Here is a 57,671-nt window from a genome sequence, read left to right on the forward strand (position 1 = left end):
TGCCGCACCGTCCGCGTGCGGGCCGGAACGCCCTTCGGGCGTGTCCTCAATCGCCGGACGGGCTTGATTTGCCACACCTGGGCTTCCAAGTGCCACGTCCGGGCGCTCAAGCGCCGCATCCGCCCGGGCTTGGGGTGCCGCATCCACCCGGGCCTTGGGGGCCGCGTCCGGGCGTTCGAGGGCGGCAGCCAGGGGCAGCACTGCGTACTTCGGGGGCTCCGCGCCCCCGTCCACCGCAGCCGCCAGCGTGTCCAAGTCCGCGTACGTGTCGAACCTCTGCGGCAGGTCGAGGACAACGGGGCCCAGCAGCGCGCACCGGCCCGCCGCGCCCGTGGCCGACACCTCGGGCCACTCCAGGCGGTACAGCGACTCCTGGCGCGCGCCACGGATCTGCTCTGTGGCCACCGGACGCAGCACCAGCGAATCCACCGACAGCACAGCACGACCCGCGCCATCAGCCACCGCCAACGACACCGCGTCCGTACCAGCAGAAGACAGCCGCACGCGCAGTACTGACGCGCCCACCGCGTGCAGCGATACGCCCGACCAGGAGAAGGGGAGCCGGGCCCCGTCCTCGCCCTCGATCAGGCCGCCCAGGCCTACCGCGTGCAGCGCCGAGTCCAGTAGCGCGGGGTGCAGACCATACGAACCCGCCTCCGCACGCACGTCCTCCGGTAGCTCCAGCTCGGCGTAAATGTCATCGCCCAACCGCCACGCGGACGTCAGCCCACGGAACACCGGGCCGTACTCCAGCCCAAGCCCCGCCATGCCCTCGTACAAGCCATCCAGCTCGACCGGCGTCGCACCCGCCGGGGGCCATACCTCCAGGTCAGGCGACCCGGACGACGTGCCCTCCGCCAACGCACCCGAGGCGTGCCGGACCCACGGCTCATCATCAAGCCGCGAGTACACCTCGACCGACCGGCGCCCAGCGCTGTCCGCCGCGCCGACCGACACCTGAAGCTGAACGCCACCCACCTCAGGAAGCACCAACGGCGCCTCCAGCGTCAGCTCCTCCACCAGATCGCACCCGACCTGGTCACCGGCGTGAACCGCCAGCTCGACAAAGGCCGTGCCCGGTAGCAGCACCGAACCCATCACCACGTGATCGAGCAGCCACGGATGCGTCTGCACCGACAACCGCCCGGTCAGCAGCAGCCCATCACCGCCCGCCAGCGGAACGGCGGCCCCCACCAACGGATGGTCCACGGTCGCCAGCCCCAGCCCGGCCGTACCGCCCAGGGCCGACGCCGACAGCTCCGGCCAGTAGCGCTCGTACTGGAACGCGTACGTCGGAAGCTCGACCCGCGCGGCACCCGTACCGGCGAAGACGGCGTCCCAGTCCACCGCCACGCCACGGACGTACGCACGCGCGACGGCGGCCGTCAGCGCCTCGGCCTCGGGGCGGTCCTTGCGGCAAACGGCGGCGAACGCGGCATCGTCGCCGGTCACACACTCCTGCGCCATCGCCGTGAGTACACCGTCCGGACCCAGCTCGACGTAGGTGGTGACGCCCTGCGCTTCGAGGGTGCGCACACCATCTAGGAAACGGACCGCCTCGCGGACGTGGCGCACCCAGAAATCGGCCGTCGCGATCTCCTCGGCGGAGACGACATCGCCGGTCAGGTTGGAGACGATCGGGATACGCGGAGCCTCGTACGTCAGACCCTGCGCCACCTCGCGGAACGCATCCAGCATCCCGTCCATGCGCGGCGAGTGGAACGCATGGCTCACCGTCAGCCGCTTCGTCTTCCGACCCTGCGCCTCGAACGACGCCGCAACCTCAGCAACAGCGTCGTCGTCACCCGCGATGACCACGGACGACGGCCCGTTGAGGGCGGCAATGCTCACCCGGTCGGTGAGCAGCGGCAATACCTCATCCTCCGACGCCTGGACGGCGACCATCGCGCCACCGGCCGGAAGCTCCTGCATCAGACGGCCACGCGCCGCCACCAATGTGCACGCATCCGCGAGGGAGAGCACGCCCGCGACGTGCGCGGCGGCCAGCTCACCAATCGAATGCCCGGAGAGGTAGTCGGGCCGCACACCCCACGCCTCGACGAGGCGGAACAACGCCACCTCGATAGCGAACAGCGCGGGCTGGGTGTAGCCGGTCTGATCCAGCGCTGCCGAGTCATCCCCGAACAGGACCGTCTTCAGGGACGTTTCAAGGTGCCCGTCCAGCGCCTCGCACACCGCATCCAGGGCAGCGGCGAACACCGGATACGTCTCATACAACTCACGCCCCATCCCCAGCCGCTGACTCCCCTGCCCCGCGAACAGGAACCCAACCTGCCCGCCCGCCACCTTGCCCTCAACGAGCCCCGCAGCACCGCGACCCTCCGCCACGGCCTCCAGACCGGCCAGCAACCCATCACGGTCCTCGGCCACAACGGCCGCGCGGTGATCGAAGGCGGAACGGGTGGTCGCGAGCGAATAGGCGAGGTCGACGGGGCGCAGCTCGGGGCGGGTGTCCACGTGTACCCGCAGGCGCTCGGCCTGTTCCCGCAGCGCGGCCGCGCTGCGGCCGGAGAGCACCCAGGGCAACACCGGCACGGCCGCATCGACAACGGCGGCCGCCTCGACCACCGGCGCCTGCTCGATGATCGTGTGCACATTGGTGCCGCTGATGCCGAACGACGAGATACCCGCCCGGCGCGGACGGCCGGTCTCCGGCCACTCCATCCGCTCCGTCAGCAGCGACACCGCGCCCGCCGACCAGTCGACGTGCGGCGACGCCTCGCCCGCGTGCAGGGTCTGCGGCAGCACCCCGTACCGCATGGCCAGCACCATCTTCATCACGCCTGCGACACCGGCAGCGGCCTGCGTATGGCCCATGTTCGACTTGATGGACCCCAGCCACAGCGGGCGGTCCCCATCCCGGTCACGGCCGTACGTGGCCAGCAGCGCCTGAGCCTCGATCGGGTCGCCCAGCGTCGTCCCCGTACCGTGCGCCTCGACCGCGTCCACATCGCCGACCGATAGTCCGGCCCCCGCCAGCGCCGCCCGGATCACCCGCTGCTGCGACGGACCGTTCGGCGCCGTCAGACCATTGGACGCACCGTCCTGGTTGACGGCCGAGCCACGTACGACCGCCAGCACCGGGTGGCCGTTGCGCCGCGCGTCCGACAACCGCTCAACGAGCAGCATGCCCGCGCCCTCGGCCCAGCCCGTACCGTCCGCGTCCGCCGAGAACGCCTTGCAGCGGCCGTCGGCGGACAGGCCGCCCTGGCGGCTGAAGCCGATGAAGGTGGCCGGGGTGGCCATCACCGTCACACCACCGGCCAGGGCGAGGGAGCACTCCCCCGCCCGCAGCGCCTGCATGGCCCAGTGCAGGGCGACCAGCGACGACGAACAGGCCGTGTCCACCGTCACCGCCGGGCCCTCCAGGCCCAGGGCGTACGCGACCCGGCCGGAGGCGATGGAGCCGGTACTGCCGGAGCCGATCGCGCCCTCGCCACCACCATCGGGTGCCTGCTCCACGACCGTGGCGTAGTCGTGGTACATGACGCCCGCGAACACACCGGTCTGGCTGCCGCGCAGCGACGCGGGGTCGATCCCGGCCCGCTCGAACGCCTCCCACGACGTCTCCAGCAGCAACCGCTGCTGCGGGTCGGTGGCGACGGCCTCGCGCGGCGAGATGCCGAAGAAGGTGGGGTCGAAGTCGGCGGCGTGGTGGAGGAAGCCACCCTCGCGGGTGTACGAGGTGCCCGGGTGCTCGGGGTCCGGGTGGTAGATGGTGTCCAGGTCCCAGCCACGGTCGACGGGGAAGCCGGAGATGGCGTCCTGGCCGGAGGCCAGCAGCTGCCACAGCTCCTCGGGGGTACGTACCCCGCCCGGGAAGCGGCAGCTCATGGCGACGATGGCGATCGGCTCATCGTCGACCGCGCCCACGGTCGATGCCGGGGCCGTCAACTGGGCGTTGGTGCCCGCCAGTTCTGCCCGAAGGTGTTCCGCCAGGACGAGGGAGGTCGGGTAGTCGAATACCAGGGTGGCGGGGAGCCGCATCCCGGTGGCCGCGTTCACGCGGTTGCGCAGCTCGACGGCGGTCAGCGAGTCGAAGCCCAGGTCACGGAAGGCGCGCTCGGGGTCCACGGACTCGGCGGAGCCGTAGCCGAGGACGGCGGCGACCTGCGTACGGACCAGGGTGAGCAGCAGAGCGAGCTGTTCGGCCTCGCCGAGCCCGGCCAGCCGCTGTGCCAGCGCGCCCGTCCCGGCCGCCGCACCCTCGGCCGTACGACGCACCGATGTCCGCACCAGCCCGCGCAGCAGCGGCGCCACCACACCCGACGACGCGGCCTCGGCCCGTACCGCCGCCAAGTCCAGCCGTACCGGCACGAGCAGCGCTTCGTCCGCGCCACGCGCCGCGTCGAACAGCTCCAGCCCCTCGGCGGCCGACAGCGCCTGCACACCGCCCCGGCTCATCCGGGACACATCGGCGTCGTCCAAGGCGCCGGTCATCCCGCTGGCGTCGGCCCACAGGCCCCAGGCGAGGGATGTAGCGGGCAGGCCCTGCGCTCGGCGGTGCTGTGCCAGCGCGTCCACGTACGCGTTCGCCGCCGCGTAGTTGCCTTGGCCTGCGCCGCCGAAGACGCCGGAGGCGGACGAGAACATCACGAATGCCGACAGGTCGAGGTCTGCCGTCAGCGCATGGAGGTTCCAGGCCGCGTCCACCTTTGGGCGCAGGACGTGCGCCACGCGCTCCGGTGTCAGGGAGCCGATCACGCCGTCGTCCAGCACGCCCGCCGTGTGGACGACGGCTGTCAGCGGATGCTCAGCCGGAACCGATCCCAGCACCTCCGCCAGCGCGGTGCGGTCTGCCGCGTCGCATGCGGCCCAGCGGACCTGGGCGCCCGCGTCGGTCAGTTCCGCGCCGAGTTCCGCAGCGCCGGGGGCGTCTGCGCCGCGACGGCTCAGCAGCAGGAGCTGACGTACGCCACGTTCCGCCACCAGGTGGCGCGCGAGCAGGCCGCCGAGCGTGCCGCTCGCGCCGGTCACCAACACTGTGCCGCCCTCGGTGCCGAACTCCGGCGGAGCGGCGTCCGCCACGGCCCGCGCCAGGCGTGGCGCCCGCAGTGCCCCGTTTCGTACGGCCACCTGGGGCTCGCCCGAGGCCAGCGCGCTCGACACCGCCGTACGCGAGTCAGCCTCGCCGTCGATATCGACCAGCACGAACCGGTCCGGGTTCTCCGACTGCGCCGAGCGCACCAGGCCCCATACGGCGGCGTGGGACAGGTCGGTCACCGGATCGTCCGTGGCGGCGGCGATGGCGCCCGAGGTGAGGATGACGAGCTTGGTGTCCGCGAAGCGGGCGTCGGCCAGCCACGTTTGGAGCAGGGTGAGGGTGCGGGTGGTGGCGTCGTGTGCGGCTTGGGTGGAGTCTTCCCTCACCCCGCCCCTTCCCGAACCCATGGGCTCCGCCCCTGGACCCCGGTCCTCAAACGCCGGACGGGCCGTAGATGCCGCACCGTCCGCGTGCGCGCCGGAACGCCCTTCGGGCGTGTCCTCAATCGCCGGACGGGCTTGATTTGCCACACCTGGGCTTCCAAGTGCCGCGCCCGGGCACTCAAGCGCCGCATTCGCCCGGGCCTTGGGGGCCGCGTCCGGGCGTTCTAGGGCGGCAGCCAGGGGCAGCACTACGTACTTCGGGGGCTCCGCACCACCGTCCACCGCAGCCGCCAGCGCGTCCAAGTTCGCGTACGTGTCGAAGCGCTGCCCGCCCGCCGACGACAGGTCCAGGGTGTCGGGGCCCAGCAGCGCGCAGTGGCCCGCCGTGCCCGCAGGCGACACCTCGGTCCAGTCCAGGCGGTACAGCGACTCCTGGCGCGCGCTACGGATCTGCTCTGTGGCCACCGGACGCAGCACCAGCGAATCCACCGACAGCACAGCACGACCCGCGCCATCGGCCACCGCCAACGACACCGCGTCCGTACCAGCAGAAGACAGCCGCACGCGCAGTACTGACGCGCCCACCGCGTGCAGCGATACGCCTGACCAGGAGAAGGGGAGCCGGGCGCCCTGGCCGTCTTCGATCAGGCCACCCAGGCCTACCGCGTGCAGCGCAGAGTCCAGCAGCGCGGGGTGCAGACCATACGAACCCGCCTCCGCACGCACGTCCTCCGGCAACTCCAGCTCGGCGTAAATGTCATCGCCCAACCGCCACGCGGACATCAGCCCACGGAACACCGGGCCGTACTCCAGCCCAAGCCCCGCCATGCCCTCGTACAGGCCCTCTACCGGGAGCGGCTGGGCGCCCTCCGGGGGCCATACGCCCAGGTCGAAGGCGACAGAAGACGGCGCTCCCGAGCCCAGGACGCCCGTGGCGTGGCGCTCCCACACCTCGTCCACGGCCGCGTCCTCGGACCGCGAGTACACCGTCAGCGCGCGCCGCCCCGACGCGTCGGGCGCTGCCACCGACAGTTGCAGCTGAACGCCGCCCACCTCGGGAAGCACCAACGGCGCCTCCAGGGTCAGCTCCTCCAGGAGGTCGCATCCCACCTGGTCACCCGCGCGGACCGCCAGTTCCACAAAGGCCGTGCCCGGCAACAGCACCGAACCGGCCACCGTGTGGTCCGCGAGCCACGGGTGGGTGTCCAGGGCGAGGCGGCCGGTGTAGAGGAAACCGTCGGTGTCGGCGAGCGCCACGGCGGCGCCCAGTAGGGGGTGGTCGGCGGCGCCGAGACCGGCGGACGCCACGTCGCCCATCGGGTATCCGGCGTCCAGCCAGTACGTTTCGCGCTGGAAGGCGTACAGCGGCAGGTCGGCGCGTGTGGTGTCCGTCCCGGCGAACACCGCGTTCCAGTCGGGGGAAACGCCGCGTACGTGCGCCTGCGCGAGGGCGGTGGCCAGGCAGTCGACCTCGGGGCGGCCGGTGCGCAGCGCGGAGACAAGGGTGGCGTCGTCACGGGTCAGGCAGTCCTGTGCCATGGCGGTGAGGACACCGTCCGGGCCCAGTTCCACGAACGTCGTGACGTTACGCTCCTCCAGCGTCCGCACGCCATCGAGGAACCGCACCGCCTCGCGGACGTGGCGCACCCAGAAGTCGGCAGTCGTGATCTCCTCGGCGGAGACGACATCGCCGGTCAGGTTGGAGACGATCGGGATACGCGGAGCCTCGTACGTCAGGCCCTCGGCCACCTCCCGGAACGCGTCCAGCATCCCGTCCATGCGCGGCGAGTGGAACGCGTGGCTCACAGCGAGCCGCTTCGTCTTTCGGCCCTGCGCCTCGAACGATGTCGCGACCTCAAGCACCGCGTGCTCGTCACCCGCGATGACCACCGAACCCGGCCCGTTGAGGGCGGCAATGCTCACACCACCACCGACCAGCGGCAGAACCTCATCTTCCGAAGCCTGCACGGCGACCATCGCCCCGCCCGCCGGAAGCTGCTGCATCAGACGGCCACGCGCCGCCACCAATGTGCACGCATCCGCGAGGGAGAGCACGCCCGCGACGTGCGCGGCGGCCAGCTCACCGATCGAGTGGCCGGACAGGAAGTCAGGCCGCAGACCCCACGCCTCGACGAGGCGGAACAGCGCCACCTCCACCGCGAACAGCGCGGGCTGGGTGTAGCCGGTCTGGTCCAAAACCGCCGCGTCGTCCCCGAAGAGAACGTCACGAAGGGGCCGCTCAAGGTGCGGGTCCAGCTCCGCGCACACCGCATCCAGGGCAGCGGCGAACACCGGGTACGCCTCGTACAGCTCACGCCCCATCCCCAGCCGCTGGCTCCCCTGCCCCGTGAACAGGAACGCAACCTTTCCGCCCGTCACCTTGCCGTCGAACAGCCCGGGCGCGGGCTCCTCACGGCTCAGCGCGTCGAGGGCCCGGACCAGGCCCTCGCGGTCGTCGGCGACGATCGCCGCGCGGTGGTCGAAGGCCGCCCGGCCGGTGGCCAGGGAGAACGCAACATCAGAAGAAGGGAGTTCGGGGTGGGCGTCCAGGTGAGCGCGGAGGTTCGCGGCCTGGGCGCGCAGCGCGGGCCGGGACTTGGCCGCGACGGTCCACAGCGGCAAGGCAACCGCAGGGGTCCCGGCCTCGGCAGCGTCGTCCTCGGCGGCGGCAGCCGGATCCGGCGCCTGCTCCAGGATGGTGTGCGCGTTCGTGCCGCTGATGCCGAACGACGACACGGCGGCCCGGCGCGGCTGCCCGGTGTCGGGCCACGCACGCGCCTCGGTGAGCAGCGAGACGGCGCCCGCCGACCAGTCGACATTCGACGTGGGCCGGTCGACGTGCAGGGTCTGCGGAACGACCCCGTGCCGCATCGCCATGACCATCTTGATGATGCCCGCGACACCGGCGGCGGCCTGCGTGTGCCCGATGTTGGACTTCACCGACCCCAGCCACAGCGGCTGGTCCTCGGCCCGGTCGCGCCCGTACGTGGCGAGCAGCGCCTGCGCCTCGATGGGGTCGCCGAGCGTCGTCCCCGTACCGTGCGCCTCGACCACGTCGATCTGCCCGGCGGAGAGCCGGGCGCCGGACAGGGCCTGGCGGATGACGCGCTGCTGGGAGGGGCCGTTGGGGGCGGTGAGGCCGCTGCTCGCGCCGTCCTGGTTGATGGCGGAGCCGCGTACGAGGCCGAGCACCTGGTGGCCGTTGGCGCGGGCGTCGGACAGCCGCTCCAGGAGCAGCATGCCCGCGCCCTCGCCCCAGCCGGTGCCATCGGCGGCGTCCGCGAACGACTTGCAGCGGCCGTCGACGGCCAGCCCGCGCTGACGGCTGAACTCGGTGAACGTGCCGGGGGTGGCCATCACCGTCACACCACCGGCCAGCGCGAGCGAGCACTCGCCACGCCGCAGCGCCTGCGCCGCGAAGTGCAGCGCCACCAGCGACGACGAGCAGGCCGTGTCGATGGTGACGGCCGGGCCCTCCAGGCCGAAGGTGTACGCCACCCGCCCGGACGCGATGGACCCGGAGCTGCCGTTGCCGAGGAAGCTCTCGACGTCCTCGGGCGCGGTGAACAGCCGGGACGCGTAGTCGTGGTACATGACGCCCGCGAACACACCGGTCCGGCTGCCCTTGAGCTGTACGGGATCGATCCCGGCCCGCTCGAACGCCTCCCACGACGTCTCCAGCAGCAACCGCTGCTGCGGGTCCATGGCCAGCGCCTCACGCGGCGAGATGCCGAAGAACTCCGGGTCGAACTCGGCCGCGTCGTGCAGGAAGCCGCCCTCCCGGACGTACGGCTCCTGGCCGCTGTCCGGCTCCGGGTCGAAGAGGACGTCCGTGCCCCAGCCACGGTCGGTGGGGTACGGCGAGGCCGCGTCACCGCCACGCGCGACGAGGTCCCACAGCTCCTCGGGCGTCCGCACGCCACCCGGGTAGCGGCAGCTCATCGCCACGATGGCGATGGGCTCCTGCTCGCGCTCCTCGACCTCGCGCAGCCGCCGCCGCGCCTCGCGCAGGTCGGTGGTGGCCCGCTTGAGGTAGTCGAGGTACTTCTCTTCGTTCGCCGTCGCCATTACGCCGTCTCCGCGGTGCTGAGATGAGTCCGAAAGCTCTTGTGGAGCCGGTCAGGAGAGCCCGAGCTCGTCGTCGAGGAGATCGAAGATCTCGTCTGCTGTCGCGGACTGGATTTCACGGTCTTCCGCGGGGCTGCCCGTAGCACTGTGCGTTTCATTCCACTTCGACAGGAGGTCCCGCAGGCGGGTGGTGATGGCTGGGCTATCGGCGTCGTCGGGGGCGATCGTGGCGAGGATCGCTTCCAGCTTGTCGAGTTCCGCGTGCACGGGCGGCTGGTGTGCGGCCGCGCCGTGCAGGCCGAGTTCGTCGCGCAGATACCCGGCGAGCGCGGTGGGCGTCGGGTAGTCGAAGATCAGCGTGACCGGCAGCCGCAGCCCGGCGGCGGCACCCAGTCGATTGCGCAGATCGACGGCGGTGAGCGAGTCGAAGCCCAGGTCCAGGAAGCCGCGCCCGGCATCGACGTCGTCCGGTGTGGCGTGTCCGAGGACGGCCGCCACATGGGTCCGTACGACCTCCAGCAGCTCCCGGTCGCGCTCGGTGTCCGGGAGGCCCGCGAGCCGTTCGGTGAGCGAACCCGCGCCGGAGTCGGCCGGGGTCCCGGCACCGGTGGCGTCGGTGTCGGCGGAGCGCCGTACGGGGGTACGGACCAGGCCGCGCAGCAGCGGCGGCAGCAGCCCGGCGGCGGCCTGGCCGCGCAGCGCGCCGGTGTCGATGCGGATCGGTACGAACACGGCCTCGGACAGGGCGTCCGTCAGGTCGAACAGGGCCAGGCCCTCGTCCTGCGGCAGCGCCTCGTAGCCACCGCGCGAGATGCGGCCCACGTCGGTGGTGTCCAGGCTGCCCGCCATGCCGTCGGCCGCCGCCCACAGGCCCCAGGCCAGCGAACTCGCGGGCAGGCCCTGGGCGTGACGATGCTGGGCGAGCGCGTCCAGGAAGGTGTTCGCCGCCGCGTAGTTGCCCTGCCCCGCGCTGCCGAAGGCTCCGGCGGCCGAGGAGAACAGCACGAACGCGGACAGGTCCAGCTCGCGGGTCAGCTCGTGCAGATTCCACGCCGCGTCCACCTTGGGGCGCAGCACCGCGTCGATCCGCTCGCGGGTCAGCGAGCTGATCACACCGTCGTCCAGCACACCGGCCGTGTGCACCACGGCGGTGAGCGGGTGTTCGGCGGGGATCGCGGAGAGGACGGCGGCCAGGGCGTCGCGGTCGGCGGTGTCACAGGCCGCCCAGGTGACGGTGGCGCCCAACGCGCCCAGTTCGGCGGCGAGTTCGGCCGCACCGGGGGCGTCGCCGCCGCGCCTGCTGAGCAGCAGCAGCTGCCGTACGCCGCGCTCGGTGACCAGGTGGCGGGCGAACAGGCCACCCAGGGCACCGCTCGCGCCGCTGAGCAGCACGGTGCCGTGCGGGTCGCCGAACCCGCCCGTTTCCGGAGTGTCCGGGGTATCCGGAGTGTCCGGGGTGTCCGGGTCGGCGGGGACCCGGGCGAGCCGGTAGGCGTGTGCGGTGCCGGAGCGCAGCGCGAGCTGCGGTTCGTCGGTGGCGAGCACGGTCGGCAGCGCCCGCTGCGAGGCGTCGGTGCCGTCCACGTCGACCAGTACGAACCGGCCCGGGTTCTCCGACTGGGCGGACTTGACCAGGCCCCACACGGTGGTGTGGGTCAGGTCGGCGACGTCCTCACCGGGGCGTGCCGCGACCGCGCCACGGGTCACGAACACCAGGCGGGTATCGGCGAACCGCTGGTCGGCCAGCCACTTCTGGACGAGGTCCAGGGCGTCCCGGGCGGCGGCCTTGGCCGCCTCGGGAAGCGACGCCCCACCACCCGTGAGGGGGACGAGCACCACGTCGGGGGCGGTGCCGTCGAGAGACGCAAGGTGGGGGTAGTCGTCCAGCCGCTCGCCCGCCACCGTGAACGCCTCCGTGAAGGCGGCGTCGGCGCCGAGGGTCACCCAGCGCTCGCCCAGCGGAATGCCGGTGGCAGTGGCGGACGCGGGGGCCGTGAGGGCCGTCCACTCCGGGCGGAACAGCGACTCATGGTGTGCCGCGCGCGACGCGTTGACCTGGTCGGCCGACAGCGGGCGCAGCACCAGACCGTCGATGGTGGCGACGGTGGCGCCGGTGCCGTCCGCGACGTGGAGCGCCACGCCTTCGGCGGCCGGACGCAGCCGTACGCGCAGCGACGCGGCGCCCCCGGCGTACAGCCGTACGCCGGTCCAGGCGAACGGCAGCCGCGCCCCTTCGCTCTCCCCGCCGCCATCCGGCGTGTCGAGGCCGAGGGTGTGGAGGGCGGCGTCCAGCAGCGCGGGGTGCACCCCGTACGAGGCGGCCTCGGGCTCGTCGCCGCGCGGCAGCCGGATATCGGCGAACAGCTCGTCGCCGCGCCGCCATGCGGCGTGCAGGCCCTGGAACACCGGGCCGTAGCCGAGCCCGGCGGCGGCCGCGTGCTCGTAGAACGCCTCGGTGGGGAGGGCGGTCGCCTCGGCGGGCGGCCAGACGCCGAGGTCGACGTCCTCCGCCTGCTCGGCGGGCGCGCTCGGGGCGCTCGGGGTGAGGAAGCCGGTGGCGTGGCGTACCCACGGCTCGTCGGCGGGGACGTCCTCCCGGCGGGAGTGCAGGGTCAGCTGGCGCCGCCCCGCGTCGTCGGCCGCCGCCAGCTCCAACCGCAGCTGTACGGCGCCCTGTTCGGGCACGACCAGCGGCGCCTGCAGCGTCAGCTCCTCGACCGTGTCGCAGCCCGCCTCCTCACCGGCCCGCAGCGCCAGCTCGACGAAGGCCGTGCCAGGCAGCAGGACGGTGTCCATGACGGCGTGATCGGCCAGCCAGGGGTGGGTGAGCAGCGACAGCCGCCCGGTGAACACGAAGCCACCGGTGTCGGGGAGTTCCACCGCCGCGCCCAGCAGCGGGTGGCCCGCCGAGCCGAGGCCCGCGTAGGCCACGTCCTCGGCGGAGATGCCCACGTCGAGCCAGTAGCGCTGACGCTGGAAGGGGTACGTCGGCAGCTCGACGCGGCGGGCGCCGCGACCGGCGTAGACGGCGGCCCAGTCCAGGGCCACGCCCCGGACATGGAGCTGCGCGAGGGCGGTGGCCAGCGCCTGGGCCTCGGGACGGCCGTTGCGCAGGGCGGGTACGAACACCGCCTGATCGCCGCCATCCTCGGCTTCGGTCTCGGCGAGGCAGTTCTCGCCCATCGCGGAGAGCACCCCGTCGGGGCCCAGTTCCACGAAGGTGGTCACCCCGTTGTCGCGCAGGGTGCGCACACCGTCGACGAAGCGGACGGACTGGCGGACATGGCGCACCCAGAAGTCCGGCATACGGATCTCGTCGGCCGTGGCCACGGTGCCGGTGAGGCAGGAGACCAGGGGGATCGTCGGGGCGTTGAACGTCAGGCCCTCGGCGACCTTGCGGAAGTCCGCCAGCATGGCGTCCATGCGCGGCGAGTGGAAGGCATGGCTGACGGTGAGCCGCTTGGTCTTACGGCCCCGCGCCTCGAAACCCTCCGCAATCGCGACAGCCGCGTCCTCGTCACCCGCGATGACCACGGACGACGGGCCATTCACAGCGGCGATCGACACCCGCTCACCGAGCAGCGGCGCCACCTCGTCCTCCGACGCCTGCACCGCGACCATCGCGCCACCGGCCGGAAGCTCCTGCATCAACCGCCCACGCGCCGCCACCAACTTCGAAGCATCCGCGAGCGAGAACACACCCGCCACATGCGCGGCGGCCAGCTCACCAATCGAGTGCCCGGACAGGAAGTCGGGCCGCACACCCCACGCCTCGACCAGCCGGAACAACGCCACCTCCACCGCGAACAACGCAGGCTGGGTGAATCCGGTCTGGTCCAGTACAGCGGCATCGTCCCCGAACAGCACATCCCGCAGCGGCCGTTCCAGATGCCCGTCCAGCTCCGCGCACACCGCGTCCAGCGCCTGCGCGAACACCGGGAACGCCTCGTACAGCTCGCGGCCCATCCCCAGCCGCTGGCTGCCCTGCCCCGTGAACAGGAACGCCACCTTGCCCTCGGCCGCGACCCCGCGCAGCTCTGCCGCCGGGTGTTCGCCGCGCGCCAGCGCGTCCAGCGCGCCCAGCACCTCGTCGTGGCCGTCGGCGACCAGGGCGACGCGGTGTTCGAGCGCGGCACGGGTCGTCGCGAGGGAGAAGCCCAGATCAGTCAGGCCCAGATCAGTCAGGCCGGTCCCGGCGGCGATCCGCGAGCGCAGCCGCCCCGCCTGGGCGCGCAGGGCGTCCTCGCCGCGCGCCGACAGCAGCACGGGGACGTACGGCAGGGCGTCGGTGTCCACCGGGGCGTCGGCCACGTCGGACACGGGCGGCTGCTCGATGATGGCGTGCGCGTTGGTGCCGCTGATGCCGAACGAGGACACGGCGGCCCGGCGCGGGCGGCCGGTCTCCGGCCACTCCGTCCGCTCCGTCAGCAGCGACACCGCGCCCGCCGACCAGTCCACATGCGGCGACGGCTCATCCACATGCAGCGTCTGCGGCAGCACACCGTGCCGCATCGCCAGCACCATCTTGATGACACCTGCGACACCGGAGGCGGCTTGGGTGTGGCCCAGGTTGGACTTGACGGAACCCAGCCACAGCGGCTGCTGCTCCGCGTCCCGCTCCCGGCCGTAGGTGGCCAGCAGCGCCTGCGCCTCGATCGGGTCGCCCAGCGTCGTCCCCGTACCGTGTGCCTCGACGACGTCGACCTCGCCGGTGCCCAGGCGGGCGTTGGCAAGGGCTGCACGGATGACGCGCTGCTGCGACGGGCCGTTGGGCGCCGTCAGACCATTGGACGCGCCGTCCTGGTTGACCGCCGAGCCGCGCACGACGGCCAGCACCTCGTGGCCATTGCGGCGGGCGTCCGACAGCCGCTCCAGGAGCAGCATGCCCGCGCCCTCGCCCCAGCCGGTGCCATCAGCGGCAGCGGCGAACGACTTGCAGCGGCCGTCGCGGGCCAGCCCGCGCTGACGGCTGAAGTCGATGAACGTACCCGGGGTGAACATCACCGTGACACCACCGGCCAGCGCCAGCGAGCATTCGCCGTTACGCAGCGCCTGCGCGGCCAGATGCAGCGCCACCAGCGACGACGAGCAGGCCGTGTCGACCGTGACGGCCGGGCCCTCCAGGCCGAAGGTGTACGCGACGCGGCCGGACACCACACTGCTGGAGCTGCCGGTGCCGAGATAGCCCTCGACCCCGTCCGGCACGGCGTGCAGCCGGGACCCGTAGTCGTGGTACATGACGCCCGCGAACACACCGGTCCTGCTGCCGCGTACGGACGACGGGTCGATGCCCGCGCGCTCGAACGCCTCCCAGGTGGTCTCCAGCAGCAACCGCTGCTGCGGGTCCATGGCCAGCGCCTCGCGCGGGGAGATCCCGAAGAACGCCGGGTCGAACTCGGCGGCGTCGTGCAGGAATCCACCGTCGCGGGCGTACGAGGTGCCCGGGGTCTCCGGGTCCGGGTCGTACAGGGCGTCGAGGTCCCAGCCGCGGTTGTCCGGGAAGCCGGTGATGCCGTCCTCGCCCGCGGCGAGCAGCTGCCACAGCTCCTCGGGGGTGGTGACCCCGCCCGGGTAGCGGCAGCTCATCGCCACGATCGCGATCGGGTCGTCGTCGGTGGCGGCCGACACCGGCACCGGCGTGTGCACCGCCGCCTGCTGCTCCTCGCCCACCAGCTCGGTCCGCAGGTGGCGGGCCAGCACCTGCGGGTCCGGGTAGTCGAAGATGAGCGTCGCGGGCAGCCGAAGACCGGTCACGGCCTTGAGCTGATTACGCAGCTCAACGGCGGTCAGCGAGTCGAAGCCCAGGTCCTTGAACGCCCGCCCGGAACCGATGGTGTCCGCGCCCGCGTACCCCAGCACGGTCGCGACCTGCGCCCGGACCAGGTCCAGCAGCAGCCGCTCCTGCTCCGCCACGCTCAGCCCGGCCAGCCGACCGGCCAGACCGGCGTCGCCACCCGCCGCGACGGCGTCCACCGCGCGCCGCGCCGGGATGCGCACCAGGCCACGGAAGAGGGGGGAGACGGCGGGCTGGTTGCGCAGCGCCGCCAGGTCCACCCGCATCGGCACCAGCGCGGCCGCGTCCATGGTCAGCGCGGTGTCGAGCAGCGCGAGGCCGTCCGCCACCGGCAGCGGCGGCAGTCCGGCCCGCCGCATGCGGGCGATGTCGGCCTCGTCCAGGGTGTCGCCCATACCGGCCCCGGCCCACAGGCCCCACGCCAGCGAGGTGGCGGGCAGCCCCAGGGCGGCGCGGTGCTGGGCGAGCGCGTCGAGGAAGGCGTTGGAGGCGGCGTAGTTGCCCTGCCCCGGGCCACCGAAGACACCGGACGAGGACGAGAAGAGAACGAACGCCGCGAGGTCCATCTCGCGGGTCAGCTCGTGCAGATTCCACGCCGCGTCCACCTTCGGGCGCATGACGTGGTCGATGCGCTCGGGCGTCAGCGAGCCGATCACACCGTCGTCCAGCACACCGGCCGTGTGCACGACGGCGGTCAGCGGATGCTCGGCCGGAACCGACCGCAGCACCTCGGCCAGCGCGCCACGGTCCGCCACATCACAAGCTGCCCAGCGCACCTGGGCGCCCAACGCGGCCAGCTCCGCGCCGAGTTCAGCAGCACCCGGAGCCTCCGCGCCGCGACGGCTCACCAGCAGCAGCTGCCGTACGCCACGCTCCGCCACCAGATGGCGGGCCACCAGCCCGCCCAGCGAACCGGACGCACCGGTCACCAGCACCGTGCCGTCCGGGTTCCACTCGGGGGCCACGCTCTCGTCCGCCGAGACGGCGACGCGGGCCAGCCGTGGTGTCCTGACGACGCCCTGCCGCACCGCGACCTCGGCCTCGCCGCTCGACAGTGCGGCGGGCAGGGCGGCCCGCGAGTCCTCATGGGCGTCGAGGTCGACCAAGAGGAAGCGGTCCGGGTTCTCCGACTGCGCGGTGCGCAGCAGACCGCGTACGGCGGCGCCTGCCGGGTCCGCCACCGGCTCACTGGCCACGGTGGCCACGGCCTCCGAGGTCAGCAGGACGAGGCGGGAGTCTGCGAAGCGCTCGTCGGCCAGCCAGGTTTGGAGGACGTGGAGGGCTTGGGTGGTGGCGTGGTGTGCGGCTTGGGCGGGGGCTCCCCCTAGCCCGCCCCTTCCCGCAACTTGGGGCTCCGCCCCAAGGCCCCGGTCCTCAATCGCCGGACGGGCTGGGTGTGCCGTACGCGGGCCTTCCAGTGCCGCTCCATCCACGGGTGCCGCACCGTTCGATGTCAGCTGCACCACTACGTACTCCGGCAGCGCCGCACCGGAATCGACCGCCCCGGCCAAGGCCGGAAGGTCCGGGTACGCCGTGCCACCGAGCCCCAGCGTGTCCGTGCCCAGAACCGCCCACGCGCCATCGACCGGGGTGTCCGTCATCGCCACGGACCCGGCCGCCGTCCACTCCAGGCGGAACAGCGAGTCGTGGTAAGCGGTACGCGCGCTCTGCAGCTGCTCGGCCGAGACCGGGCGCAGCCCCAGCGTCTCGACGGCCCCGACCGGCGCACCCGTACTGTCGGCGATCTCCAGCCGCACCCCGTCGTTGCTCGAGGGCACCAGGTGGACGCGCAGCGCGGACGCGCCGCTCGCGTACAGCGACACCCCGGTCCAGGCGAACGGCAGCCGCCCCTCGCCGTTGGTGTTGCCCAGGCCGTCGAGCCCGATGGCGTGCAGGGCGGAGTCCAGCAGCGCCGGGTGGAGCCCAAATACGGCCGCGTCCTCGGCCACGTCCTCGGGAAGCGCCACCTCGGCGAACACCTCGCCGTCGCGCCGCCACGCCCGGCGCAGGCCCCGGAACTCCGGGCCGTACGCGAAACCGATGTCCCGCAGGCCGTCGTAGCGGCCGTCGAGGTCGATCTCGGTGGCGTCGGCGGGCGGCCAGGCGCCCAGCTCGAACATCGCCTCCGGGCGCCCGCCCGCCGCCAGGAAACCGGTCGCGTGCCGGGTCCACGGCTCCTCGGCGGGCAGGCTCTCGACGCGCGAGTGCAGCGACAGCGGACGGCGGCCCAGGTCGTCGGCCGCGCCCACCGAAAGCCGCAGCTGGACGCCGCCCTGCTCGGGCAGGACCAGCGGCGCTTCGAGGGTCAGCTCTTCGAGGTAGTCGCAGCCGACCTGGTCACCGGCGCGGATCGCCAGCTCCACGAACGCGGTGCCCGGCAGCAGCACGCTGTCCAGGATCGTGTGGCCCGCGAGCCAGGGGTGGGTGGACAGCGCCAGACGGCCGGTGAACAACACCCCGTCCGAGTCCGGCAGTTCGGCACTGGCGCCGAGCAGCGGGTGCTCGGCCTCGCCGAGACCCACGGCGGCCACGTCGCCGAGGAACAGCGACGACACCTTCGGCCAGTAGCGCTGGCGCTGGAAGGCGTACGTCGGCAACTCGACGGGCGCGGCGCCCGTACCGGCGTAGAACGCCGCCCAGTCCACGGCCACGCCACGGACATGCGCCCGCGCGAGGGCGTTCGTCAGCGCCTCGGCCTCGGGGCGGTCCTTGCGGCAGACGGACGCGAAGACGGCGTCGTCGTCGCCGGTCACGCACTCCTGGGCCATGGCGGTGAGGACACCGTCCGGACCCAGCTCCACGAACGTGGTGACGCCCTGGGCCTCCAGCACCCGCACACCGTCGAGGAAGCGGACGGCCTCGCGGACATGCCGCACCCAGAAGTCGGGGCTCGCGATCTCCTCGGCGGAGACGACGTTCCCGGTCAGGTTGGAGACGATCGGGATGCGCGGAGCCTCGTACGTGAGCCCCTGCGCGACCTCCCGGAACGCATCCAGCATCCCGTCCATACGCGGCGAGTGGAACGCGTGGCTCACCGTGAGCCGCTTGGTCTTACGACCCCGCTCCTCGAACGACGCGGCGACCTCAGCCACGGCATCGTCGTCACCCGCGATGACCACCGAAGCGGGCCCGTTGAGGGCGGCAATGCTCACACCACCACCGACCAGCGGCAGAACCTCATCCTCCGAAGCCTGGATGGCAACCATCGCGCCACCGGCCGGAAGCTCCTGCATGAGCCGCCCACGCGCCGCCACCAACTCAGCAGCATCCGCGAGCGAGAGCACACCCGCCACATGCGCGGCAGCCAGCTCACCAATGGAGTGGCCGGACAGGAAGTCCGCCCGCACGCCCCACGCCTCGACCAGCCGGAACAGCGCCACCTCAACGGCGAACAGCGCGGGCTGGGTAAACCCGGTCTGGTCCAGAACCCCCGCATCGTCCCCGAACAGCACGTCCCGCAGCGGCCGTTCCAGATGCGCGTCCAAGTGGGCGCACACCTCGTCCAGCGCGTCCGCGAACACCGGGTAGGTCTCGTACAGCTCACGGCCCATGCCCAGCCGCTGGCTGCCCTGGCCCGTGAACAGGAACGCCACCTTGCCAGGTGCCGCCGAGCCCTCGACCAGGCCCGGGGCGGGCTCGCCCGCTGCCAGCGCGTCCAGGGCGGTCAGCAGCTCGTCCCGGTCGTCGGCGACCAGTGCGGCCCGCTCCTCGAACGCCGTACGGCGCGTGGCGAGCGTGAACGCCACGTCGCGGCCGTCCAGCTCGGGGCGGGAGTCGAGGTGTGCGCGCAGCTGTGCGGCCTGGCCGCGCAGCGCCTCGGGGGTCTTGGCAGACAGCACCCAGGCGGCCGGACCGCCGGGCCGGGAGACTGCCCCGGCTTCCCCATCAACAGCCGGAGCCTGCTCGATGATGGTGTGCGCGTTGGTGCCGCTGATGCCGAACGAGGACACGGCGGCCCGGCGCGGGCGGCCCGTCTCCGGCCACGACCTCGCCTCCGTCAGCAGCGCGACCGCGCCCGCCGACCAGTCGACCTCGGGCGTCGGCTCATCCACGTTGAGGGTCTGGGGCAGCACACCGTGCCGCAGCGCCAGCACCATCTTCATCACGCCCGCGACACCGGCAGCGGCCTGCGTGTGGCCGAAGTTGGACTTGATGGAGCCCAGCCACAGCGGCTGGTCCGCGTCCCGGTCCCGGCCGTACGTGGCCAGCAGCGCCTGCGCCTCGATCGGGTCGCCCAGCCGGGTGCCCGTACCGTGCGCCTCGACCGCGTCGACCTCGGCGGCCGACAGCCCCGCACCGGCCAGCGCCTGCCGGATGACCCTCTGCTGCGACGGACCGTTCGGCGCCGTCAGACCATTCGACGCACCGTCCTGGTTGATGGCGGAGCCGCGTACGACCGCCAGCACCTCGTGGCCATTGCGGCGCGCGTCCGACAGCCGCTCCACGAGCAGCATGCCGACACCCTCGCCCCAACCGGTGCCATCCGCACCCGCCGCGAAGGCCTTGATACGCCCATCCGCCGCAAGCCCACGCTGACGGCTGAAGTCCACGAACGAACCCGGCGTGGACATCACCGTCACACCACCGGCCAGGGCCAACGAGCACTCCCCCGCCCGCAGCGCCTGAATCGCCCAGTGCAAGGCGACGAGCGACGACGAACACGCCGTGTCCACCGTCACCGCCGGACCCTCAAGACCCAGCGCGTACGACACCCGGCCGGACATCACACTGGCCGCGTTACCCGTCCCGAGGAAGCCTTCCGACCCGTCCGGAGCGGACAGGATCACGGGCAGGTAGTCCTGGCCGTTCGTACCGGCGAACACGCCGACCTGCTGGCCGCGCAGCGTCGTCGGGGCGATCCCGGCCCGCTCGAAGGCCTCCCACGACGTCTCCAGCAGCAACCGCTGCTGCGGGTCCATGGCAAGGGCCTCGCGCGGCGAGATCCCGAAGAACGAAGGGTCGAACTCGGCGGCGTCCGCGAGGAATCCGCCCTCGCGCACATAGCTGGTGTTCTCGGTGCCCGACTCCGGGTCGTACAGCGATTCGACGTCCCAGCCACGGTCGGCCGGGAAGTCCACCACCGCGTCCTGCCCGGTGGCCAGGAGCCGCCACAGTTCCTCGGGGGTACGCACACCGCCCGGGAAGCGGCAGCTCATGCCGACGATCGCGATCGGGTCGTCGTCCACGGCCACGCCCACCGACGAGGCGCCGGTGACGGCCGGGTGCGAGCCGATGAGTTCGGCCTGGAGGTGGTCGGCGAGGGCGAGCGGGGTCGGGTAGTCGAAGATGATGGTGGCGGGCAGCCGCAGCCCGGTGAGGGTGCCGAGCAGGTTGCGGATCTCGACGGCGGTGAGCGAGTCGAAGCCGAGGTCCCGGAAGGCACGGCTGGGCTCCACCGAGTCAGGACCGGGGTAGCCGAGGACGACGGCCACCTGAGCGCGGACGAAGTCCAGGGTGAGCTGGTCGCGTTCCTCATCGGTCGCCGCACCGGCCAGCTCCCGCGCCAGCGACGACGCGTCTCCGGGCATGGCGCCGGGGGTGGCCGCGACGGCGGCGCGGGCCGCGTCGAGGGCGCGCCGGGCGTCGGGGAGGTCGTCGATCAGCGGGTTCGGGCGGTTGGCGGTGAGGCCGGGTGCGAAGCGGTCCCAGTCGATGTCCACGACGAGGGAGAAGGTCTCGCCCAGGTCGAGCGCGGCGCCCAGCGCGGTGGTGGCGGCTTCGGGGGCGAGCGCGGGCAGGCCGGACTGGCGGAGCCGTTCGGCGACGAGTTCGTCGGTGGCCATGCCGCCCTCGGCCCAGGCGCCCCAGGCGACGGAGGTGGCGGGCAGGCCTTCGGCGCGGCGCTGTTCGGCGAGCGCGTCGAGATAGGCGTTGGCGGCCACGTAGTTGGCCTGACCAGGCGCGCCGAAGGTGGCGGCCATGGAGGAGAACAGCACGAAGGCGGACACATCGTGTGCGCGCGTCAGCTCGTCCAGGTGGCGCGCGGCGTCGGCCTTGGCGCGCAGCACGTCGGCCATCCGCTGTGGCGTCTGGGCGTCGAGCACACCGTCGTCCAGCACTCCGGCGGCGTGCACGACGGTGGTCAGCGGGTGTTCCGCCGGTACGGTCGCGAGGAGCGCGGCGAGCGCGTCCCGGTCGGCGACGTCGCAGGCGGCGAGGGTGACTTCGGCGCCCTGGGCGGTGAGTTCGTTGGCCAGCTCGGCCGCGCCGGGGGCGTCGGGGCCCCGGCGCCCGGCGAGCAGCACATGGTCGGCGCCGTGGGCGACCAGCCAGCGGGCGACGTGGGCGCCGAGGGCGCCGGTGCCGCCGGTGATCAGTGCGGTGCCGTGGGTGGACCAGCCGTCGCCGGTGGTCTCGTGGTGCGGTGCGCGGGCCAGCCTGCGGGCGTGGACGCCCTGCGGACGGATCGCGAGGTGGTCCTCGTCGCGGAGCGCGTCGGACCCGGCGAGGATGTCGGCGAGCCGGGCGAGGGAGCGGTCGTCGGCGGTCTCGGGGAGGTCGATCGACCCGGCCCAGCGGTCGGGCTGTTCGAGGGCGACGGTTCGGCCGAGTCCCCAGATCTGGGCCTGAACGGCGCTGGTCAGCCGGTCGGAGCGGCTGACGGAGACGGCGCCACGGGTGGCGGACCACAGGGGCGCGTCCGTACCGGCGTCGCCGAGGGCCTGGACGAGGGCGAGGGTGCCCGCGAGTCCGGCGCCGAGCGCGGCGTACTGGGCGTGCGGGCGCTCGTCGAGGCCGAGGAGGGACAGCACGCCGTCGATGCGCGTCTCCCCGTCCTCGGTACGCGGCACGGCGGTACGGATCTGTTCGGCAACGGTCGCGCGGTCGTCCGCCGTGCCATCCACGGTGATCTGGAGGACGCGTATGCCACGTTCGGCCAGGGTCCGCAGCGGTCCCGCGACCCAGGGGTGGTCGTCGTGTCCGGCGGGGGTGGCGACGAGCCAGGTGCCGGTGAGCGGCGTGGCCTGGAACGGCGGCAGCGGCTTCCACGTGGTGCGGTAGCGCGAGCCGTTGACCGTGGTGTCGACGTGGTTGCGGTGGCGCCACGCGGACAGCGCGGGCAGCACCTCGCTGAGCGGCTGGTCGCCGTCGAGCCCGAGGGTGTCGACCAGGGTGGCCAGGTCCTCGCTGTGGACGACCTCCCAGAACCGGGCGTCGGCGACGGCCGGTGCGCTCGCCTCGGCGGCGGACTCGCCCTCGTACGAGAAGGGGTTGGAGGGCCAGTAGCGCTGCCGCTGGAAGGCGTACGTGGGCAGGTCGACGCGGCGGGCGCCGGTGCCCGTGTAGTACGTGGTCCAGTCGACGGGTACGCCGCGGACGTGGGCGTGGGCGAGCGCCTGGTGCACCGTGCGGGTCTCGGGGCGGCCGGGGCGCAGGGCGGGCAGGAACGCGAACGTCCTGCGCTTCGCCTCGGTGACGCACTCCTGGGCCATGGCCGAGAGCACCCCGTCGGGGCCCAGCTCGACGAAGGTGGTCACGCCGAGGTCTTCGAGGCGGCGCACACCGCCGAGGAAGCGGACGGCCTCGCGGACGTGGCGGACCCAGAACTCGGGCGTGGTGATCTCGTCGGCGCCGACCAGGTCGCCGGTGAGGTTGGAGACGATGGGGATCTGCGGGGCCTCGTAGGTGAGGCGCTGGGCGAGCTGGCGGAAGTTGTCCAGCATCGCGTCCATGTGCGGGGAGTGGAACGCGTGGCTGACGGTGAGCCGCTTGGTCTTGCGGCCCTGTGCCTCGAAACCGGAAGCGATCTCCAGCGCCGCGTCCTCGTCACCCGCGATGACCACCGACGTGGGCCCGTTCACGGCGGCGATGCTCACGCCGTCGGTGAGCAGCGGCGCCACCTCGTCCTCGGAGGCCTGCACGGCGATCATCGCGCCGCCGCCGGGGAGTTGCTGCATCAGCTGGCTGCGCGCGGCCACCAGGGCGGACGCGTGGGTGAGGGACAGCACCCCGGCCACGTGGGCGGCGGCGATCTCGCCGATGGAGTGGCCGCAGAGGAAGTCGGGCTTCAGGCCCCACGACTCGACCAGGCGGAACAGCGCCACCTCGATGGCGAACAGGGCGGGCTGGGTGTAGCCGGTGCGGTCCAGGGCCGCTGCGTCGTCGCCGAAGAGGACGTCCTTCAGCGGCCGGTCGAGGAAGCGATCGAGCTGGGCGCAGACCGCGTCCAGCGCCTCGGCGAACGCCGGGTGGTTCTCGTACAGTTCGCGGCCCATGCCGAGCCGCTGGCTGCCCTGACCGGTGAAGAGGAACGCGATGTTGCCCTCGACGGCCAGGCCCTCGGTGACCTCGGGGTGGTGGCGGCCCTCGGCGAGCGCTGCGAGGCCCGCGAGGAGTTCGTCCCGGTCGGCGGCGGCGACCACGGCGCGGCGGTCGAGGGCGGCGCGGGTGACGGCCTGCGAGTAGCCGATGTCGGTGGGCCGGTAGCCGGGGTTCGCGGCCAAGTGGGCGTGGAGCTGGGCGGCCTGGGCGCGCAGCGCGTCCTGGTTCTTGCCGGAGAGTGCGACCGGAGTGAGAGGCGGTGTGGCCTGCGCCGGGTCCGGCTCGGCGCGACCGGGCACGACGTCCGTCGTGTCGGCGGTGGCCGGTGCGGGGGGCTCCTCCAGGATGGTGTGCACATTGGTGCCGCTCATCCCGAACGACGAGATGCCCGCGCGGCGCGGCTCGGCGCTCTCCGGGTCGTGCGGCCACTGGCGGGTGGCGGTGAGCAGTTCGACGTCCCCGGCCGTCCAGTCGACGTGCGGGGTGGGCTCGGTGAGGTGGAGGGTCTTGGGCAGCGCTCCGTGGCGCATGGCCATGACCATCTTGATGACACCGCCGACACCGGCGCCCGCCTGGGCGTGGCCGATGTTCGACTTGATGGAGCCGATCAGCAGCGGCTTGCCCTCGGGCCGGTCCTGCCCGTACGTGGCGAGCAGCGCCTGCGCCTCGATCGGGTCGCCCAGGGCGGTGCCGGTGCCGTGCGCCTCGACGGCGTCGACCTGGTCGGGCGAGAGCCGGGCGTTGGCGAGCGCCTGGAGGATGACGCGCTGCTGGGACGGGCCGTTGGGGGAGGTGAGGCCGTTGGACGCGCCGTCCTGGTTGACGGCGGAGCCACGGATCACGGCGAGCACCGGGTGGCCCTTGCGCTGGGCGTCCGACAGCCGCTCGACCAGCAGGATGCCGACGCCCTCGCCGAGGCAGAAGCCGTCGGCCTCGGGCGCGAAGGGCTTGGAGCGGCCGTCGAAGGCGAGCCCGCGCATCTTGCTGTAGTCCACGAAGACGCCGGGCGCGCACATCAGGGTCGCGCCACCGGCCAGGGCGAGCGAGCATTCGCCCTGCCGCAGCGCCTGCACGGCGAGGTGGATCGCCACCAGCGACGAGGAGCAGGCGGTGTCGACGGTGACCGCCGGGCCCTCGAAGCCGAAGGTGTACGAGAGGCGGCCGGAGGCGATGCTCGCGGCGTTGCCGGTGCCGAAGTAGCCCTCGAAGTTCTCGTCGGAGCTGAGGATCGCCCCGAGGTAGTCGTGATTGCTGGTGCCGACGAAGACGCCGACCTGCTTGCCGCGCGCCGAAACCGGGTCGATTCCGGCCCGTTCGAAGGCTTCCCAGGAGGTTTCCAGCAGCAGCCGCTGCTGGGGGTCCATACCGAGCGCTTCACGCGGGCTGATACCGAAGAGAGAGGGGTCGAAGTCGGCGATTCCGTCGACGAATCCACCCTCGTGCACATAACTCGTGCCGGGGTGGTCCGGGTCCGGGTGGTACATCCTGTCGACATTCCACCCGCGGTCGACCGGGAAGTCGCTGACCGCGTCGACGCCTTCGCTGACGATGCGCCACAGGTCCTCGGGCGACCGGACGCCTCCGGGATAACGGCAACCGATCCCCACGATGGCGATGGGGTCGTGGTTCTTCGCCTCGGCCTCTTGCAGGCGGAGGCGAGTCTGATGCAGATCCGCCGTTACCAGCTTGAGGTAGTCCCGCAGCGTCTCTTCATTCGCCATTTACGCAATCCATTTACGGCAGACGGCATCGGAAATGCTCCACAGATCCTCAACAGGGGAGCCGGTAACCAACAACCAATTAGTCGACTTCTCCACGACAGCCTATGTGTGGGTTAATCCTCCGGACAACCCCTATGACCCCCTGGTGACCCAGGGAATCGATAGGGGAGTCCGGTATTAGAGAAGCCTATTCAAGGGTGGGGAAAATCCTGTCCGACATCGAGAACGACGTCAATAGCAGAATTCCCGTCACGCCCTTCCGAGACCCTTGTTGATAAATGCGAACAGCTCTTCGTCGCTGGCCGACTGAAGCTGATCGGCCTCGGCCGCGCCCTGGGCGAGGGCCTCGGACGGGGCCGCCGCGGGCTCGGCCGGGGCTGCCGTGTCGTCGGACTCGTTCCACTTCGCCAGCAGCGACTGGAGCCGCATCGTGATGCGCGCCCGGGTGATGTTGTCGGGGGCGCTGTCGGCGAGCAAAGTCTCCAGCGTGTCGAGTTCTTCGAGCACCGGGGCGCCGGTGGCCACCGCGTCGGGCACGATCTCGGCCCGCATAAGGGCCGCCACGGCCGCCGGGGTCGGGTGGTCGAAGATCAGCGTCGGCGGCAGCTTGAGCCCGCTGGCCGCGCCCAGCCGGTTACGGAGTTCGACCGCGGTGAGCGAATCGAAGCCCAGGTCCTTGAACGCCCGGCCCGCCTCGATCGCCTCGGCCCCGGAGTGTCCCAGCACGGCGGCGACCGCGCTGCGCACCAACTCCAGCAGCACCCGCTCCCGTTCGGTCTCCGGCAGCGTGGCGAGCCGACCGGCCAGCGCGTCCCCGGCGGCGGCTTCGTCGGCGGCGTCGGCCCGCATCTCCTCGGCCACCTCGCGCGCCTCGGGCAGCGCGTCCAGCAGCGGACGCGGCCGGTCGGCGGTGAAGGCGAGGGTGAAGCGGCGCCAGTCCATGGCGATGACGGTGAGCGCCGTCTCGTCCCGGTCCAGGGCGTGCTGGAGCGCTGCGGTGGCGGACAGCGGCGCCATCTCGTTGATGCCGTGGCGGCGCATCCGGTCGCCGGTGGCGCCGTCCACCGTACCGCCGTCGCCCCACGGGCCCCAGGACACGGTGGTGGCGGGCAGCCCGTCCGCGCGGCGCTGCTCGGCGAAGCTGTGCAGGAACGCGCTGCCGGGCGCCTGGTTGCCCTGGCCCGGTGCGCCGAACGTCGCGGAGAAGTGCGAGAACAGCACGAACGCGGTCAGGTCCAGGTCCTTCGTCAGCTCGTGCAGCTGGCGCGTGGCGTCCACCTTGAGCCGCAGGACACGTGTCGCCTGATCCGGGGTCAGCCCCTCGATCACCCCGTCCTCGATGACGGCGGCGGTGTGCATGACGGCCGTCAGCGGCTGGTCGGCGGGGATGGCCGCGAGGGTTGCGGCGAGCGCGGCGCGGTCGGTCACATCGCAGGCGGCGACGGTGACCTTGGCGCCGAGGCCGGTCAGTTCGGCCTCCAGCTCCACCGCGCCGGGGGCGTCCGCGCCCCGGCGGCTCGCCAGCACCAGGTGTTCGGCGCCGTTGCGGGCCAGCCAGCGGGCCACCTCCGCGCCGAGCCGTCCCGTACCGCCGGTGACCAGCGTGGTGCCGGACGGCTTCCAGGACCGCAGGGGGGACGTGTCGGCGAGCGGGGCGCGCACCAGGCGCGGCCCGAAGACGCCCGCCTCGCGGATCGCCACCTGGTCCTCGTCGTGCTCGGCGGCGAGAACCCCCATGAGGCGGCACAGCGCCTGCTCGTCGGGGGTCTGCGGCAGGTCGACGAGACCGCCCCAGCGCTCCAGGTGTTCCAGCGCGGCCACCCGGCCCAGGCCCCAGACGAGGGCCTGTTCGGGGCACTCCGGCCGGTCGGCTCCGCCGATGGACACCGCGCCGCGCGTCAGGCACCACAGCGGCGCGCCGATTCCGGCGTCGCCGAGCGCCTGGATCAGCGCGAGCTGGGCGGCGATGCCGTGGTCCTCCGAGTGCGTGTCCCCGGCGTCCGCGTCGTCCCCGGTGCCTCCGGCGTTCCCTGCGGGCGCGAGCAGCGACAGTACGCCGGTGAAGCCGCCCTCGGCTTCGGCGTGCGCGGTACGCAGCCGCTCGGCCAGCTCCTCGCGGCCGTCCGTGCCGGGGTCCACCACGATCTGCCGTACGTCGGCGCCGCGTCCGGTGAGCGCGCCGGTCACGGCGGCCGTCCACGCGTCGTCGGTGCTGGCCGCGACGACGAGCCAGCTGCCGTCCGGGCGCGCGGACCGCGCCTCGGCGAGCGGCTGCCACGTCACGCGGTAGCGCCAGCCGTCCACCGTGGACTGCTCGCGCGCCCGCTTGCGCCACGACGCGAGGGCGGGCAGGACGGCGCTCATCGGCTGGTCGCCGTCGACGGTCAGCTCGGCGGCCAGCGCCTGCCAGTCCTCGGCCTCCACCGCCGCCCAGAACTTGGCCTCCACGGCGTCGTGCCGGGTCTCCCCCGCCACGCGCCCCGGCCCGGCCTCGGGCCAGTAGCGCTGCTGCTGGAAGGCGTACGTGGGCAGTTCGATACGGCGGGCTCCCGTGCCGTCGAACACCGCGTGCCAGTCCACGGCCACGCCACGCGACCACGCCTCGCCGACCGACGCCCAGAAGCGGTCGAGACCGCCCTCGTCGCGGCGCAGCGACCCGATCGCGGCCGCGTCCAGCCCGGCGTCCTCGGCGGTGTCCTGCACCCCCATGGTCAGCACCGGGTGGGCGCTGGACTCGATGAACACACCGAAGCCCTCATCGAGCAGCCGCCGGACGGCGCCTTCCAGTTCGACGGTGCGGCGCAGGTTGGTGAACCAGTACGTGGCGTCCAGCTCGGGACCCTCGGCCCACTCCCCCGTCACGGTCGACAGGAACGGCACCCGGGCGGTCTTGGGCTGGACCGGGGCGAGCAGTTCCAGCAGCTCATCGCGCAACAGCTCCACCTGCGCGGAGTGCGACGCGTAGTCCACCGGCACCCGGCGCGCCCGGACCTCATCCGCCTCACACGACGCCAGCAACTCATCCAGCGCGGCCGGTTCACCCGAAACCACCACGGCAGACGGCCCGTTCACGGCCGCCACCGAGATGCGCTCCTCGCCCCACGGCGCGATCCGCTCCCGTACGTCCGACACCGGCAGCGCGACGGACACCATGCCGCCCTGACCCGCCAGCACCCGGCCAATGGCCTGGCTGCGCAACGCCACCACACGCGCCGCGTCCTTGAGCGTCAGGATCCCGGCCACACACGCGGCGGCGATCTCGCCCTGCGAGTGGCCGACCACGGCGGACGGCTCGACGCCGAGCGAACGCCACAGATCGGCCAGCGACACCATCACCGCGAACAGCACCGGCTGGACCACGTCCACCCGGTCCAGCGACGGCGCGCCGTCCACCCCGCGCAGCACATCCACCAACGACCAGTCGGTGAACTCCGCGAGCGCCGCCGCGCACTCCTCGATACGGGCGGCGAACACCGGCGAGGCGTCCATCAGCCCCACGCCCATCCGCACCCACTGGGACCCCTGCCCCGGGAAGACGAATGCCGTCTGACCTGCGACGACCGAGCCCCGCTCGACGCCCGCCGCCATGCCGCCGTCGGCGAGCGCGGCCAGCCCGGCCACCAGCTCGTCGCGGTCCCGGCCCTGGACGACGCCGCGTACGTCCAGCGCGGCGCGGGTCGTGGCCAGCGACAGGCCGACGTCCACCGGGCGCAGCGCCGGTTCGTCCTGGAAGCGGTCCAGCAGCCGCCGGGCCTGGGCGCGCAGCGCGGCCTCGCTCTTGCCGGACACCACCCACGGCACCACGCCGGGCTGCTTCGACACCAGTTCGGCGGGCTCCCGCTCCTCGGCGGGCGCCTGCTCGACGATGGTGTGGGCGTTGGTGCCGCTGAAGCCGAACGAGGAGATGGCCGCGCGGCGCGGGCGGCCCGTCTCGGGCCACGGCGTGGCCGAGGTGACCAGCGAGACGGCACCCGACGACCAGTCGATGTGCGGGGACGGCTCGGCGATGTGCAGCGACTCCGGCACCAGGCCGTGCCGCATGGCCAGCACCATCTTCATCACGCCCGCGATGCCCGCCGCGCCCTGGGTGTGGCCGATGTTGGACTTCACCGACCCCAGCAGCAGGGGCAGTTCCTCGGGGCGGTCCGTGCCGTAGGTGGCGAGCAGCGCCTGCGCCTCGATCGGGTCGCCCAGCGACGTCCCCGTGCCGTGTGCCTCGACCACGTCCACATCGGCGCCGGACAGCCGCGCGTTGGCCAGCGCCTGCTGGATGACGCGCCGCTGGGACGGGCCGTTGGGCGCCGTCAGACCATTGGACGCGCCGTCCTGGTTGACGGCGGAGCCGCGTACGACGGCCAGCACCTCATGGCCGTTGCGACGCGCGTCCGACAGCCGCTCCAGCAGCAGGACGCCCACGCCCTCGGCCGGGCCGAAGCCGTCCGCGTCGGCCGAGAAGGCCTTGCAGCGGCCGTCCTGGGACAGCCCGCGCTGGCGGCTGAACTCGATGAACAGGCCCGGCGTGGACATCACATGGACGCCGCTCGCGAGCGCCAGCGAGCACTCGTCCAGCCGCAGCGACTGCACGGCCAGGTGCAGCGCCACCAGGGACGCGGAGCAGGCCGTGTCCACGGTGACGGCCGGGCCCTCCAGCCCGAAGGCGTAGCTCAGCCGCCCGGAGACGACACTGCTCGCGTTGCCGGTGCCCAGGTGTCCGCCGAAGTCGTCCTCGGCGTCGAGCGCCACCGTCAGATAGTCGGAGGCGTTCATGCCCGCGAACACACCGGTACGGCTGCCGCGCAGGGTGGCCGGGTCGATGCCCGCCCGCTCGAACACCTCCCAGGAGGTCTCCAGCAGCAACCGCTGCTGCGGATCCATGGCGAGGGCTTCCCTCGGCGAGATCCCGAAGAACGAGGCGTCGAACCGGGTGGCGTCGCCGAGGAAACCGCCCTCGCGGGTGTAGGTGGTGTCCGGGGTGTCCGGGTCCGGGTCGAAGAGGCTCTGCAGGTCCCAGCCACGGTCGGCCGGGAACTCCGTCTGCGCCTCGCCACCGGAGGCCATGAGCTGCCACAGCTCCTCGGGGGTGCCGACACCACCGGGGAAGCGGCAGCTCATGCCCACGATGGCGATCGGCTCATGGGCCTGGTCGTCGACTTCCCTCAGCCGCCGGTGGGCGGCGGTGAGATCGGTGGTGACCTTCTTCAGATATTCGCGGAGCTTGGCTTCGTTCGCTGTCGCCATGGACGTTCACCTATTCGCAAGTGCTCTGGATCGTCGGGGGGGGCCGGGAGTGGGTGCCGTTCGCGTTCAGCCGTTTCAGCCGTTGCCGAACCTCTTGTCGATGAAGTCGAAGAGTTCGTCATCGCTGACCTCTTCGAACGCGTCCGCCTCGGCGTCCGCCCCGTCGTCGTCCGCGGTACGGCGCACGTCGTGCCACTTCGCCAGCAGCGTCTGCAGACGCACCGTGATGTTGGCGTGCGCGGCCTCGTCCGCCGCGACCGCCGCCAGATCCTCCGGCGCCAGCGAGGACAGGCTGTTCTCCAGCCGCTCCAGCTCCTCCGTGAGGGACCCTCCGGCGTCCGTGGCTTCCGGCGCCACCTCGTCGCGCAGATGGCGCGCGAGCGCCATCGGCGTCGGGTGGTCGTACACCAGCGTCGCCGTCAGCTTCAGCCCGGTGGCCGCGTTCAGCCGGTTGCGCAGTTCCACGGCCGTCAGCGAGTCGAAGCCCAGCTCCTTGAACGCCTGCTCGGCGCCCACCTGCTCCTTCGACGCGTAGCCCAGCACGGCGGCCACCGTGCGGCGCACCAGGTCGAGCACGGTGCGCTCCTGCTGGGCCTCCGACTGCCGCGCCAGCCGCTGCGCCAGAGTGTCCGCCTCAGCAGCGTTTTCGGGCACGGCCGGGCCGCCGCTTTCGGCGGCGCGGCGCACCGGGGTGCGCACCAGGCCACGGTAGAGCGGCAGCAGCTCCCCGGCGGACGCGGCGCCGCGCAGCGCCGCCAGGTCGAGCCGTACGGGGACGAGCACCGGCGCGTCGGGCACCGCGCGGGCCGCGTCGAACAGGACCAGGCCCTCATCGGCGGACAGCGGCAGCACACCGCCGCGCGCCGCGCGCTTCAGGTCGGCCGCGCCGAGCCTGCCGCCCATGCCCCGCTCCTCGGCCCACATGCCCCACACGAGGGACTGCGCGGTGCGGCCGGTGGCCCGGCGGTGTCCGGCGAGCGCGTCGAGGAACACGTTCGCCGCCGCGTAACCGCCCTGGCCCGGGCCGCCGATCGTCCCGGCGGCGGCCGAGAAGAGCACGAAGGCGGACAGGTCCAGATCACGGGTCAGCTCGTGCAGGTTGACCGCCGCATCGACCTTCGGCCGCAGTACGCGGTCGATCCGCTCCGGCGTCAGCATGTCGATGACACCGTCGTCGAGGACACCCGCCGTGTGCACCACGGCCGTCAGCGGACGGTCGGCCGGAATCCCGGCCAGCAGGGCCGACAGCGCCTCCCGGTCGGCCGCGTCGCAGGCGACGACGGTGGCCTGAGCGCCCAACTCCCCTATCTCTGCGACAAGTTCGGCCATGCCCTCGGCGGCGGGGCCGCTCCGGCTGGTCAGCAGCAGATGGCGGGCGCCGTGCGCGGTGGCCAGATGGCGGGCCACCAGCCTGCCCAGACCGCCGGTGGCGCCGGTGATCAGGACGGTGCCCTCGGGGTCGATCCCGGTGTCGGATTCGGTGGCCGGTTCGGTGGCCGGGGCCTCGACCCGGGCCAGGCGCGGTGCGTACACCGCGCCCGCGCGCAGCGCGAGTTCGGGCTCGCCCGAGTCCAGCGCCGCCGCGATCGCCGGGTACGACACCTCTCCGTCGACGTCGAGGAGGACGAACTGCCCCGGGTTCTCCGTCTGGGCGGACCGCAGCAGCCCCCACACGGGCGCGTTCACCAGGTCCGTGACCTCGGTGTCCCCGGCCGAGGCGACCGCGCCCCGCGTGACCAGCACCAGCCGGGCGCTGCCGGGCCTGCCGCCGTTCAGCCACTCCTGGACCAGGCCCAGGGCCCGGTGGGTGGCCGCGTGCGTGTCCGCGACGAGGTCGCCACTGCCATCTGACAGGAAGGGGACGAGGACCGTGTCCGGCGCCGTCCCGTCGACCATGACGGCCATGTCCAGCGCCGCGAGGTCGTCGTGGACCGTGGCGGTGTGCCCGGCCGCGTCCAGGCCGACGCTCAGCTTCAGGTCGTCGCCGCCGACGACGGCGAAGCTTGTCGGCCTGCCGTCCGAAGGCGCCGCCACCGGAGCCCAGTCCACCCGGAACAGCGTGTCCTGGCGCCCGGACGTCGCCGCCGCTCCGGCGATCCGGTCCGCGTCGAGCGGTTCGACGGACAGCGCGTCCACCGATGCGACGAGCGCACCCGCCTCATCGGCCGCCACCAGTGACACCGTGCCGTCCGTCACCGGGGAGAGCCGCACGCGCAGCACCTCGGCGCCCACCGCGTACAGGCTCAGCCCGCGCCACGTGGCCGCCACCGCGGCACCGTCCACGCTCAGCCCCAGCGGCTGGAGCGCACCGTCCAGCAGGGCCGGGTGCAGGGCGAAGCGGGCGGCGTCCGCCTGCCGCTCCTCGCCGATACGGACCTCCGCGTACAGCTCCTCGCCGCGCCGCCACACCTGGCGCAGGCTCTGGAACGCCGGGCCGTGCAGCAGCCCGGCGCGCGCCATGTCCGCGTACAGCGCGGCGGTGTCCACCGGCTCCGCGCCGGCGGGCGGCCATACGGCGAACTCGCCGACGCCCGCCGCCCGCACCCTGGCCGGGGCGAGGACACCACCGGCATGCCGCGTCCACGGCTGGTCCTGCTCCGCGCCCTCCGGGCGCGAGTACACCGCCAGCGGGCGGCGGCCCTCGTCGTCCGGCTCGCCGACCGACACCCGCAGCTGAACCCCGCCGCGCTCCGGCAGGATCAGTGGCTCCTCAAGGGCCAGCTCCTCCAGCAGCGCACAGCCCACCTGGTCCCCGGCGCGCACCGCCAGCTCCACGAACGCGGAGCCGGGCAGCACGGCCGTATCGGCCACCGTGTGGTCCGCCAGCCAGGAGTGCGACGCGAGCGAGAGCCGCCCGGAGAAGAGGTACGCGTCCGCGTCGGGCAGTTCCACCGCAGCGCCCAGCAGCGGGTGACCGGCCGAGCCGAGCCCGGCCGAGGTCACCTCGTCCAGGCCCAGCAGGGCATCGACCCAGTACCGGCTGCGCTGGAACGCGTACGTCGGCAGCCCGACCTTCCGCGCGCCCGTCCCCGCGAAGTACGCCTCCCAGTCCAGGGCCGGGCCACGGACGTAGAGCCGCGCGAGGGCGCTCGTCAGCGCCTCGGCCTCGGGCCGGTCCTTGCGGCAGACGGAGACGAATGCGGCATCGTCATCGCCGGTCACGCACTCCTGGGCCATGGCGGTGAGCACACCGTCCGGACCCAGCTCGACGTACGTGGTCACACCCTGCGCTTCCAGAGCACGCACACCATCGAGGAAACGAACGGCCTCACGGACGTGGCGCACCCAGAAGTCGGGGCTGGTGATCTCCTCGGCGGACACCACCTCACCCGTCAGGTTCGACACGATCGGGATGCCCGGGGCCTCGTACGTCAGCCCCTGTGCCACCTCGCGGAACGCGTCCAACATGCCGTCCATGCGCGGCGAGTGGAACGCGTGGCTGACCGTGAGCCGCTTGGTCTTGCGGCCCTGCGCCTCGAAGAACGCCGCGATCTGTACGGCGTCGTCCTCGTCGCCTGCCACGACCACCGACGTGGGCCCGTTGAGGGCGGCGATACTGACGCGCTCGGTGAGCAACGGCAGTACCTCGTCCTCGGAGGCCTGGACGGCGATCATCGCGCCACCGGCGGGCAGCTCCTGCATCAGCCGCCCACGCGCCGCCACCAGTTTCGAAGCGTCCGCCAGCGACAGCACACCCGCCACCTGCGCGGCGGCCAGCTCGCCGATGGAGTGGCCGGACAGGAAGTCCGCCTTCAGACCCCACGCCTCGACCAGCCGGAACAGCGCCACCTCGATGGCGAACAGCGCGGGCTGGGTGAAGCCGGTCTGATCCAGCGCGGCGGCGTCCTCGCCGAACAGGACATCCCGCAGCGGCCGTTCGAGATGCGCGTCCAGGTGTGCGCACACCTCGTCCAAGGCGTCCGCGAACACCGGGTACGTCTCGTACAGCTCACGGCCCATCCCGAGCCGCTGGCTGCCCTGGCCCGTGAAGAGGAACGCCACCTTGCCGCCCGCCACCGAGCCCTCGACCAGGCCCGGCACCTCGGACTCGCCACGCGCCAGCGCCGCGAGACCGGCGAGCAGCGCATCCCCGCTGTCAGCGGTGAGCACGGCCCGGTGGTCCATGGCGGTGCGGGTGGTGGCCAGCGAATAGGCCACATCGATGGGTGCGGCGTCGCCGCCGAGGTGGGCCAGCAGCCGTTCGGCCTGACCGCGTACGGCGTCCAGGGACCTGGCCGACAGCACCCACGGCACCGTCGGCAGCTCCACCGCCGGAGCGGCGGCCGGGGCAGCCTCCGGGGCCGGGGCCTGCTCCAGCACGGTGTGCGCGTTCGTACCGCTGATGCCGAACGCCGACACCGCCGCCCGGCGCGGACGGCCGGTCTCCGGCCACTCCCGCGCCTCGGTCAGCAGCTCCAACTCCCCGGCGGACCAGTCGACATGCGGCGTCGGCTCGTCCACGTGCAGCGTCTGCGGCAGCACACCGTGTTGCAGCGCCAGCACCATCTTCATCACGCCCGCCACACCGGCGGCCGCCTGCGTGTGGCCGATGTTGGACTTGATGGAGCCGAGCAGCAGGGGCAGGTCCGCTTCCCGGTCCTGCCCGTACGTGGCCAGCAGGGCCTGCGCCTCGATCGGGTCGCCCAGCGTCGTACCGGTGCCGTGCGCCTCGACGGCGTCGACCTCGGCGGCCGAAAGCCCCGCACCGGCCAGCGCCTGCCGGATGACCCGCTGCTGCGACGGACCGTTCGGCGCCGTCAGACCATTCGACGCACCGTCCTGGTTGATGGCAGAACCGCGCACCACAGCCAGCACCTCGTGACCATGACGCCGCGCGTCCGACAGCCGCTCCACGAGCAGCATGCCGACACCCTCACCCCAACCAGTGCCATCCGCACCAGCAGCAAAGGCCTTGATACGACCGTCCGCAGCCAGCCCCCGCTGACGGCTGAAGTCCACGAACGAACCCGGCGTCGACATCACCGTCACACCACCGGCCAGCGCAAGGGAGCACTCCCCCGCCCGCAGCGCCTGAATCGCCCAGTGCAGCGCCACCAGCGACGACGAGCACGCGGTGTCGACGGTGACGGCCGGACCCTCAAGCCCCAGCGCGTACGACACCCGACCCGACATCACACTGGCCGCGTTGCCCGTGCCCAGGAACCCGTCGCCGCCGTCCGGCGAGTGGAGAACGAGGGACATGTAGTCCTGGCCGTTCGTACCGGCGAACACGCCGACCTGCTGGCCACGCAGCGTCGTCGGGTCGATCCCGGCGCGCTCGAAGGCCTCCCACGACGTCTCCAGCAGCAACCGCTGCTGCGGGTCCATCGCCACCGCCTCACGCGGCGAGATCCCGAAGAACGCCGCGTCGAAGTCCCCGGCGTCCGCCAGGAATCCCCCGTCGCGGACGTACGTGGTGTACTCCGCGCCGGGCTCCGGGTCGTACAGCGACTCGACGTCCCAGCCACGGTCGCCCGGGAAGCCGGAGATGGCGTCCTGCCCGGAGGACAGCAGCCGCCACAGCTCCTCGGGCGAGTCCACCCCGCCCGGGAAGCGGCAGCTCATGCCCACGATGGCGATCGGGTCGTCATCGACCACAACACCCACAGGCGTGGTGGCTTCGACCGCGCTCTCGTCGCCCAGGAACTCTGTACGGAGGTGGTCGGCGAGCGCCGAGGACGTCGGGTAGTCGTAGACCAGGGTCGGCGGCAGCCGCAGCCCGGTCACGGTGTTCAGCCGGTTGCGCAGCTCGACGGCGGTCAGCGAGTCGAAGCCCAGCTCGCTGAACGCCCGGCCCGCCTCCACCGCCTCCGCGTCGGCGTGGCCGAGTACGTCCGCCACGGCGGAGCGCACCAGGCCCAGCAGCACGCTTTCGCGCTCCGCCGCCGGAACGCCCGCGAGCCGCTGCGCGAGCGAGGACTCATCCGTACCAGCGGTACGACCTGCCACGGCCTCCATCGCCGTACGCGCCTCCGGCAGATCCCGCAGCAGCGGGCTCGGCCGGGACGCGGCGAAGCCGGGGGCCAGCCGCTCCCAGTCGATGTCCGCGACCGTCACCGCGGTCTCGTCCAGGTCCAGGGCGCGCTGCAGCGCGGCGATGGCCAGGTCCGCCGCCATCGGCGGCACACCGGCCCGGCGCATGCGCTGCTCCAGCGCGTCGTCCGCGGCCATCCCGCCCTCGGCCCACGGGCCCCAGGCGATGGACGTGGCGGGCAGGCCCTCGGCCCGGCGGCGCTCGGCGAGCGCGTCCAGGAAGGCGTTCGCGGCGGCGTAGTTGGCCTGGCCAGCGGCGCCCATGGAACCGGAGAACGAGGAGAAGAGGACGAAGGCCGTGAGGTCCAGGTCCCGCGTCAGCTCGTGCAGATTGGCGGCGGCGTCGGCCTTCGCGCGCAGCACGGTGGCGAAGCGCTCGGGGGTCAGCGACTCCAGTACGCCGTCGTCGAGCACCCCGGCCGCGTGGATGACGGCCGTCAGCGGCAGTTCGTCCGGAAGCCCGGCCACCAGCGCGGCCAGCGCGTCACGGTCGGCGGCGTCGCAGGCCGCGACGGTGATCCGGGCGCCCGAGGCGGCGAGTTCGTCCCGCAGCTCGGCCGCGCCGGGGGCATCGAGGCCACGGCGGCTGGTGAGCACCACGTGCTCGGCGCCCTGGGCCACCAGCCAACGGGCGATGTGCGCGCCCAGCGCGCCCGTACCGCCGGTGACCAGAACGGACCCCGCACCCGGCCGCCAGTCACCGCCGCCGCGCGTGGCGGCGGTGGCGCGGGTCAGGCGGCGGCCGAAGACACCGGAGGCGCGCACCGCCACCTGGTCCTCGCCCTCGGCGCCGGTCAGCACCCCGGCCAGCCGGGACAGCGCCCGGTCGTCCACCGTCTCCGGCAGATCGACCAGACCGCCCCAGCGCTCGGCCAGTTCCAGGGCGGCGACCCGGCCCAGGCCCCAGACCCGTGCCTGCCACGGGTCCACCGGGCCGTCGGACCGGCCGGTGGAGACCGCGCCACGCGTGGCCACCCACAGCGGCGCGGCCACGCCCAGGTCGACCAGCGCCTGCGTCAACGCGGCCGTACGGAGCAGCCCTTCGGCGCCCGTGGCGACGGACGGCAGCGCGAACACACCCGCCACCGGGCCCTCCGCGGCCACCGCGCGCAGCCCCTCGGCCATGCCCGCACGGTCCTCGGCGGCCAGCTCGATCCGCTGGACCTCGGCGCCACGCGCGGACAGCGTCCGTACGACACCCTCGGCCCAGACGTCATCGTTCACACCCGCCGGGACGACGGCCAGCCACCGGCCGCTCAGCGTCCCCGCGCCACGGGTCGGCGTCACCGGCTTCCACGTCACCTGGTAGCGCCAGGCGTCCACGGTGGACCGCTCGCCCTGGCGGCGCCGCCACGAGGACAGCATCGGCAGGACGACACCCAGCGAGGACAGCTCGTCCGCGTCCTCGGACTGGAGCGTCCCGGCAAGGGCGGTCAGATCCTCGCGCTCCACGGCCTCCCAGAACCGGGCGTCCACGGAATCCCTCGCCGCGACGGCCTCGCGGACCTCCTCAGGGTCCTCCACCCAGAAGCGCTGCCGCTGGAAGGCGTACGTCGGCAGCTCGACCCGCACGGCGCCCGTACCGGCGAAGAAGGCCCGCCAGTCCAGGGCGACACCCCGGGTGTGCAGCGCGGCCAGCGCACCGGTCAGCGAATCGGGCTCGGCACGGCCCTTACGCAGCGCGGTCACGAACGCCGCGTCGGCCCCGGTGACGCACTCCTGCGCCATGGCGGTGAGCACACCGTCCGGACCCAGCTCGACGTACGTGGTCACACCCTGCGCTTCCAGAGCACGCACACCATCGAGGAAGCGAACGGCCTCACGGACGTGGCGCACCCAGAAGTCGGCGGTGGCGATCTCCTCGGCGGAGACGACGCCCCCGGTCAGGTTCGACACGATCGGAATGCGCGGCGCCTCGTACGACAGCCCCTGCGCGACCTCCCGGAACGCCTCCAACATGCCGTCCATGCGCGGCGAGTGGAACGCATGGCTCACCGTGAGCCGCTTCGTCTTACGCCCCTGCGCCTCGAAACCGGAAGCAACCTCAGCCACGGCATCGTCGTCACCCGCGATGACCACCGACGACGGCCCGTTGAGGGCGGCAATGCTCACACCACCACCGACCAGCGGCAGAACCTCATCCTCCGAAGCCTGAACGGCGACCATCGCACCACCGGCCGGAAGCTCCTGCATCAACCGCCCACGCGCCGCCACCAACACACACGCATCCGCAAGCGACAACACACCCGCCACATGCGCGGCAGCCAGCTCACCGATCGAGTGCCCGGACAGGAAGTCCGCCCGCACACCCCACGCCTCGACCAGCCGGAACAACGCCACCTCCACCGCGAACAACGCAGGCTGGGTGAAACCGGTCCGGTCGAGCACCGAGGCGTCATCCCCGAACAGCACATCACGCAACGGCCGCTCAAGATGCGCGTCCAGCTCATCGCACACCGCGTCCAGCGCCTCCGCGAACGCCGGGTACGCCTCGTACAGCTCACGGCCCATCCCCAGCCGCTGGCTGCCCTGCCCCGTGAACAGGAACGCCACCTTGCCCTCGGACACCAGGCCCTCGACCAGGCCAGGGGCCGACTCGCCACGCGCCAGGGCGTCAAGAGCGTCCCGGTCCTCACCGACGACCACCGCGCGCCGCTCCAGCGCCGCCCGGCCGGTCGCCAGCGCGTAGCCGACGTCCGTGGCGTCCAGGTCGGGGTGGGTGCCGAGGTGGGCCAGGAGCCGTGCGGCCTGGCCGCGCAGCGCGGCCTCGGACTTGCCCGAGAGCACCCACGGCACCGTCGGCAGCGCCACATCAGAAGCATCGGCCACGTCCAGGGCCGGGGGCTGCTCCAGGATGGTGTGCGCGTTCGTGCCGCTCACGCCGAACGACGACACGGCCGCCCGGCGCGGTCGGCCGAGTTCCGGCCACGGCCGGGCGTCGGCCAGCAGCTCGACGTCGCCCGACGCCCAGTCCACGTGCGGGGTGGGCTCGTCCAGGTGCAGCGTTCGCGGCAGCACCCCGTGGCGCATCGCCATGATCATCTTGATGACGCCCGCGACACCGGCCGCCGCCTGCGCGTGGCCGATGTTCGACTTCAACGACCCCAGCCACAGCGGCTGCCCCTCCGGCCGCTCACGGCCGTACGTGGCGAGCAGCGCCTGCGCCTCGATCGGGTCGCCCAGCGTCGTCCCCGTACCGTGCGCCTCGACCACGTCGACATCGGCGGTGGTGAGCCGGGCGCTGGTGAGCGCGTCACGGATGACGCGCTGCTGGGACGGGCCGTTCGGCGCCGTCAGACCATTACTCGCGCCGTCCTGGTTGATCGCGGAACCCCGCACCACCGCCAGCACCCGGTGGCCCTTGCGGCGCGCGTCCGACAGCCGCTCCACGAGCAGCATGCCCGCGCCCTCGGCCCAGCCCGTACCGTCCGCCGAGGCCGCGAAGGACTTGCAGCGGCCGCTGGTCGACAGACCGCCCTGACGGCTGAAGTCGATGAAGGTCTCCGGGGTGGCCATGACGGTCACGCCACCGGCCAGCGCCATCGTGCACTCGCCGTTGCGCAGCGCCTGCGCGGCCATGTGCAGCGCCACCAGCGACGACGAACACGCCGTGTCGATCGTGACCGCCGGACCTTCAAGCCCGAAGGTGTACGCCACCCGCCCCGAGGCGACACTGCCTGCGGAGCCGGTGCCCAGATAGCCTTCGAGCCCGTCGGGGACCGCGTTCAGGCGGGACAGATAGTCGTGGTACATGACGCCCGCGAACACACCGGTCCGGCTGCCGCGCGCCGTCGCCGGGTCGATCCCGGCCCGCTCGAACGCCTCCCACGACGTCTCCAGCAGCAGCCGCTGCTGCGGATCCATCGCCAGGGCTTCCCTCGGCGAGATCCCGAAGAAGTCCGGGTCGAACTCGGCCGCGTCGTGGAGGAAGCCACCCTGGCCCGTGGCGCTGGTGCGCGCGTTGCCAGAATCGTCGCTCCGCAGTCCGTCCAGGTCCCAGCCACGGTCGGCCGGGAAGTCGGAGATGGCGTCCACAGAACCCGTGACGAGCTGCCACAGCTCCTCGGGGGTCGTCACCCCGCCCGGGTAGCGGCAGCTCATGCCGACGATGGCGATCGCGTCGTCGTCGGCGACGGCCACGGTCGGCACGGGGCCTGCCAGGCCCTCGTCCACCTGGTCGCCCACCAACTCGGTCCGCAGATGGCGGGCGAGGACCAGCGGGTCCGGGTAGTCGAAGACAAGAGTGGCGGGCAGCCGCAGACCGGTCACCGTGTTGAGCTGATTCCGCAGCTCAACGGCGGTCAACGAGTCGAAGCCCAGCTCCTTGAACGCCCGCGCCGATCCGATGGTCTCCGCGCCCGCGTACCCGAGCACCGTAGCCACCTGCCCACGGACCAGGTCCAGCAGCAACCGCTCCTGTTCCGGCTCCGACAGTCCCGCGAGCCGCCGCGTCAGGTCCGACTCGACCGCCCCGGCGGCGGCCTCCACCGCACGCCGCGCCGGTACGCGCACCAGACCGCGCAGCAGCGGCGAGATGGCACCCGCAGCGGCCTGCGTACGCAGCCCCGGGAGGTCCACCCGCATCGGCACCAGGTGCGCCTCGCCCACGGACAGTGCGGTGTGGAACAGCGCCAGGCCCTCCGCCACCGGAAGCGGGGGAAGTCCGGCCCGCCGCATCCGGGCGATGTCGGCCTCGTCGAGCGTGCCGCCCATCCCGCCACCGGCCCACAGGCCCCACGCCAGGGCGGTGCCGGGCAGGCCACGCGCCGCACGGTGCTGCGCCAGTGCGTCCAGGAAGGCGTTGGCGGCGGCGTAGTTGCCCTGCCCCGGGCTACCGAACACTGCGGCCACCGACGAGAACAGCACGAACGCCGTCAGGTTCAGGTCCCGGGTCAGCTCGTGCAGATTCCAGGCCGCGTCCACCTTCGGACGCAGGACCCCCGCCAGCCGCTCCGGCGTCAGCGAGCCGATCACACCGTCGTCCAGCACACCCGCCGTGTGCACCACTCCGGTCAGCGGATGCTCAGCCGGAATCCCGGCCAGCACCTCCGCCAGCGCGCCACGGTCCGCCACATCACACGCCGCCCAGCGCACCTGAGCACCCGCGTCGGCCAGTTCGGCGGTCAGCTCGGCGGCGCCGGGCGCGGCATCGCCACGTCGGCTCACCAGCAGGAGGTGCCGTACGCCGTGCTCGGCCACCAGACGCCGGGCGAACAGGCCGCCCAGCGAGCCACCGGCCCCGGTGACCAGCACCGTACCGTCCGGATTCCACTCCGGGGCGCGGCTGTCGGCCCCGGACGTGGCGCGGGCGAGCCGGGGAATCTTCAGCGCACCCCGCCGTACGGCGATGTCGGGCTCGCCACTCTCCAGCGCCGCAGGCAACGCGGCAAGCGAATCCTGACCGCCGTCGACGTCGATGAGCACGATGCGGTCCGGGTTCTCGGACTGCGCCGTACGCAGCAGGCCCCGCACCGTGGCGCCCGCCAGGTCCGCCACCGGCTCACCGGCCTCGGTGGCCAGCGCCTCCGACGTCAGCAGGACCAGCTGTGAGTCCGTGAAGCGGTCGTCGGCCAGCCACTGCTGCACCAGCACCAGCGCCTGGGTGGTCGCCTCGTGCGCCGTGGTGGCGGGCGAGGGGTCTTGCCCCACCCCGCCCCTTCCCTCAACTTGGGGCTCCGCCCCAAGACCCCGGTCCTCAAACGCCGGACAGGCTTGATCTGCCGCACCCGGGCGGTCAAGTGCCGCACCGTCCGATGTCAGATGCACCACTACGCACTCCGGCAGCGCCGCACCGGAATCGATCGCCGCCGTCAGCTCCGCGAGGTCGGCGTACGCCGCTACGTCGAGGCCCGCGCCCGCCACATCACGCGCGAGGTCGTCGGAGCCCAGCACGGCCCACCGGCCGCCGCCCTCCGTACCGGCCACACCCGCGAGTTCCGTCCATTCCAGGCGGAACAGCGACTCGTGATGCTCCGTACGCGCGCTCCGCAGCTGCTCGGCCGACACCGGACGCAGCCGCAACGCCTCGACCTCGGCCACCGGCACCCCGGCCGTGTCCGCGATCTCCAGCCGCACCCCGTCGCCGCCCGTTGGCGCCAACCGCACCCGCAGCGCCGAAGCACCGCTCGCGTACAGGGACACCCCGCTCCACGCGAACGGCAGCCGCCCCTCACCATCGGTGTTGCCCAGCCCCGCGAGCCCCACGGCGTGCAGAGCCGAATCCAACAACGCCGGATGCAGACCGAACCGGCCCGCCTCCTCCGCCGCGTCCTCGGGCAGCGTCACCTCGGCGAAGATCTCACCATCGCGCTGCCACGCCCTGCGCAGCCCCTGGAACACCGGCCCATACGCGAAACCGATGTCCAGCAGGCCTTCGTAGCGGCCGTCGAGGTCGATCTCGGTGGCATCCGCCGGAGGCCACGCGCTCAACTCGAAGGACGCCTCGGTCCGATCACCGGGCGACAGCACACCACTGGCATGCCGGGTCCACGGCTCCTCGACCGGCAGACCCTCCTGGCGGGAGTGCAGCGACAACGACCGCCGTCCCGCGTCGTCGGCGGCGCCGACCGCGAGCCGCAGCTGAACGCCGCCCTGCTCGGGCAGGGCCAACGGCACTTCGAGCGTCAGCTCTTCCAGGTGGTCGCATCCCACCTGGTCACCCGCCCGGACGGCCAGCTCCACCAGCGCCGTGCCCGGCAGCAGAACCGTGTCCAGGATGGTGTGCTCGGCCAGCCACGGATGGGTGGACAGCGCCAGACGGCCGGTGAACAGCAACCCGTCCGAGTCCGGCAGTTCGGCGGTGGCCGCGAGGAGTGGATGCCCCGCCTCGCCCAGGCCCACAGAGGCCACGTCACCGAAGAACAGCGAAGACACCTTGGGCCAGTAGCGCTGCCGCTGGAAGGCGTACGTCGGCAGCTCGACCCTCGTCCCGCCCTTACCGGCGTAGTACGCGGTCCAGTCCACCGTCACGCCACGGACGTGCGCCCGAGCGAGGGCGTACGTCAGCGCCTCGGCCTCGGGACGGCCCTTGCGGCAGACGGAGACGAACGCGGCATCGTCATCGCCGGTCACGCACTCCTGCGCCATGGCGGTGAGCACACCGTCGGGGCCCAGCTCGACAAACGTCGTCACGCCCTGCGCTTCGAGCGTCCGGACGCCATCGAGGAACCGCACCGCCTCCCGGACATGCCGCACCCAGAAGTCGGCAGACGTGATCTCGTCGCCGGAGACCACGCCACCAGTCAGGTTGGACACGATCGGAATACGCGGGGCCTCGTACGTCAGCCCCTCGGCCACCTCGCGGAACTCGTCCAGCATCCCGTCCATACGCGGCGAGTGGAACGCATGGCTGACCGTGAGCCGCTTGGTCTTACGCCCCTGCTGCTCGAACGACGCGGCAACCTCAGCCACGGCATCGTCGTCACCCGCGATGACCACAGACGACGGCCCGTTGAGGGCGGCAATGCTCACCCCACCACCGACCAGCGGCAGAACCTCATCCTCCGACGCCTGCACGGCGACCATCGCACCACCAGCCGGAAGCTCCTGCATCAACCGCCCACGAGCCGCCACCAACACACACGCATCCGCAAGCGACAACACACCCGCCACATGCGCGGCAGCCAGCTCACCAATCGAATGCCCCGACAGGAAGTCCGGCGTCAGACCCCACGCCTCGACCAGCCGGAACAGCGCCACCTCAACCGCGAACAACGCAGGCTGAGTAAACCCGGTCCGGTCCAGTACAGCGGCATCGTCCCCGAACAGCACATCCCGCAGCGGCCGTTCCAGATGACCGTCCAGATGCGCACACACCTCATCGAGCGCGTCCGCGAACACCGGGTACGTCTCGTACAGCTCGCGGCCCATCCCCAGCCGCTGGCTGCCCTGACCCGTGAACAGGAACGCGACCCGGCCACCGGCCACCGAGCCCTCGACCAGGCCTGCGGCCGACTCGCCGCGCGCCAAGGCGTCCAGAGCGGCACGGTCGTCGCCGATCACCACCGCACGGTGGTCCAGCGTGGCGCGCGTGGTGGCGAGGGAGTAGCCGAGGTCGCCCGGTGTGATCTCCGGGTGTTCGTCCAGGTGCGAACGAAGCCGTACGGCCTGCGCGCGCAGCGCGTCGGCGGTCTTCGCCGACAGGACCCACGGCGTCACACCGGGAGTCGTGGCCTCGCGCCGCGCCTCGCCCTCGACAACAATCGGCGCCTGCTCCAGCACCGCATGAGCGTTGGTGCCGCTGAAGCCGAACGACGAGACGCCCGCACGGCGCGGCTGACCGGTCTCCGGCCACGGCCGGGTCTCGGCCAGCAGCTCGATGTCGCCCGCCGACCAGTCCACATGCGGCGACGGCTCGTCCACGTGCAGCGTCTGCGGCAGCACACCGTGCCGCATCGCCAGCACGACCTTCATCACCGCTGCCACACCCGCAGCCGCCTGCGTATGGCCGAGGTTCGACTTCACCGAACCCAGCCACAGCGGCTGCCCCTCCGGCCGGTCCTGGCCGTACGTGGCAAGCAGCGCCTGCGCCTCGATCGGGTCGCCCAGGGCCGTCCCCGTACCGTGCGCCTCCACCACGTCCACATCACCGGCCGACAGACCCCCATTGGCCAGCGCCGCACGGATCACCCGCTGCTGCGACGGGCCGTTGGGCGCGGTCAGACCGTTCGACGCGCCGTCCTGGTTCACCGCCGTACCGCGCACCACCGCGAGCACCGGGTGGCCGTTGCGGCGCGCGTCCGACAGCCGCTCCACGAGCAGCATGCCGACGCCCTCACCCCACCCCGTGCCATCCGCACCCGCCGCGAACGCCTTGACCCGGCCGTCCTGCGCGAGCCCACGCTGACGGCTGAACTCGATGAACGCACCAGGGGTGGACATCACGGTCACACCACCAGCCAGCGCCATGGAGCACTCACCGGCCCGCAGCGCCTGGACCGCCGTGTGCAGGGCGACCAGCGACGACGAGCACGCCGTGTCGATGGTGAGGGCCGGGCCCTCCAAACCGAAGGTGTACGCCAGTCGGCCCGATATCACGCTGGCCGCGTTGCCCGTGCCCACGTGGCCGTCGATGCCGTCCTGCTCACCGGCCAACAGCACCGACAGATAGTCCTGGCCATTGGTGCCGACAAAGACACCGGCCGTCGAGCCGCGCAGCGTCGCCGGGTCGATCCCGGCCCGCTCGAACGCCTCCCACGACGTCTCCAGCAGCAGCCGCTGCTGCGGATCCATGGCAAGGGCCTCGCGCGGCGAGATCCCGAAGAAGGTCGGGTCGAAATCGGCGGCGTCGTGCAGGAATCCGCCGTCACGGGCGTACGAGGTGCCCGGCTGATCCGGGTCCGGGTCGTACAGCGCGTCCAGGTCCCAGCCCCGGTCCGTGGGCATGCCCGAGACCGCGTCCGTACCGGACATGAGCAGCTGCCACAGCTCCTCGGGGGTCTCCACACCACCCGGGAACCGGCAGCTCATCGCCACGATCGCGATCGGTTCGTCATCGGCCACCACGGTCCCGGCCACCGCCGGGCCATTGGTACCGGCCACGTCCCCGGTCAGCAGCTCGCTGAACAGATGGTCGGCAAGGGCGATCGGCGTCGGGTAGTCGTAGATGAGCGTGGCGGGAAGCCGCAGCTCAGTGGCGGCGTTCAGACCGTTGCGCAGCTCCACGGCGGTCAGCGAGTCGAAACCGATCTCCCGGAACGCCCGCTCGGCGCCGACCTCCGCCACATCGGCGTGGCCCAGCACGCCCGCGACATGCGTACGCACCAGATCCAGCAGCGCGCGCTTCCGCTCCGCTTCGGGCAGTCCGAGCAGCCGCCCTGCCAGCGCGGAAGCCGACTCGCCACCGCCCTCGCCACGCCCATCAGAATCCCCAATCGGCACCGGCGCCAGCTCGGCCAGCAACGGGCTCGGCCGCACAGCGGTGAACGTCGACAGGAACAGCTCCCAGTCGACATCCGCCACCGTCACGACGGCCTCCGGGCGGGACAGCGCCCGCTGGAGCGCCACCAGGTTCAGCTCCGGCGCCATCACCCGCAGGCCACGGCGGCGCAGCTGCTCCTCGGCGTCGCCCTCGGCGGCCATACCGCCGTCCGCCCACGGGCCCCAGGCCACGGCGGTCGCGGGCAGGCCACGTGCCCGGCGCCGCTCGGCCAGCGCGTCCAGGAACGCGTTACCGGCCGAGTACGCGCCCTGGCCGCCGCTGCCCCAGATTCCGGAGATGGAGGAGAAGAGGATGAACGCGTCCAGGGGGTCGGACGACTCGTCGAAGATGCTGTCGAGGTGGATCGCCCCGGCCGTCTTCGCCTCCAGGACGCGGGCCAGCTCCGACAAGTCGCCGTCGGTGCCGGGCTCCTGGGAGACACCGGCCGCGTGCACCACGGCCCGCACCGGCGTACCGTCCACCGCAAGCCGCTCCACCAGCGCTTCCAGCGCCTCGCGGTCGGCCACATCACACGCCTCGACGGACACGGCGGTGTCGGGTCCGGACAGTTCGGCCACGATCTCGGCCGCGCCCGGCGCGTCCGGACCACGGCGGCTGAGCAACACCAGCCGCTCAGCGCCATGCTGGGCCAGCCAACGGGCCACATGCCGCCCCAGCGCACCCGTACCGCCGGTCACCAGCACCGTGCCACGCGGCGTCCACGGCTCGGCGGACGCGACGGACGCGGCCGCCGCGTCGCGCGAAGCCCGCACCGCACGCCGTACGAACACCCCGGCGGCGCGGATCGCCACCTGGTCCTCGCCGCTCACTCCGGTGAGCACACCCGCGAGCCGGTCCAGCGCACGCCCGTCCAGCGACTCCGGCAGGTCGGCCAGACCACCCCAGCGCTCGGGCCACCCCAGGCCCAGAGCCCGGCCGAAGCCCCACAGCTGCGCCTGCGTCAGGCTCTCAAGCCGGTCCGCGCCACCGATCGAGACCGCGCCCCGGGTCGCACACCACACCCGCGCCGATCCATAGCCGTCCCGCTCTTCCAGCGCTTCGACCAGCGCACCGGTCAGCGCGAGACCGAGCGGCACCGCCGGATGCTCCGGATGCGGCCGCTCGTCCAGCCCCAGCAACGACAGGACACCGGCCACCGGACCATCGGCGGCCACCGACGCGAGACGCGTTGCGAGGGTCTGGGGATCAGTGTCCGCCACGTCCAGCTCGGCCCGCACCACCCGTACACCGCGCCGCACCAGGTCATCGGCCACGGCGGCAACCCAGGGATCGTCCCCACGACCGGCCGGAACGGCCAGCAGCCAGGTGCCCGTCAGCGCGGCCGTCTCCGACGACCCACCCCGCTCACGGGTCTGGGGCTTCCAGACGACGCTGTAGAGACGACCGTCGACGGTGGACAACTCCTGCTGTTCACGGCGCCACGACGACAGGGCGGGCAGCACCGCGCTCAGCGGCTGGTCGCCCTGGACCCGCAGTTCGCCCGCGAGCGCTTCCCAGTCGCCGCGTTCCACCGCCTCCCAGAAGCGTCCTTCGATCACGTTCACGGCCGGGGCTCCCGAGGCCGCCGCCTCCGCAGGTGCCTCAAGCCAGTACCGGCGGCGCTGGAAGGCGTACGTCGGCAGCTCGACCCGCTCGGCGCCGGTGCCCACGTAGAACGCGGTCCAGTCGACCGTCACCCCACGCACATGCGCCCGTGCCACGGCGGTGGTCAGCGCCTCGGCCTCGGGGCGGTCCTTGCGCAGTGCGGCGATGAACGCCGCGTCCTCGCCGGTCACGCACTCCTGCGCCATCGCACTGAGCACACCGTCCGGGCCCAGCTCGATGAACTTCGTGACGTTACGCTCCTCCAGCGTGCGCACGCCGTCGAGGAAGCGAACCGCCTCCCGGACATGCCGCACCCAGAAGTCCGGGCTGGTGATCTCCTCGGCGGACACCACGGCACCGGTCAGGTTGGAGACGATGGGGATGCGCGGAGCCTCGTACGACAGCCCCTGCGCCACCTCCCGGAACGCGTCCAGCATCCCGTCCATACGCGGCGAATGGAACGCGTGGCTGACCGTGAGCCGCTTGGTCTTCCGACCCTGCGCCTCGAAACCGGAAGCGACCTCAGCCACAGCCTCGTCGTCACCCGCGATGACCACAGACGACGGCCCGTTGAGGGCGGCAATGCTCACACCACCACCGACCAGCGGCAGAACCTCATCCTCCGAAGCCTGCACCGCGACCATCGCGCCACCAGCCGGAAGCTCCTGCATCAACCGCCCACGCGCCGCCACCAACTCCGCAGCATCCGCAAGCGACAACACACCCGCCACATGCGCGGCAGCCAACTCACCAATGGAGTGCCCCGACAGGAAGTCCGGCTTCACACCCCACGCCTCGACCAGCCGGAACAGCGCCACCTCAACGGCAAACAGCGCGGGCTGGGTGTAGCCGGTCTGGTCCAAAACCCCCGCGTCGTCCCCGAAGAGAACGTCACGAAGGGGCCGCTCAAGGTGCGGGTCCAGCTCATCGCACACCGCATCCAGGGCAGCGGCGAACACCGGGTAGGCGTCGTACAGCTCACGCCCCATCCCCAGCCGCTGGCTCCCCTGCCCCGTGAACAGGAACGCCACCTTCCCAGGAACCGGCGAACCCTGCACCAGCCCCGAGGTGGTCCCGTCCGCCGCCAGGGCGTCGAGTCCGGCCCGGAAGCCGTCGCGGTCGGCGGCGACGACCACCGCGCGGTGCTCGAAGGCCGAGCGGGTGGTGGCGAGCGAGTGGCCGAGGTCGAGCGGGCGCAGATCGGGGTGGGCCCGCACATGCGCGGCCAGGTGCTCTGCCTGGGCGCGCAGTGCGGCGGCGCCGCGTCCGGACAGCACCCACGGCAGCACGGCGGGGGTCACAGTCGCTGACGCCGTGGCCGGTTCGGGGGCGGGCGCCTGCTCGATGATGGTGTGGACGTTGGTGCCACTGACACCGAACGACGAGATACCCGCGCGGCGCGGGCGGCCGTCCGTCTCCGGCCACTCCCGCGCCTCCGTGAGCAGCGACACCTCACCCGCCGACCAGTCGACGTGCGGCGTCGGCTCGTCCACGTGCAGCGTCTGCGGCAGCACACCGTGGCGCATCGCCATGACCATCTTGATGACGCCACCGATTCCGGCGACGTTCTGGGTGTGGCCGATGTTCGACTTCAGCGAGCCGAGCCACAGCGGCTGGCCCTCCGGCCGCTCCTGGCCGTACGTGGCGAGCAGCGCCTGCGCCTCGATCGGGTCGCCCAGCGTCGTACCCGTGCCGTGTGCTTCCACGGCGTCCACGTCGGCGGCGGTGAGGCGGGCGTTCTCCAGGGCCTGGCGGATGACACGCCGCTGCGACGGACCGTTCGGCGCCGTCAGACCATTCGACGCACCGTCCTGGTTGACCGCCGAACCGCGCACCACGGCCAGCACCGGGTGGCCGTTGCGCCGCGCGTCCGACAGCCGCTCCACCAGCAGCACACCGACGCCCTCGGACCAGCCGGTGCCGTCCGCCGACGCCGCGAACGACTTGCACCGGCCGTCGGCGGACAGCCCGCGCTGACGGCTGAACTCCACGAACACATCCGGGGAGGACAGCACGGTCACGCCCGCCGCCAGCGCCAGCGAGCATTCGCTCTGCCGCAGCGCCTGGACCGCCAGATGCAGCGCGACCGAGGAGGACGAGCAGGCGGTGTCGATGGTGGCCGCCGGGCCCTCCAGGCCGAGGGTGTACGACAGCCGCCCGGACGCGACGCTGGCGGCGGTGCCGGTCAGCAGATGCCCCTCGACGCCCTCCGGCAGGTCGTACCCGCCCGCCCCGTACGCCTGCGTGGAGGCGCCGACGAACACACCGGTACGCGAGCCCCGCATCGTCGCCGGGTCGATCCCGGCCCGCTCGAACGCCTCCCACGACGTCTCCAGCAGCAGCCGCTGCTGCGGATCCATCGCCAGGGCTTCCCTCGGCGAGATGCCGAAGAAACCGGCGTCGAACTGGTCCGCGTCGTACAGGAAACCGCCGCCACGGGCGTAGAAGGTGCCCGCGCGCTCCGGGTCCGGGTCGTACAGCGCCTCCATGTCCCAGCCACGGTCGGCCGGGAAGCCCGAGATGGCGTCCTGGCCGCCCGCGACGAGCTGCCACAGCTCCTCGGGGCTGCCGACGTCGCCGGGGAACCGGCAGCTCATGCCGACGATCGCGATCGGTTCGCGCGACGCGTCGGTGAGCTGCTGGTTCTGCTTGCGCAGCCGCTCGGTTTCCTTCAGCGAGGCCCGCAGCGCGTCAACGAGTTTGTCGTTGGGGGTTGTCATCGTCCTACTCCGTGCTTTGGGTCCGCGTCAGGAATCGTTGCCGTCGAGGCCGTCGATATCGAGCGCCATGTCGATGAGGTGCTGGACGTCCATCGTGTCGATGGCCTCGGTGTCGTCTTCGACGCCGCCGGTCTCGGTGGTGGCCGCTTGCGGTTCGGCCAGCCGCAGCAGCGTGTCCAGCAGCCCCGCTTCCCGGATCCGGCTCATCGGGAGGCTGGTCAGGATGCGGCGCAGCTCAGCATCCTGCGGATCGGTGTCCAGCTCGGCCGACGCGTGGCGCGGGCCGTCGTCCGGGACCAGTTCGGTCAGCAGGTGCTCGGCGAGCACGGCCGGTGTCGGGTAGTCGTACACCAGGCTCGCGGGCAGCCCGAGACCGGTGGCCGAGCCCAGCCGGGTGCGCAGGTCGACCGCCGTCAGCGAGTCGAAGCCCAGCTCCTTGAAGGCGCGTCCGGCCTCGACCTCGTCGGCGGAACCATGGCCCAGTGCGGTGGCCACATGGGTACGGACCACCTCCAGCACCGCGTCCGCACGGTCGGCCGCCGCCAGCCCCTTGAGCCGTTCCCGCAGCGCCGACGCGCCGTCGGCCGCTGCCTCGCCCGCACCCTCGCCGCCGCCCCGCAGCAGAGTGCGGACACCCGGCAGGTCGTCGATCAGCGGGCGCGGCCGGGCGGCGGTGAAGGCCGGGGCGAAACGCTCCCAGTCGACATCGGCCACGGTCACGGCGGTCTCCCGGCGGGACAGCACCCGCTGGAAGGCGGCCATGTTCAGGCCTGGCGCCATCGGCGGCAGGCCACGGCGGCGCAGCTGCTCCTCGGCGTCGCCCTCAGTGGCCATGCCACCCTCCGCCCACGGGCCCCAGGCCACGGACGTGGCGGGGAGGCCACGGGCGCGGCGCTGTTCGGCCAGCGCGTCGAGGAAGGCGTTGCCCGCCGCGTACGCGCCCTGGCCGCCGCTGCCCCACACCCCGGCGATCGAGGAGAAGAGCACGAACGCGTCCAGCGGCTCGGTGTCCTCACCGAAGAGGGCGTCGAGGTGGACCGCTCCGGTGGTCTTCGCCGCCACGATCCGGGCGAACTCCGGGAGTTCGGTGCCGGTGCCGGGCTCCTGGGAGGCCCCGGCCGCGTGCACCACGGCCCGTACGGGGGTGCCGTTGGCGGCCAGCTTCTCCACGAGCGCTTCCAGCGCCTCGCGGTCGGCCACATCGCAGGCCTCGACGGACACGGCGGTGTCGGGGCCGGACAGTTCGGCCACGATCTCGGCCGCGCCCGGCGCGTCCGGACCACGGCGGCTGAGCAACACCAGCCGCTCGGCCCCGTGCTGGGCCAGCCAACGGGCCACATGCCGCCCCAGCGCACCCGTGCCACCGGTCACCAGCACCGTGCCACGCGGCGTCCACGGCTCGACGGACGCGGCGGCCGCGTCGCGCGGGGCCGGGACGAGGCGGCGTACGAAGACCCCGGCGGCCCGGATGGCCACCTGGTCCTCGTCGTCGGACCCGGCGAGCACACCCGCGAGCCGGTCCAGCGCGCGTTCGTCGAGCGTCTCCGGCAGGTCGACCAGACCACCCCACCGCTCGGGCTGCTCCAGGGCGACGACCCGGCCGTAGCCCCAGACCTGGGCCTGGGTGACGCTGTCCAGCCGGTCGGCGGCCCCGGTCGAGACCGCGCCCCGGGTGGCGCACCACAGGCGCGCGGTGGCATATCCGTCCCGCTCTGCCAGCGCTTCGACCAGCGCACCGGTCAGCGCGAGGCCGACCGGCACCGCCGGATGCTCCGGATGCGGCCGCTCGTCCAGCGCCAGCAGCGACAGGACACCGGCCACCGGGCCGTCGGCCGAAGCCGACGCGAGACGCGTTGCGAGGGTCTGGGGATCGGTGTCCGCCGCGTCCAGTTCGACGCGTACGACACGTACGCCGCGCCGCGTCAGGTCGTCGGCCACCGTGGCCACCCGGGAGTCCCCGGCGAGGCTCGCGGGGACGACGGTCAGCCAGGTTCCGGCCAGGGCACCGGACGGATCCTGCGGGCGCGGCTTCCACGCCACGTTGTAGAGACGGCCATCGGCGGCCGACTCCTCGCGCCGGGCGCGACGCCACGACGACAGGGCGGGCAACACCGCGCTGAGCGGCTGGTCGCCCTCGACGCGCAGTTCGGTGGCCAGCGACTGCCAGTCCTCGCGCTCCACGGCGTGCCAGAACCGCGCGTCCACCGCGTCCACGGTGGTCTCGACGGCCCCTTCCGGCGCGGTGTCGGGCCAGTAGCGGCGGCGCTGGAAGGCGTACGTGGGCAGGTCGACGCGCTCCGCGCCCGTACCCGCGTAGTACGCGGCCCAGTCCACCGCGACGCCCCGGACGTACGCCTGGGCGAGCGCCGTGGTGACGGCCTCGGCCTCGGGACGGCCGCTACGCAGCGCGGCCACGAACGCCGCATCGGCCCCGGTGACGCACTCCTGCGCCATGGCGGTGAGCACACCGTCCGGACCCAGCTCGACGTACGTGGTCACACCCTGAGCCTCCAGAGCACGCACACCATCCAGGAAGCGAACGGCCTCACGGACGTGGCGCACCCAGAAGTCGGGGCTGGTGATCTCCTCGGCGGAGACGACACCCCCGGTCAGGTTCGACACGATCGGGATGCGCGGAGCCTCGTACGAAAGCCCCTCAGCAACCTCGCGGAACGCGTCCAGCATCCCATCCATGCGCGGCGAGTGGAACGCATGGCTGACCGTGAGCCGCTTGGTCTTACGACCCTGCGCCTCGAAACCGGAAGCGACCTCAGCAACGGCATCGTCGTCACCCGCGATGACCACAGACGACGGCCCATTGAGGGCGGCAATGCTCACACCACCACCGACCAGCGGCAGCACCTCATCCTCCGAAGCCTGCACCGCGATCATCGCGCCACCAGCCGGAAGCTCCTGCATCAACCGCCCACGCGCCGCCACCAACTCCGCAGCATCCGCGAGCGACAACACACCCGCCACATGCGCAGCGGCCAACTCACCAATGGAGTGCCCGGACAGGAAGTCCGCCCGCACACCCCACGCCTCGACCAGCCGGAACAGCGCCACCTCAACCGCGAACAGCGCAGGCTGGGTGTACCCCGTCTGATCCAGCGCCGCCGCGTCATCCCCGAACAGCACCGTCTTCAACGGCGTTTCGAGGTGCGCGTCCAACGCGTCGCACACCACGTCCAGCGCCTCGGCGAACACCGGGTACGCGTCGTACAGCTCACGCCCCATCCCCAGCCGCTGGCTGCCCTGCCCCGTGAACAGGAACGCCACCTTGCCACTGGTCACCGAGCCCTCGACCAGCCCCGCCGCGCCACGCCCCTCGGCCAGCGCCGTGAGCCGTTCGCCGGGGAGTTCGCCGTCGCGGCCGAGCAGCACGGCCCGGTGCTCCAGGGCGGACCGGGAGGTGGCCAGGGAGTACGCGAGGTCGAGCGGGCGGGCCCCGTCGTCCGGGCCGCCCGCGACGGCGCGCAGCCGCTCGGCCTGGGCCCGGAGCGCGTTCTCCGTACGGCCGGAAACCGGCCAGGCGAGAACGGGCAGGGTCCGATCCGAAGCGACAACATCAGCGGACACGACACCCGGACCCTGCTCCAGCACCGCATGAGCGTTGGTGCCGCTGAAGCCGAAGGACGACACGCCCGCGCGGCGCGGGCGACCGGTCTCCGGCCACTCCCGCGCCTCGGTCAGCAACTCGATGTCGCCCGCCGACCAGTCCACATGCGGGGTCGGCTCGGTGACATTCAGGGTCTGCGGCAGCACACCGTGCCGCATCGCCATCACCATCTTGATGACGCCCGCGGCACCCGCCGCGGCCTGGGTGTGCCCGATGTTGGACTTCATCGAGCCCAGCCACAGCGGCTGGCCTTCGGGCCGCTGCTGGCCGTACGTCGCCAGGAGCGCCTGCGCCTCGATCGGGTCGCCCAGCGACGTCCCCGTGCCGTGCGCCTCGACGACGTCGATGTCCGCGGCCGTGAGATCGGCGTTGACGAGGGCCTGACGGATGACGCGCTGCTGGGACGGGCCGTTCGGCGCCGTCAGACCATTGCTCGCACCGTCCTGGTTGACGGCGGTGGAGCGCAGCACGGCGAGCACCGGGTGGCCGTTCTTCCGGGCCTCGGAGACCCGTTCCACCAGGAAAAGCCCGACACCCTCGGCCCAGTTGGTGCCGTCCGCGTCACCGGAGAACGCCTTGATCCGGCCGTCGGCGGCCAGCCCGCCCTGGTGGCTGAATTCCACGAAGACGCCCGGGGTCGACATGACCGTGACGCCACCCACCAGGGCGAGCGAGCACTCGTCGTTGCGCAGCGCCTGCGCGGCCAGATGCAGTGCCACCAGCGAGGACGAGCACGCGGTGTCGACGGTGAGCGCGGGTCCTTCGAGGCCGAAGGCGTAGGACAGCCGACCGGACGCCACGCTGGAGGCGTTGCCGGTGCTGAGGTGTCCTCCGAGGCCCGACTCGTCCAGCAGCAGGTTCAGATAGTCCTGTTCGTTGGAGCCGATGTAGACACCGGTCCTGCTGCCGCGCAGCGACTGCGGGTCGATCCCGGCCCGCTCGAACGCCTCCCACGAGGCCTCCAGCAGCAGCCGCTGCTGCGGATCCATCGCCAGGGCTTCCCTCGGCGAGATGCCGAAGAACGCCGCGTCGAAGTCGGCCACGTCGGACAGGAAGCCGCCCTCATGGGTGAAGGCGGTGGCTTCCGGTTCGTCGCCGTAGAGGGTGTCCCAGCCCCGGTCGGCGGGGAAGCCGGTGATGGCGTCCTCGCCGGAGAGCAGGAGCTGCCACAGCTCCTCAGGCGACCGTACGCCGCCGGGGAAACGGCAGCTCATGGCGACGATCGCGATCGGGTCGTCGTCGTGGTCGGCCGAGCTGGTCATCCGGTGGGTCATCCGGTGGGGGACGATCGCGTCGGCCACGTCACCGACCAGCTCGCCGCGCAGATGGCCCGCGAGGACGGCCGCGTTCGGGTAGTCGAAGACCAGCGTCGGCGGCAGCCGCAGCCCGGTCGCCTCGCGGAGGCGGTTGGACAGTTCCACGGCCGTCAGCGAGTCGAATCCCATGTCCTTGAACACCCGGCCCTCGTCGAGGGCCTGCGGGTCCGCGTATCCGAGCACCGCCGCGACCTGGCTGCGGACCAGGTCCAGCAGCAGCTGGTCCTGTTCGGCCGCGCTCAGCCCGGCCAGCCGCCCGGCGAGGCCGGAAGCGCCGTCACTCGCGGTGTTGTCCACCACGCGCCGTACCGGAACGCGGACCAGACCGCGCAGCAGCGGCGCGAGAGTGCCCGCCGCGGCCTGGGCGCGCAGCGCGACGGCGTCGACCCGCATGGGGACCGGCGCCACTTCGCCCGAGCCGAGCGCCGCGTCCAGGAGGGCCAGACCCTCCGCCGGGGACAGCGGCGGCAGCCCGGCGCGCCGCATCCGGCTGATGTCGATCTCGCTCAGGCCGCTGCCCATGCCGGAGCCCGCCCACAGGCCCCACGCGAGCGAGAGGGCCGGAAGCCCCTCGGCGCGACGGCGCGACGCGAGCGCGTCCAGGAACGTGTTGGCGGCGGCGTAGTTGGCCTGGCCGGGGCCGCCGAACACGCCCGAGACGGCGGAGAACAGCACGAACGCCGCCAGGTCCGCGTCCCGCGTCAGCTCATGGAGGTTCCACGCGGCGTCCACCTTCGGACGCATGACGCGGTCGACGCGCTCGGGCGTCAGCGAACCGATGACACCGTCGTCCAGCACACCGGCGGTGTGCACCACGGCCGTCAGCGGATGTTCGGCGGGGATGGCGGCCAGCACCTCGGCGAGCGCTTCGCGATCGGCCGCGTCACACGCGGCCACCGTCACCTCCGCACCCAACTCCCTCAGCTCGGCGCTGAGTTCGGCCGCGCCCGCTGCCTGCTCGCCACGGCGGCTGGTGAGCAGCAGGTGCCGCACACCGCGCTCGGCCACCGCGTGCCGGGCGACCAGGCCGCCCAGGGCACCGGTGCCGCCGGTGATCAGTACCGTGCCGTCCGGGTTCCAGCCGGCGGGCACGGTCAGTACGACCTTGCCGACGTGCCGGGCCTGGCTCATGTAGCGGAACGCGTCCGGGGCCTGCCGTACGTCCCAGGCGCTGATCGGCAGGGGCCGCAGGGCCCCCTGGTGGAACAGGTCCAGCAGCTCGCACAGCATCTCCTGGATGCGGTCGAGACCCGCGTCGAACAGGTCGAACGCCTGGTAGGAGACGCCGGGGTACTGGGCGGCCACCTCATCCGGCTCCCGGATGTCGGTCTTGCCCATCTCGACGAACCGGCCGCCGCGCGGCAGCAGTCGCAGCGAGGCGTCCACGAACTCCCGCGCCAGCGAGTCCAGCACCACATCGACGCCGCGACCGCCACTGACGTCACGGAACGTCGACTCGAAGGCCAGGTCGCGCGAGGAGGCGATCCGGTCGTCGGACAGCCCCAGCGCACGCAGCGTGTCCCACTTGCCCGGGCTGGCGGTGGCGAACACGTCCACGCCCCAGTGGCGGGCCAATTGCACGGCGGCCATGCCCACGCCACCGGCGGCCGCGTGCACCAGCAGCGATTCCCCGCTCTCCACACCGGCCAGATCACGCAGCCCGTAGTAGGCCGTCATGAAGACGATCGGCACGGCCGCCGCCTCGGCGAACGTCCAGCCCTGCGGCATCGGGGCCACCATGCGCCGGTCCGCCACCACCAGCGGCCCGAACGCCCCCGGCAGCATGCCGAAGACGCGGTCGCCGGGGGCCAGATCGGTGACATCGGGGCCGGTTTCCACGACGACACCAGCGCCCTCAATGCCCATCACCGGGGCCTCGCCGGGGTACATGCCCAGCGCGTTCAGCACATCGCGGAAGTTCAGCCCGGCGGCCCGGACCTCGACCCGCACCTGCCCGGCCTCCAGCGGCGCCGCCGCCTCGGGGCACG

The 57,671-nt window shown here is 72.7% G+C and carries 5 protein-coding genes (1 of these 5 running past the window's edge); all 5 read right to left on the reverse strand.

Translation table 11 applies throughout. From position 1 onward, the window contains the following. A partial coding sequence (locus tag ACFV9T_RS29895) for a type I polyketide synthase (protein WP_385445552.1) occupies positions 1 to 9,456 on the reverse strand: 9,456 nt, incomplete at its 3' end. A 51-nt stretch (positions 9,457 to 9,507) separates the two neighbouring features. Then, the gene (locus ACFV9T_RS29900; protein ID WP_385445553.1) at positions 9,508 to 25,233 is read right to left on the reverse strand and encodes a type I polyketide synthase; all 15,726 of its coding nucleotides are present in this window, start codon (positions 25,231 to 25,233) and stop codon (positions 9,508 to 9,510) included. 249 nt (positions 25,234 to 25,482) lie between these two features. Next, complete coding sequence (locus tag ACFV9T_RS29905; RefSeq protein ID WP_385445554.1) at positions 25,483 to 30,471, reverse strand: type I polyketide synthase; 4,989 nt, start codon at positions 30,469 to 30,471, stop codon at positions 25,483 to 25,485. Between the two features lie 75 nt (positions 30,472 to 30,546). Beyond that, positions 30,547 to 50,748, reverse strand: a complete 20,202-nt coding sequence (locus tag ACFV9T_RS29910) for a type I polyketide synthase (protein ID WP_385445555.1) — start codon at positions 50,746 to 50,748, stop codon at positions 30,547 to 30,549. 27 nt (positions 50,749 to 50,775) lie between these two features. Continuing rightward, a protein-coding gene (locus tag ACFV9T_RS29915; protein ID WP_385445556.1) for a type I polyketide synthase crosses the window boundary here: on the reverse strand, positions 50,776 to 57,671 show its 3' portion. The gene runs 4,315 nt beyond the window's last position; the window shows 6,896 of its 11,211 coding nt (coding positions 4,316–11,211); its start codon lies off the right edge, out of view; its stop codon occupies positions 50,776 to 50,778.

Source organism: Streptomyces sp. NPDC059850 (assembly GCF_042731515.1).
Lineage (GTDB): Bacteria > Actinomycetota > Actinomycetes > Streptomycetales > Streptomycetaceae > Streptomyces.

Excerpts from the sequence above, each read along its gene's own strand:
- ACFV9T_RS29900 (WP_385445553.1), bottom strand. The coding sequence starts at position 25,233 with ATGGCGAATGAAGAGACGCTGCGGGACTACCTCAAGCTGGTAACGGCG.
- ACFV9T_RS29905 (WP_385445554.1), bottom strand. The coding sequence starts at position 30,471 with ATGGCGACAGCGAACGAAGCCAAGCTCCGCGAATATCTGAAGAAGGTC.
- ACFV9T_RS29910 (WP_385445555.1), bottom strand. The coding sequence starts at position 50,748 with ATGACAACCCCCAACGACAAACTCGTTGACGCGCTGCGGGCCTCGCTG.